Origin of the sequence: Moorena sp. SIO3A2 (assembly GCF_010672265.1) — a bacterium.
GTDB lineage: Bacteria > Cyanobacteriota > Cyanobacteriia > Cyanobacteriales > Coleofasciculaceae > Moorena > Moorena producens.
Genome location: NZ_JAAHHC010000033.1, coordinates 1 through 56,965, shown reverse-complemented (window position 1 = coordinate 56,965; position 56,965 = coordinate 1). Strand labels below are relative to the sequence as shown.

At 43.9% G+C, this 56,965-nt stretch carries 60 protein-coding genes and 2 pseudogenes; 40 read left to right on the top strand and 22 right to left on the bottom strand.

All coding sequences use genetic code 11. The annotated features are described in order from the left end of the window. Positions 1-892: 892 nt before the first annotated feature. Positions 893-1,375, bottom strand: a complete 483-nt coding sequence (locus F6K64_RS27700; protein ID WP_008178230.1) for an SRPBCC family protein — start codon at positions 1,373-1,375, stop codon at positions 893-895. A gap of 427 nt (positions 1,376-1,802) precedes the next feature. Between F6K64_RS27700 and hemF the strand changes: the two genes are divergently transcribed. Then, on the top strand, positions 1,803-2,837 hold the full coding sequence (gene hemF, locus F6K64_RS27695; protein ID WP_287267041.1) for an oxygen-dependent coproporphyrinogen oxidase: 1,035 nt from the start codon (positions 1,803-1,805) through the stop codon (positions 2,835-2,837). Between the two features lie 40 nt (positions 2,838-2,877). Further along, on the top strand, positions 2,878-3,117 hold the full coding sequence (locus tag F6K64_RS27690; protein WP_287267040.1) for a hypothetical protein: 240 nt from the start codon (positions 2,878-2,880) through the stop codon (positions 3,115-3,117). A 158-nt stretch (positions 3,118-3,275) separates the two neighbouring features. On the opposite strand, the gene F6K64_RS27685 is transcribed toward F6K64_RS27690, so the two are convergent. Then, positions 3,276-3,434 (bottom strand): hypothetical protein, encoded by a 159-nt coding sequence (locus tag F6K64_RS27685; protein WP_287253377.1) that lies wholly within the window; start codon positions 3,432-3,434, stop codon positions 3,276-3,278. Between the two features lie 506 nt (positions 3,435-3,940). Between F6K64_RS27685 and F6K64_RS27680 the strand changes: the two genes are divergently transcribed. Then, a complete protein-coding gene (locus F6K64_RS27680) occupies positions 3,941-4,309 on the top strand; it encodes an STAS domain-containing protein (protein WP_008178225.1) in 369 nt (122 codons plus the stop codon). A 441-nt stretch (positions 4,310-4,750) separates the two neighbouring features. Continuing rightward, the gene (gene psb29 / locus F6K64_RS27675; protein ID WP_287267039.1) at positions 4,751-5,524 is read left to right on the top strand and encodes a photosystem II biogenesis protein Psp29; all 774 of its coding nucleotides are present in this window, start codon (positions 4,751-4,753) and stop codon (positions 5,522-5,524) included. A 186-nt stretch (positions 5,525-5,710) separates the two neighbouring features. Here the strand turns inward: psb29 and trxA are convergent, their stop codons facing one another. Next, entirely contained in the window at positions 5,711-6,028 is a 318-nt protein-coding gene (gene trxA / locus F6K64_RS27670; protein WP_008178221.1) for a thioredoxin, read from the bottom strand. A gap of 152 nt (positions 6,029-6,180) precedes the next feature. On the opposite strand from trxA, the gene fabG reads away from it, so the two are divergent. The 6 genes from fabG to F6K64_RS27640 all read left to right on the top strand — a co-directional run bounded on the left by fabG (position 6,181) and on the right by F6K64_RS27640 (position 11,949). Next, on the top strand, positions 6,181-6,957 hold the full coding sequence (gene fabG / locus F6K64_RS27665) for a 3-oxoacyl-[acyl-carrier-protein] reductase (protein WP_008178219.1): 777 nt from the start codon (positions 6,181-6,183) through the stop codon (positions 6,955-6,957). 120 nt (positions 6,958-7,077) lie between these two features. Further along, positions 7,078-8,748 (top strand): chaperonin GroEL, encoded by a 1,671-nt coding sequence (groL, locus tag F6K64_RS27660; RefSeq protein WP_008178217.1) that lies wholly within the window; start codon positions 7,078-7,080, stop codon positions 8,746-8,748. A 543-nt stretch (positions 8,749-9,291) separates the two neighbouring features. After that, a complete protein-coding gene (locus F6K64_RS27655) occupies positions 9,292-10,839 on the top strand; it encodes an alkaline phosphatase D family protein (RefSeq protein ID WP_287267037.1) in 1,548 nt (515 codons plus the stop codon). A gap of 65 nt (positions 10,840-10,904) precedes the next feature. Continuing rightward, positions 10,905-11,075, top strand: a complete 171-nt coding sequence (locus tag F6K64_RS27650; RefSeq protein ID WP_287267036.1) for a hypothetical protein — start codon at positions 10,905-10,907, stop codon at positions 11,073-11,075. A 90-nt stretch (positions 11,076-11,165) separates the two neighbouring features. Then, positions 11,166-11,780, top strand: a complete 615-nt coding sequence (locus F6K64_RS27645) for a hypothetical protein (RefSeq protein WP_008178215.1) — start codon at positions 11,166-11,168, stop codon at positions 11,778-11,780. A 22-nt stretch (positions 11,781-11,802) separates the two neighbouring features. Further along, the gene (locus F6K64_RS27640) at positions 11,803-11,949 is read left to right on the top strand and encodes a hypothetical protein (RefSeq protein ID WP_287267034.1); all 147 of its coding nucleotides are present in this window, start codon (positions 11,803-11,805) and stop codon (positions 11,947-11,949) included. Positions 11,950-12,083: 134 nt separating this feature from the next. Here the strand turns inward: F6K64_RS27640 and F6K64_RS27635 are convergent, their stop codons facing one another. Both F6K64_RS27635 and F6K64_RS27630 read right to left on the bottom strand, forming a co-directional pair. Then, the gene (locus tag F6K64_RS27635) at positions 12,084-13,208 is read right to left on the bottom strand and encodes a hypothetical protein (RefSeq protein WP_287254954.1); all 1,125 of its coding nucleotides are present in this window, start codon (positions 13,206-13,208) and stop codon (positions 12,084-12,086) included. Positions 13,209-13,413: 205 nt separating this feature from the next. Then, positions 13,414-15,483 (bottom strand): prolyl oligopeptidase family serine peptidase, encoded by a 2,070-nt coding sequence (locus F6K64_RS27630; RefSeq protein ID WP_287267031.1) that lies wholly within the window; start codon positions 15,481-15,483, stop codon positions 13,414-13,416. 401 nt (positions 15,484-15,884) lie between these two features. On the opposite strand from F6K64_RS27630, the gene F6K64_RS27625 reads away from it, so the two are divergent. After that, positions 15,885-16,490, top strand: a complete 606-nt coding sequence (locus tag F6K64_RS27625; protein WP_008178184.1) for a Uma2 family endonuclease — start codon at positions 15,885-15,887, stop codon at positions 16,488-16,490. 32 nt (positions 16,491-16,522) lie between these two features. On the opposite strand, the gene F6K64_RS27620 is transcribed toward F6K64_RS27625, so the two are convergent. From F6K64_RS27620 to F6K64_RS27585, 8 genes are all read right to left on the bottom strand, one after another. Further along, positions 16,523-16,804: a type II toxin-antitoxin system HicB family antitoxin gene (locus F6K64_RS27620; protein ID WP_131826942.1), complete on the bottom strand. Its 282-nt coding sequence runs from the start codon at positions 16,802-16,804 to the stop codon at positions 16,523-16,525. Positions 16,805-16,933: 129 nt separating this feature from the next. After that, positions 16,934-17,245, bottom strand: a complete 312-nt coding sequence (locus tag F6K64_RS27615; RefSeq protein WP_008178183.1) for a PIN domain-containing protein — start codon at positions 17,243-17,245, stop codon at positions 16,934-16,936. Further along, positions 17,235-17,471 carry a hypothetical protein gene (locus F6K64_RS27610; RefSeq protein ID WP_008178181.1) on the bottom strand — a complete coding sequence of 79 codons (237 nt, stop codon included), beginning with the start codon at positions 17,469-17,471 and terminating at the stop codon, positions 17,235-17,237. Before F6K64_RS27610 ends, F6K64_RS27615 begins: the two co-directional genes overlap by 11 nt. Positions 17,472-17,709: 238 nt before the next feature. Further along, positions 17,710-18,060 carry a type II toxin-antitoxin system RelE/ParE family toxin gene (locus F6K64_RS27605; protein WP_008178180.1) on the bottom strand — a complete coding sequence of 117 codons (351 nt, stop codon included), beginning with the start codon at positions 18,058-18,060 and terminating at the stop codon, positions 17,710-17,712. Then, a complete protein-coding gene (locus tag F6K64_RS27600; RefSeq protein ID WP_008178178.1) occupies positions 18,044-18,331 on the bottom strand; it encodes a type II toxin-antitoxin system Phd/YefM family antitoxin in 288 nt (95 codons plus the stop codon). The genes F6K64_RS27605 and F6K64_RS27600 overlap by 17 nt, the downstream gene beginning before the upstream one ends. Positions 18,332-18,438: 107 nt before the next feature. After that, positions 18,439-18,777 carry a XisI protein gene (locus F6K64_RS27595; protein ID WP_008178177.1) on the bottom strand — a complete coding sequence of 113 codons (339 nt, stop codon included), beginning with the start codon at positions 18,775-18,777 and terminating at the stop codon, positions 18,439-18,441. Positions 18,778-18,966: 189 nt separating this feature from the next. Then, positions 18,967-19,269, bottom strand: coding sequence for a helix-turn-helix domain-containing protein (locus F6K64_RS27590; RefSeq protein ID WP_008178176.1), 303 nt, complete (start codon positions 19,267-19,269; stop codon positions 18,967-18,969). Next, on the bottom strand, positions 19,262-19,618 hold the full coding sequence (locus F6K64_RS27585; protein ID WP_008178175.1) for a type II toxin-antitoxin system RelE/ParE family toxin: 357 nt from the start codon (positions 19,616-19,618) through the stop codon (positions 19,262-19,264). The genes F6K64_RS27590 and F6K64_RS27585 overlap by 8 nt, the downstream gene beginning before the upstream one ends. Before the next feature lie 448 nt (positions 19,619-20,066). Here F6K64_RS27585 and F6K64_RS27580 point away from each other — a divergent pair, with 448 nt between their 5' ends. Then, a complete protein-coding gene (locus F6K64_RS27580; protein ID WP_287267029.1) occupies positions 20,067-20,264 on the top strand; it encodes a hypothetical protein in 198 nt (65 codons plus the stop codon). Here the strand turns inward: F6K64_RS27580 and F6K64_RS27575 are convergent. Then, positions 20,224-20,835, bottom strand: a complete 612-nt coding sequence (locus F6K64_RS27575) for a hypothetical protein (protein ID WP_287267027.1) — start codon at positions 20,833-20,835, stop codon at positions 20,224-20,226. The genes F6K64_RS27580 and F6K64_RS27575 overlap by 41 nt on opposite strands. Positions 20,836-21,216: 381 nt before the next feature. Here F6K64_RS27575 and F6K64_RS27570 point away from each other — a divergent pair, with 381 nt between their 5' ends. Next, positions 21,217-21,492 carry a hypothetical protein gene (locus tag F6K64_RS27570; RefSeq protein ID WP_008178172.1) on the top strand — a complete coding sequence of 92 codons (276 nt, stop codon included), beginning with the start codon at positions 21,217-21,219 and terminating at the stop codon, positions 21,490-21,492. 57 nt (positions 21,493-21,549) lie between these two features. Here the strand turns inward: F6K64_RS27570 and F6K64_RS27565 are convergent, their stop codons facing one another. Beyond that, positions 21,550-21,942, bottom strand: coding sequence for a XisI protein (locus F6K64_RS27565; RefSeq protein WP_008178171.1), 393 nt, complete (start codon positions 21,940-21,942; stop codon positions 21,550-21,552). Positions 21,943-22,159: 217 nt separating this feature from the next. Next, positions 22,160-22,369, bottom strand: coding sequence for a type II toxin-antitoxin system HicB family antitoxin (locus F6K64_RS27560; protein ID WP_008178170.1), 210 nt, complete (start codon positions 22,367-22,369; stop codon positions 22,160-22,162). An 873-nt stretch (positions 22,370-23,242) separates the two neighbouring features. Between F6K64_RS27560 and F6K64_RS27555 the strand changes: the two genes are divergently transcribed. Beyond that, complete coding sequence (locus F6K64_RS27555; RefSeq protein ID WP_287263494.1) at positions 23,243-23,413, top strand: hypothetical protein; 171 nt, start codon at positions 23,243-23,245, stop codon at positions 23,411-23,413. 161 nt (positions 23,414-23,574) lie between these two features. Here F6K64_RS27555 and F6K64_RS27550 read toward each other — a convergent pair whose 3' ends face one another. Next, the gene (locus F6K64_RS27550) at positions 23,575-24,069 is read right to left on the bottom strand and encodes a response regulator transcription factor (RefSeq protein WP_008178168.1); all 495 of its coding nucleotides are present in this window, start codon (positions 24,067-24,069) and stop codon (positions 23,575-23,577) included. Positions 24,070-24,109: 40 nt separating this feature from the next. Between F6K64_RS27550 and F6K64_RS27545 the strand changes: the two genes are divergently transcribed. Beyond that, positions 24,110-24,277, top strand: coding sequence for a hypothetical protein (locus F6K64_RS27545; protein WP_287267025.1), 168 nt, complete (start codon positions 24,110-24,112; stop codon positions 24,275-24,277). A 53-nt stretch (positions 24,278-24,330) separates the two neighbouring features. Here F6K64_RS27545 and F6K64_RS27540 read toward each other — a convergent pair whose 3' ends face one another. Both F6K64_RS27540 and F6K64_RS27535 read right to left on the bottom strand, forming a co-directional pair. After that, a complete protein-coding gene (locus F6K64_RS27540; protein WP_287267023.1) occupies positions 24,331-24,468 on the bottom strand; it encodes a hypothetical protein in 138 nt (45 codons plus the stop codon). Positions 24,469-24,703: 235 nt separating this feature from the next. Beyond that, positions 24,704-25,699, bottom strand: a complete 996-nt coding sequence (locus F6K64_RS27535) for a hypothetical protein (protein ID WP_008178165.1) — start codon at positions 25,697-25,699, stop codon at positions 24,704-24,706. Positions 25,700-25,943: 244 nt separating this feature from the next. Between F6K64_RS27535 and F6K64_RS27530 the strand changes: the two genes are divergently transcribed. From F6K64_RS27530 to F6K64_RS27470, 14 genes are all read left to right on the top strand, one after another. After that, the gene (locus F6K64_RS27530) at positions 25,944-26,810 is read left to right on the top strand and encodes a Pvc16 family protein (RefSeq protein WP_008178163.1); all 867 of its coding nucleotides are present in this window, start codon (positions 25,944-25,946) and stop codon (positions 26,808-26,810) included. Positions 26,811-26,948: 138 nt separating this feature from the next. Further along, on the top strand, positions 26,949-28,208 hold the full coding sequence (locus tag F6K64_RS27525) for a phage tail sheath family protein (RefSeq protein ID WP_008178161.1): 1,260 nt from the start codon (positions 26,949-26,951) through the stop codon (positions 28,206-28,208). Positions 28,209-28,266: 58 nt separating this feature from the next. After that, a complete protein-coding gene (locus tag F6K64_RS27520; RefSeq protein ID WP_008178159.1) occupies positions 28,267-28,701 on the top strand; it encodes a phage tail protein in 435 nt (144 codons plus the stop codon). A 53-nt stretch (positions 28,702-28,754) separates the two neighbouring features. Next, positions 28,755-29,120: a hypothetical protein gene (locus tag F6K64_RS27515; protein ID WP_008178157.1), complete on the top strand. Its 366-nt coding sequence runs from the start codon at positions 28,755-28,757 to the stop codon at positions 29,118-29,120. After that, on the top strand, positions 29,105-29,272 hold the full coding sequence (locus tag F6K64_RS38445) for a DUF6760 family protein (protein ID WP_353736756.1): 168 nt from the start codon (positions 29,105-29,107) through the stop codon (positions 29,270-29,272). Before F6K64_RS27515 ends, F6K64_RS38445 begins: the two co-directional genes overlap by 16 nt. Before the next feature lie 146 nt (positions 29,273-29,418). Further along, a complete protein-coding gene (locus F6K64_RS27510; RefSeq protein WP_287263490.1) occupies positions 29,419-31,419 on the top strand; it encodes a hypothetical protein in 2,001 nt (666 codons plus the stop codon). Beyond that, on the top strand, positions 31,410-32,168 hold the full coding sequence (locus F6K64_RS27505; protein WP_008178153.1) for a CIS tube protein: 759 nt from the start codon (positions 31,410-31,412) through the stop codon (positions 32,166-32,168). The genes F6K64_RS27510 and F6K64_RS27505 overlap by 10 nt, the downstream gene beginning before the upstream one ends. A 153-nt stretch (positions 32,169-32,321) precedes the next feature. Continuing rightward, positions 32,322-33,389, top strand: coding sequence for a phage late control D family protein (locus F6K64_RS27500; protein WP_008178151.1), 1,068 nt, complete (start codon positions 32,322-32,324; stop codon positions 33,387-33,389). Further along, complete coding sequence (locus F6K64_RS27495) at positions 33,386-34,033, top strand: phage baseplate assembly protein V (RefSeq protein ID WP_008178149.1); 648 nt, start codon at positions 33,386-33,388, stop codon at positions 34,031-34,033. The genes F6K64_RS27500 and F6K64_RS27495 overlap by 4 nt, the downstream gene beginning before the upstream one ends. 12 nt (positions 34,034-34,045) lie before the next feature. After that, a complete protein-coding gene (locus tag F6K64_RS27490) occupies positions 34,046-34,444 on the top strand; it encodes a PAAR domain-containing protein (protein ID WP_008178148.1) in 399 nt (132 codons plus the stop codon). A 166-nt stretch (positions 34,445-34,610) separates the two neighbouring features. Beyond that, a complete protein-coding gene (locus F6K64_RS27485; protein WP_008178146.1) occupies positions 34,611-35,003 on the top strand; it encodes a GPW/gp25 family protein in 393 nt (130 codons plus the stop codon). After that, on the top strand, positions 35,003-38,191 hold the full coding sequence (locus F6K64_RS27480; protein ID WP_287267021.1) for a putative baseplate assembly protein: 3,189 nt from the start codon (positions 35,003-35,005) through the stop codon (positions 38,189-38,191). Before F6K64_RS27485 ends, F6K64_RS27480 begins: the two co-directional genes overlap by 1 nt. A gap of 12 nt (positions 38,192-38,203) precedes the next feature. Next, a complete protein-coding gene (locus tag F6K64_RS27475) occupies positions 38,204-39,205 on the top strand; it encodes a baseplate J/gp47 family protein (protein ID WP_008178142.1) in 1,002 nt (333 codons plus the stop codon). A gap of 6 nt (positions 39,206-39,211) precedes the next feature. Then, the gene (locus tag F6K64_RS27470) at positions 39,212-40,006 is read left to right on the top strand and encodes a phage tail protein (RefSeq protein ID WP_008178140.1); all 795 of its coding nucleotides are present in this window, start codon (positions 39,212-39,214) and stop codon (positions 40,004-40,006) included. Positions 40,007-40,103: 97 nt separating this feature from the next. On the opposite strand, the gene F6K64_RS27465 is transcribed toward F6K64_RS27470, so the two are convergent. Further along, the gene (locus F6K64_RS27465; RefSeq protein ID WP_154659647.1) at positions 40,104-40,244 is read right to left on the bottom strand and encodes a hypothetical protein; all 141 of its coding nucleotides are present in this window, start codon (positions 40,242-40,244) and stop codon (positions 40,104-40,106) included. Positions 40,245-40,322: 78 nt separating this feature from the next. Between F6K64_RS27465 and F6K64_RS27460 the strand changes: the two genes are divergently transcribed. From F6K64_RS27460 to F6K64_RS27435, 6 genes are all read left to right on the top strand, one after another. Next, on the top strand, positions 40,323-40,496 hold the full coding sequence (locus F6K64_RS27460) for a hypothetical protein (protein ID WP_154659646.1): 174 nt from the start codon (positions 40,323-40,325) through the stop codon (positions 40,494-40,496). A gap of 13 nt (positions 40,497-40,509) precedes the next feature. Then, positions 40,510-44,325 (top strand): tail fiber domain-containing protein, encoded by a 3,816-nt coding sequence (locus tag F6K64_RS27455; protein WP_287263487.1) that lies wholly within the window; start codon positions 40,510-40,512, stop codon positions 44,323-44,325. Positions 44,326-44,447: 122 nt separating this feature from the next. Further along, complete coding sequence (locus tag F6K64_RS27450; RefSeq protein ID WP_008178136.1) at positions 44,448-48,818, top strand: hypothetical protein; 4,371 nt, start codon at positions 44,448-44,450, stop codon at positions 48,816-48,818. A gap of 135 nt (positions 48,819-48,953) precedes the next feature. After that, a complete protein-coding gene (locus F6K64_RS27445) occupies positions 48,954-53,237 on the top strand; it encodes an eCIS core domain-containing protein (RefSeq protein WP_287267018.1) in 4,284 nt (1,427 codons plus the stop codon). 33 nt (positions 53,238-53,270) lie between these two features. Then, positions 53,271-53,744, top strand: a complete 474-nt coding sequence (locus tag F6K64_RS27440) for a hypothetical protein (RefSeq protein WP_287267016.1) — start codon at positions 53,271-53,273, stop codon at positions 53,742-53,744. A 3-nt stretch (positions 53,745-53,747) separates the two neighbouring features. Continuing rightward, a complete protein-coding gene (locus tag F6K64_RS27435) occupies positions 53,748-54,458 on the top strand; it encodes a hypothetical protein (protein ID WP_287267014.1) in 711 nt (236 codons plus the stop codon). Between the two features lie 163 nt (positions 54,459-54,621). Here F6K64_RS27435 and F6K64_RS27430 read toward each other — a convergent pair. Then, positions 54,622-54,789: pseudogene (locus F6K64_RS27430) on the bottom strand (element excision factor XisI family protein); the annotation flags it as partial. 34 nt (positions 54,790-54,823) lie between these two features. On the opposite strand from F6K64_RS27430, the gene F6K64_RS27425 reads away from it, so the two are divergent. The 3 genes from F6K64_RS27425 to F6K64_RS27415 all read left to right on the top strand — a co-directional run bounded on the left by F6K64_RS27425 (position 54,824) and on the right by F6K64_RS27415 (position 55,682). After that, on the top strand, positions 54,824-55,165 hold the full coding sequence (locus F6K64_RS27425) for a XisI protein (RefSeq protein ID WP_287255666.1): 342 nt from the start codon (positions 54,824-54,826) through the stop codon (positions 55,163-55,165). 93 nt (positions 55,166-55,258) lie between these two features. After that, positions 55,259-55,477: a type II toxin-antitoxin system HicA family toxin gene (locus F6K64_RS27420; RefSeq protein WP_287267012.1), complete on the top strand. Its 219-nt coding sequence runs from the start codon at positions 55,259-55,261 to the stop codon at positions 55,475-55,477. Beyond that, on the top strand, positions 55,464-55,682 hold the full coding sequence (locus F6K64_RS27415; RefSeq protein ID WP_502708075.1) for a type II toxin-antitoxin system HicB family antitoxin: 219 nt from the start codon (positions 55,464-55,466) through the stop codon (positions 55,680-55,682). The genes F6K64_RS27420 and F6K64_RS27415 overlap by 14 nt, the downstream gene beginning before the upstream one ends. 110 nt (positions 55,683-55,792) lie before the next feature. Here F6K64_RS27415 and F6K64_RS27410 read toward each other — a convergent pair. Next, positions 55,793-55,906, bottom strand: a pseudogene (locus F6K64_RS27410) (element excision factor XisI family protein); the annotation flags it as partial. Between the two features lie 111 nt (positions 55,907-56,017). On the opposite strand from F6K64_RS27410, the gene F6K64_RS27405 reads away from it, so the two are divergent. After that, positions 56,018-56,488: a hypothetical protein gene (locus tag F6K64_RS27405; RefSeq protein WP_008178120.1), complete on the top strand. Its 471-nt coding sequence runs from the start codon at positions 56,018-56,020 to the stop codon at positions 56,486-56,488. Then, positions 56,472-56,741, top strand: a complete 270-nt coding sequence (locus tag F6K64_RS27400) for a hypothetical protein (protein WP_287257074.1) — start codon at positions 56,472-56,474, stop codon at positions 56,739-56,741. Before F6K64_RS27405 ends, F6K64_RS27400 begins: the two co-directional genes overlap by 17 nt. Positions 56,742-56,965: the final 224 nt, after the last annotated feature.

Below are 56,965 nucleotides of genomic sequence, written 5' to 3'. Positions count from 1 at the left end.
GTAGCGCTATATTGCTGCCAAATGCCTTCTGCCCTCTGCATTAAAAGGATAAGCAAAGTACTTCAAGGAATTAAAACTGCTATAATTAAAAGGCTGAAATCGCTGTAATTACTTTAATAAAAGGGGTTTCTGCGTAAGTCCTATTGGTAGGCTCAGTTTGGTCTCAGTGAGCAGCCCAAGGTCAAGGGTGGTAAGGGCACTTTTTTGATAGCTCTTAGCCTGAGGTTGAATCACATGATCAATATCCGAAAGATAACCACAGGTATACTGAAAAACGTTACTCATTTTGCTACAGCCTATCCTAAAGTTAGGCTCTGCTAGGAGCCTCGTACTTTAACATTTTCAAGATTTATCGATTAAGTCCGGATAGGTGTGTCAGTGATCAATAAACTTCTATTAAAGTGGTACTATTACGACCTTTTATTAAATCAGGACAAAAAACCTGAAACTCTTGTCCCTGTCTTGATGCAAAGCGCGAGTAGGGGGAACCTCACAGGGGTAGGTTTTTTACATTTGGGTCGGGAGCGGTGCGACCCGTGGCGAATTTAATTCGACGACTGTAAGCGCACCGAGGGAATCGGGAGCGGTGCGACCCGTGGCGAATTTAATTCGACGACTGTAAGCGCACCGAGGGAATCGGGAGCGGTGCGACCCGTGGCGAATTTAATTCGACGACTGTAAGCGCACCGAGGGAATCGGGAAAAGCGGGAAATGGGGAGAATTATCCCGGAAATAATTGTGTATTTTGATACATATTTTTATTAATTTATACGCAATGAGAGTACTTAGTCGCCCCAATGTTTAAAAACCTACCCTTGTAAGGAGGGTAGACCAGCTTTGGCACTGGTGGATTGTTGGTGTCTACCTCTCCCAACGGTCAAGGGCTATAGGTTTAGATTGCTCCGACCTGCTCCGCCGCCTGGGCTAATTCAAATACCACCCGCGCCACGTAGGGGCGAATCATCCACCAGATTAAGGGTGATAACCAGCCCTTTAGGGTAACTGAGTAGGAAATATAGGTACCACAAAGGGTGGACTCTACCTGGTAAGTGACCCGATTTTCAACCCCAGGGATTGCCAGAAATCGTATACTGAGTAGCTCACCGGGTAAGACACGCTCTACAAAAATTCGGACCGGAATTGGGATCAAGCGAGTGACTACCTGATAAATTAAACCAGGTTTAGCCATTAAACCTTTCGGAGCATTGGTACTTGACAGCAGGGGATTCCAAGACACATCTGCTAAGTTGATCAATTTTTGCCAGAGCACTTCCACTGGGGCAGTACTCAGGGCGCGATAGGTCTTGAAGAGGGAAAACTTACACCAAATCCCCTCGTGACCAGCAATTAACTTGAAAGAAAAATTAAGAATCACTACACGCCTCCCGCAGCTATGCTCAGGCAGATTTATGATCTTCCCCAAATGGCTTTGGTTGAAAAATCCCTCTCTATTTAGGATATGATCTCAACTGCCTGGAAGTTATGCCGACCCCCAGGGCTTACCCTGAGGGGAGCGGATGGTAGCAACGAATAACTACCAACCAATAACTACCAACCAATAATTACCAACCAATAACATTGGCAAGGCAAACTTAAGGTTTTGTTTGCATAGGCGCTTCTAGGCGCTCAACCAGGAATGGGTAGGAACTGCACATCTTCCCACCCCCATTCGGGGGACGGGGAGTAAAGACCCCGGCTCGTTTTTCCTCCCCAGCCTAAAGAACCAGAGGTGCGACCCGTGGCGAATTTAATTCTTAATGGGTCAAGCGCACCTAAGGTTTCCAAACTCACTAGGATTGTTTATGACAGCTTTTCAGACGGACACAACAACTACCACTAATACCACTTCTTTACCTCCTGCCGACTCTAGGGAGAGAGTCAAGCAGTTGATGCAACAGCTGCAAGATACGATTTGTGATGCTCTAGTAAAAGTAGACGGAATTGGCACCTTCAGAGAAGATAAATGGGACAGAGACGAAGGGGGTGGTGGTCGTTCCCGTGTGATACGCGATGGTTCAGTATTGGAACAGGGTGGGGTTAACTTTTCGGAAGTTTGGGGCAAACAGCTGCCACCTTCAATTTTGAAACAGCGCCCCGAGGCAGCTGGACATGGTTTTTTCGCTACTGGTACCTCCCTAGTATTGCATCCTCGTAATCCCTATGTCCCCACGGTTCACCTGAATTATCGCTACTTTGAGGCAGGACCAGTCTGGTGGTTTGGTGGGGGAATCGATTTGACCCCTTACTATCCCTTTGCTGAAGATGCTGCCCATTTGCACCGCCAATTGAAAGAAGCCTGTGATGCTCATCACCCTGAGTATTACCCAGTGTTCAAGTCTTGGTGCGATGAGTATTTTTATCTGAAACACCGTCAAGAAATGCGGGGTGTTGGAGGCTTATTTTTTGACTATCAAGATGGCACAGGTAAACTCTATCGTGGTCCCCATCCAGATGGTCCCGCAGCAGCTTACAGTGAAAAGCTTGGGGATTTAGAGCCTCGCAGTTGGGAAGATTTATTTGCATTTGTCACAACCTGCTCTGAGGCATTTTTACCAGCTTATCTACCCATTGTAGAGCGCCGTCGCGATATGGACTATGGAGACAGAGAACGTAACTTCCAACTCTATCGTCGGGGTCGATATGTAGAATTTAACCTGGTGTATGACCGAGGCACAATTTTTGGTCTGCAAACTAACGGGCGTACTGAATCCATCCTGATGTCCTTACCCCCCTTAGTGCGTTGGGAATACGGTTACCAACCTGAACCGAATACACCAGAATCTGAACTCTATGAGACATTTCTCAAGCCTCAAGACTGGGCGAACTGGACAGCTTAAACTGTTGTCATATCACTTATGGCAATACTAGGATGGTTCGATGTCAGCTATCAGTCGTAAGTTATCAGCAGTCAGGTATCAGCAGTCAGGTATCAGCAGTCAGGTATCAGCAGTCAGGTATCAGCAGTCAGGTATCAGCCGTCAGCTTATGCGCTACGGGCACGCTTGGCCTTTGGCCACGCTCCGCGAACGCGAACAGCAGTCAGGTATCAGCAGTCAGGTATCAGCAGTCAGGTATCAGCAGTCAGGTATCAGCAGTCAGCTAATCAACGGTAGGTAGTAAATAAGCATCGGGGGTGCTGGTAGGGCTGGTTGAAATTCCCTGGTCGTTTTACTATCAGCTATCAGCTATCAGCAGTCAGATATCAGCATTCAGCTGACGTAATAGAGATTAAACCAATGCTTACCGGTTTGATTCAAAAGGTGATAGCACCTCAATTAGCGTGGCCTACGGCCAATGACTGATAGCTGATAGCTGAACGCGATCGCGTGTGCGTAGCACATAAGCTGATAGCTGATAGCTGATAGCTGATAGCTGATAGCTGATAGCTGATAGCTGATAGCTGGGGGAACATAGAATAGAAATCCAGGATTCATCCCCATTATTCCCTTAATCTTCAGGTCTTATGACCAGATTTGTGCAAAAATTTGGATACGCTCCCTGACATTTCACCAATCACTGTAAGCTAAACTAGCTTGCAGTGAGAACCTCCATGATCCCAATCACAGAGGGCTTGCTTTAAGAAAAGTCTTCCCCGCTTAATTTGTTAGTCAGGGTCTATGAATTAACAATAATTTCAGAGCTTTTCCAGTCGGGTGGGAAGCAGTCAGGGACTACAGGTGGCAATAGTCCTAATCGTTTGGGACGCACTCTCAAATCTTTATAAGTAGATTTGGGAAGGTTTCAATCAGCGGTAGCTGCGACAAGGAGCATGCACAAGCCTTGATAGCCGAGGGAGGCACACTTTAGCCTCAACGGGAGTAAACACAAAACCATGTGTAATTACATCACTACATTCAATGTGTCCATGGCCAGGATGGTTATTATTATAGTTTTGCTGAATGATAAGTAACTTTGATGAGCTTTTTTGTAGGAGGTGCTGATGGTTCATATCGATCAGAAAACTCATACTACTGAAGATGGTACAAATGTGATTGTTTTGAAACCGATTGGACGCTTGGACATCACTACAGCTTGGCCTTTTCGTCTGAAATTGCAAGAGTGTATTTCCCAACTGCGCAGGCATGTAGTGGTTAATCTGAGTCAGGTTGACTTTATTGATAGTTCGGGTTTGACATCCTTAGTGGCTGGCATGCGAGATGCTGACAAAATTAAGGGCAGCTTTCGCATTTGTTCTGTTCATCCAGACGCCAAGCTGGTGTTTGAAGTCACTATGATGGACACGGTGTTTGAAATTTTTGAAACGGAGGAAGAAGCCTTAGATGGTTTATCCAGTAGTATCGTCACCTGAATAGACATCTGCGACCCATTAGGTTTGAGATTAAGCTTGGTTTGGCTTCGGTCAATCTTTTAGCACAGATGTGTGATCAGAGCGTGTTAAAATAGCAAAGGTGCTGATTGACCCGACCGACGAAAAGGGCTTGAATGCTACTAGCGGCAGCTCGGGAAAATAACTTGGCTGAGCTTTGTAAAAATAAGTCCACAGCAAGTTGAAGTCCAATAAATCAAAGGACCTGCGGGAGGCGGGTTGCGGCCAGGGTAGTAGGGGAACAAAGCATTGAAATCCTACTGCGGGAGTAAGTGCGACAGAGCAAAACCTCCGGACGTTGATTAAGACCAATCTGGCATCAGCGGATGAAACTGGAAACCCCCACCATCATCTTGGATTTGGTGGTAGGTGCTTCATGGGAGATAATAAAAATAATATAAAGCTTCAATTCTGATCTGCCTTGTGAATACTGTTCGCACAGTCTCGGATACTAAACGGGATTTCTACACCTATCACACTCGTCCCATTAACTCTATTTACCGACGTGTAGTAGAAGAGTTGATGGTAGAGATGCATTTGCTGTCGGTTAATGTGGATTTTAACTACGACCCCATCTATGGCTTAGGTGTGGTGACATGCTTTGACCGGTTTATGCAGAGCTATCAACCGGAACATGATAAAGAATCAATTTTTAATGCTCTGTGTCAAGCAGTCGGAGGTGAAGCTCAGCAGTACCAGGAAGATGCCCAACGGCTCAAAACCAGCGTAGATTCTATGTCTGGGCAAGATTTGATCTCCTGGTTAAGTTCCCCAACCTCTGAAAATGGGAGTGGGGATTTGGCAACCACTATAGCTGCGATCGCACAAAATTCTCAGTTTAAGTACAGCAGATTGTTTGCCATTGGTTTATTTTCACTACTAGAGCAGACGGACTCGGAGTTAGCTCAAGACCAAAAGCAGCTCGAAGAAGTAATTAACAACATTAGCAGTGGATTAAACCTTCCTTCGGAAAAGCTACAAAAAGACTTGGAGTTGTACCGCAGCAACCTGGAAAAAATGGCACAGGCTCGGGTAGTGATAGAAGATGCCATTCAAGCTGATCGCAAAAAGCGGGAGGAGCGTGCTAAAGAGAAAGAAGAAAAATCAGCGACACCTAGCAGCGATTCCACCCCATCTGCCCCAGAAGAATCAGATTCCTCTTCGGATTCTTCTGAGGATGAAGCCCCATCTTCCTAGCTAGGTTTTTTTGATCTAACAGACTGATATCCCCCGGATAAATCCCAGATAAATCACGGGGGCTAATTCCATAACCCTGGTAAAAAAGGTCAAAGGGCAAGGTCGGTAAGCGATCAGCGATCAGCGATCAGCGATCAGCTGATCATCTCAGTCTGGGTATCAAGGACAATTTCACCCCAAATGATCTTAAATCAAAGCTTGTAATTGTTGAATCAGGTCTTCCGCTGGTCTGAGCCCCTCTATCCGTTGTTGAGGCTGACCGTTTTTAAACAGTACCAAGGTTGGTAACGCCTCAATCTGATACTGGGAAGCTAGCTGGGGGTATTTTTCTGTATCAATTTTTACAACTTTCAAACGATCTTTCAGCTCAGCATTGACCTGTTCTAGGATAGGAGCCATCATCTGACATGGCCCACACCAAGTGGCATAGAAATCTACCAACACCGGCACATCTGAGCCAGATAATAATTCTTGGAACGTTTTGAACTGCTTTTTAACGGCCATGAGCAAGAAACCTTTCCTAGTCCTTCTGCTCGATTCTAGTCCAAAATGATTGGAGCTGGACTAAGCTAAAGATTCCGGTAAAGTTAACTTTGGAGGAAACCTGTCCTGCCCACAGCACAAGATCAGGCAGGATAGAAAACAATTCAAGGTTTATGGAAACATTACAGACATCTGGGCAACCATCTTCGCAACAATTAAGCGATCGCATTGCCATCGTGACCGGTGCCTCGCGAGGAATTGGTCGAGCTGTGGCCCTGGCCTTAGCTGGGTCAGGGGCAAAGGTTGTAGTCAACTACGCCAGTTCCAGTAATGCAGCTGATCAGGTCGTAGGGGCTATCATTGATGCTGGGGGTGAAGCCTTAGCACTTCAGGCTGATGTGTCTCAAGCTGAACAAGTCGATGCCCTAGTTAAAGGGACTCTCGAAAAGTTTGGTCGTATAGACGTGCTAGTGAATAATGCTGGGATTACCCGCGACAACTTGTTATTGCGCATGAAACCCTCAGATTGGCAGGCAGTAATTGATCTGAACCTGACTGGAGTATTTTTATGTATCAAAGCAGTGAGCAAACTGATGCTAAAGCAAAAGTCTGGTCGGATTATCAATATTGCTTCAGTGTCAGGACAGATGGGAAACTCTGGTCAAGCCAATTACAGTGCTGCCAAGGCTGGTGTGATTGCCTTGACCAAAACCGTTGCCAAAGAGTTTGCTAGTCGTGGCATTACAGTCAATGCCGTAGCTCCCGGTTTTATTGACACTGATATGACCAGTGACCTTAAGTCAGAAGCCATTATTGAGCAGATCCCTCTAGGTCGTTACGGTAAGCCAGAAGAAGTAGCTGGGATGGTGAGGTTTTTGGCAGCTGATCTAGCTGCTGCCTATATCACTGGACAAGTGTTTAATGTCGATGGTGGTATGGTTATGGCTTGAACCCCCCGGCAGGTCTGTGTTTCAACTTCCGGAAAGTTGAAAATTGTCAGACGAATTAGCACTCTTCGTGTAAGAGTGCTAAATTTGCTAATGGAGACACAAAGCAAGTTCAAATAACCAATGGCAAAAATCGTTTCGTTTGACGAAGAATCCAGACGCTCATTGGAGCGGGGGGTCAATGCCTTAGCTGATGCTGTACGTATTACCCTTGGTCCAAAAGGTCGTAATGTGCTTCTGGAAAAACAGTATGGGGCACCCCAGATTGTCAATGATGGTATTACCGTTGCCAAAGATATTGAACTGGAAGACCCATTAGAAAATACTGGCGCTAGACTGATTCAAGAAGTCGCATCCAAGACTAAAGACGTTGCTGGGGATGGCACTACCACAGCTACCATTCTGGCTCAGGCCATGATTCGGGAAGGTCTTAAGAATGTGGCAGCTGGGGCAAATCCTGTAGCTGTGCGCCGAGGAATCGAGAAAACTGTTGCCGAGCTGGTCAAAGAGATTGAGGCCATGGCACAGCCGGTTCAGGGAACTGGGATCGCTCAAGTTGCTACAGTCTCCGCTGGTAACGATCAAGAAGTGGGTGACATGATTGCCCAAGCCATGGAAAAGGTCACCAAAGATGGTGTGATCACCGTTGAAGAATCCAAATCCCTCTCCACCGAATTAGAGGTAGTGGAAGGGATGCAGATCGATCGCGGTTATATTTCCCCTTACTTCGTGACCGATAACGAACGGATGACAGTGGAATTTGAAAACCCCTACATCCTGATTACCGATAAAAAGATTAGTGTTATCCAGGATTTGGTACCGATTCTGGAAAAAGTGGCTCGTGACAGCAAACCCTTGCTGATTATTTCCGAAGATCTAGATGGAGAAGCCTTGGCAACTCTGGTGGTGAATAAGGCCAGGGGTGTGTTGAATGCCGCTGCGGTCAAGGCACCGGGATTTGGCGATCGCCGCAAGCAAATGTTACAGGATATTGCAGTTTTGACCGGTGGTCAGGTAATATCCGAAGACGTTGGTTTGAGCCTGGATACTGTCTCCCTAGATATGCTGGGAAATGCTACCAAAGTTAGCATTGACAAAGACACTACTACCATAGTAGCTGGTGGTCAAACTAAGGCAGATGTAGAAAAGCGAGTTGAGCAAATCCGCCGCCAGCTAGCAGAAACTGACTCTGAATACGATAAGGAGAAACTGCAAGAACGGATTGCTAAACTGGCCGGTGGTGTAGCAGTCATTAAGGTTGGTGCGGCTACTGAAACAGAACTCAAAGACCGCAAGCTGCGGATTGAAGATGCCCTCAACGCTACTAAAGCTGCGGTAGATGAAGGGATTGTTCCTGGTGGTGGTACAACCTTGATTCGCTTAATAGAAAAAATTCCTGCACTGACAAACGACCTAGAGGAAGAAGAGAAAGTTGGTGGAAGGATTGTAGCCAAGTCATTAGAAGCTCCCCTGGCTCAGATGGCGGATAATGCTGGTGTTGAAGGTTCCGTCATTGTAGAGAAAGTACGGGAGAGTACTGGTAACGTTGGCTATAATGCTGCTACTGACACAATTGAAGACTTGATTGTTGCAGGTATTATTGACCCTGCTAAGGTAGTACGCTCATCCCTACAGAATGCTGCGTCTATCGCTGGTATGGTCTTGACCACAGAAGCCCTGGTGGTAGAGAAACCTGAACCTAAATCTGCTGCTCCTGCTCCCGACATGGGCGGCATGGGCGGCATGGGCGGCATGGGTGGCATGGGCGGCATGGGCGGCATGGGCATGATGTAGTGTCATGATCTAGTGCCATCATTGCTTTGCTAGCATAAAGCCTTGAAGCAGCTTGTCCCTGAGGACAGGCTGCTTTTTGATTGGTCATTAGTATTGACTACTGTCGTCGCTAAATCACGGGATTATAGCGATAGATTCCTAAGAAGATTAATCCTTACTGGCTAAGCCAAATAGCCTCTACACTCTGAGTCAAATCATTGAGCTTACTTGTATTTTGGTCTATGCTCCTAGCAGAGGCTTTTCACCTTGCGCGCAAACCGGCACTTTTAAGTGCATTAATATGTCTTTATACTAATAAAAATTATCAATAAACGCAAAATATCCAGTCTCCAATTCCCCTCCCGCTAAGTCTTACTGGCAGTGCCAGACGCTGCTTAACACGACTATAACGGGAGTCCCCTTGGAGTTGAACGATGCTGTGAATCTCTTGGTCGTAACAGATAGTCCAGGATGCCTCTATTCTATCTACTCCCTATATAAAAATAACAGTTGGGAGCATGTTAGGGACAGCAGAAAAACTTTCACTCCCTTCTGGAATATCTCATGTTATTTTATACTGATCTGCATATTGCTATGATCAATATCAATATGGAAAGAATAGATAACCCGTTTGTGCATGGTGTAGCAAGCGGAGATCCACTTGAAGATCAGGTTGTGATTTGGACGCGAGTCACTACACCCACATCCGAACCTGTGGAAGTTAACTGGAAAGTAGCTAGCGATTCTGACTTCAGCAAAATTATTGCTTCTGGGACAGCCTTAGCTGAAGCCAATGCAGACTACACAGTTAATGTTGATGTGACTGGTTTAGAACCTGCAACTCGATACTTTTACCAGTTTGAAGCACTAGGTCAGATATCACCCGTTGGCAGAACCAAGACTTTACCAACAAATGGTGTTGAACATCTGCGCTTTGCTCAGGTGTCCTGTGCGAAATTCAATGCTGGCTTCTTCAACGCCTATAGTCGCATTGCAGCACGGGATGACCTTGATTTTTTACTGCATCTGGGTGATTACATCTACGAAGCCTCAAACAAGCCGCCAGCCAGCCAAACACCCGGTGCAGATATTGGTCGTCCGTTTGAACCGGCTCACGAGTGCAAGACACTGGAAGATTACCGCCAACGCTACGATCAGTATCACCGAGATCCTGACCTGCAACGTCTGCGTGCCTCACTACCAATAATTGCTACCCTCGACGATCACGAATTTGCTGATGGTGCATGGCGCGATGGCGCTAGCGAACACAACCCAGAACGCGATGGCGATTGGGCTAAACGTCGCGCTGTTGCGTTCCAAGTACGCTGGGAATGGTTACCAGCACGCAAGCCTGATCCCGCCAACGTACAAAGAGTTTTTCGGAAAGTGTCACTGGGTGGGTTAGCCGATTTAATGTTGATTGACACTCGTACTCTTCGTGATGAGCCTGTACCGCCCCCAGCAATGTTTGACCCAGAACGATCTGCTCTGGGTGCTGAACAACGTACTTGGTTGCTGGAACAGTTTGATACATCGAAGGCACAATGGAAGTTATTGGCAAACCCATCAGTGATGGCGACAACATGGAGTAAAGATTTCCCTCCATCAATTAAGCAAGCACTCCTAAAGCTAAAGCTGATCGATGTTGACGGTATCCGGCCAGATTACGATCAATGGGATGGCTATCCTGTTGAGCGGGATTTACTTCTGTCCCACTGGCGAGACAATGAGATCAAAAATGTTGTTGTACTCAGTGGTGATGTCCACATTGGACTAGCGATTGAGTTAAAGCGAGATGCTTTCGATCCACAAGAAGAACCAATCGCTGTGGAGTTTGTGACGGGTAGCTTGACGTCACAGAACCTTGACGACAAAATGGGTTGGGAACGACGCACACAGTCTATTCCCATTGAGCAAGAGGTGATGAAGGCTTTTCCCCACATTCACTGGTGTGATTTTGACAGTCATGGTTATCTGGTTATTGATGTAACTCCTGCACAAGTTACCGCTCAATGGTGGGCTGTTGATACATTATTGCGTCCTAGCAACACTGAAGAACTGATGTCAACCTGGATGGTTGAGTCAGGTAAGCCAAAACTCATTCCAGCTTAGTTAGTAACTTATTGCCTAAAGTGACAGGGCTTCGGGATTCCCCCCTGAAGCCCTGTGAATCAATATTGAGTAAACTCATTTATGGGGTATATAGCGCTACGCGCAAGTCAGAAGTCAGAAGTCAGAAGTCAGAAGTAAGCTATGACTCAGTTTCGGAGTTTAGTAATGTCAAACATCGAGGTGCGACCCAAGGCCGGGTTCCCCGGCTATTGGAAAGCGCACCTCTGAATGCGTAGTGCTATACTTTACCAATCCTTATGCAGGCTCTACTTATTCCCATTAACGAATAAAACCTTAAACTAGTATTTTTAAGAGGTTTACAATAAATGGATAACGACCAAAACTTGCTAATCCTGACGATTTATATAATCGGCGTTACTTACGTTTTGTACAAAGCTTTCCAGGAAATAGACCAACTCATAACGGTTAAGGTAGACTCTGATGCTATCAATCAGGAACTGGAAAAGAACAATCTTAAGGATTTCATGGAAGTCAACTTTGGCTTCGATCCTAGCTATAAATTGGATGACTTAAAGGATCTTAAACTGAGTGTTAAAAATAAATCCAACGAGAATCCTGTTTATATTGAAATAGACTGGGACAAGAGTCTGATAACTGACTTGGAAAATAATTCCCGACCCATGATTTGGGTAAATTCTGATGATATGGAAGAGGCTCCCAAAAGCCAAGACGTTGGGAAAATTCGTCCTGGTCAAAATTGCGAATTTAAGCTTAGTGATGAAAATATTAAAAATGCGTTGTTTCCAGTAAAAGACTTGAAGAATGCGATTAAAAATGGTGGCAAATTTAATCTCCAATTATTATTTAATTTCTTTGAACCAAATACTGGAAATAGCCGTTCGTTCTACTTACCCTGTAGGTTTACACCGATCAAGTTACACTGGACTCAGGCTATAGTTCTTGCCTTGCAACCTCAATAGGAGTATAGCGTTTTTCAATTTGGTGAGGTACAGAGTACCTGGTTTTAGGGAACAGGGAACAGGGAACAGGGAACAGGGAACAGGGAACAGGGAACAGGGAAAAAATCCTGTGTTCCTCATTAGGATGGAAATTGCTATCATAATCAGGAATAGCAGTGGGCAGTCGTAAGCTATAGCGCGTGTCGCGTATCAGCTAATGCGCTACGGGCAGGCTACGCGAACAGTAGCGTGGCCAAAAGCCAAGGGCTGACGGCTGACGGCTGACGGCTGACCACTGACGGCTGATGGCTGACGGCTGAATGCTTACTGGGAGTCTATGCGCGAAGATTTTGGTTTGTCTCCAGTATTACGAACGTTGACTAACTTATTTAGTACTTCAAACCAAAAGGGGGCTCCCATACAGATTGCGATCGCACTCAAAATAATCCCTAAAACAAATTTGAAGTAAACCCAAGTCAAACCCAGCTCTCTGGGAAGGTGATTGGGTTCTTCAAACTGCTCTACAAGATTAGTTTCTCCCCAGCCAATGGGAAGGAAGGCTAGGTCATCTACAGCTGAGGTTATACTATCATAACAGTCATTATTGTTTGATTCTTGCTGTAAACAGGCACTAGTTTCATTAACAATCCTATTAGTGACTTGATTGGCAGCAGCTCTTACACTGTGGTTTTTATAGAATTGATTGCTGATATTGATGGTATCGATATTCAAGGCTAGGGAAATCACTAATCCAATTAAAAAAGATATGGCTTTAGACTGACGCTTGTATACCCCGGCAGCTCGTGCCATGGATTCGTCAAACCATGTCGCCAGTTCTTCCTGGAGTTTTTTTAGGTCTTTGTTCCGGTCAGAGTATTCAAATTTCGCTTTATCAATCAGGGTTAAAAGAGTTATCTTTAAGTCTTCAGGAAGTAAATTTTTGATCTTATCTTCTTCAAGGGCTGTTTTAAAATTGTCCAGAGTAATCTCGGCATTATTTTTGAAGGTTGATGCCTGCTGAACAATGATCATGATTAAAGCGGTGGCAAAGGTATCTGATGGAATATAGGAAGGTCCACTAACCGTTGAGTTAGAGTTTGACTTTAATTCATTTTTGTTATCTAGGTCTTTGGCTTCGTGATTAACTGATTTAAGCAACGGATTTTGATAGAGTTTCTTTAAAAGCCGTTTGGTCTTTTTTAAATTGTTAATCTGATCAACGGTTACGTTAACTGATTCTCCATCTGACTCATCGACCACATCTTTCAGGGTTATATTTCGTAACTGAATCCCACCATTAATTAAATTTTCGATAGCCCTCTGTAAGTGTTTAGCTCGCCATTGTAAAACGCTAGCGAGATATTCTTGGATTTCAGAGGCTAACAGACTGGTGATCAGGTAGACAAAAAATAAGCCAAGGGCAACGTTTAAAATAGCAGATAAGTCCATGAGTAACCAGCAGTCTTGTCAAAAAGAGCAGCAAAGGGAACAGGAACCCACCCCTAACCCCTCCCAGGAGGGGAACAGGGAGTAGGGAGTAGGGAACAGGGGAAAAAAATTATCACAATTCCTACACTGATCGCTATATCTTATCGTGAACTGTGTCCTAAATCCTAGCCTGAAAATCCTAGGCAAGTTATGGTCTGTTTACTCTTTAAACCTCTACCTCTAGCCTTCTGACTAAGAACGCCCACTTATCAGCAATCTCCTCAATTATCTTACTGGTGGGCTTGCCTGCACCATGCCCTGCTTTGGTCTCAATCCGAATTAACACTGGTTGTTCCCCTTCATGGGCCTCCTGCAAGGCTGCGGCAAATTTGAAACTATGGGCAGGGACAACCCGGTCATCATGGTCAGCGGTGGTAATCAGGGTAGGGGGATAAGCGGTTCCTGGTTTGAGATTGTGTAATGGGGAATAGGCGTAAAGGGCTTTAAATTCTTCTGGGTTATCTGGGGAACCGTAGTCGGAACACCAGGCCCAACCAATAGTAAACTTATGGAAGCGCAACATATCCAGTACTCCCACTGCTGGTAGGGCTGCACCGAATAAGTCTGGACGCTGAGTCATGCAAGCACCGACCAATAATCCCCCATTGCTACCGCCTGCGATCGCAAGTTTTTGTGGTGAGGTGTACTGAGCACCAATTAGCCACTCCGCCGCTGCTATGAAATCATCAAATACATTTTGCTTGTTGAGTTTTGTCCCAGATTGGTGCCAATCTTCCCCATACTCACCGCCACCACGGAGATTGGCAACAGCATAAACACCTCCCATTTCCATCCATACCAGATTGCTAATGGAGAAATTGGGGGTTATGGAGATATTAAAGCCGCCGTAGCCATAGAGGTAAGTGGGGTTGTTGCTATCTAACTGCAATCCCTTCTTGTGGGTGATAAACATAGGCACTTGGGTGCCATCTTTGCTAGGGTAGAAAACTTGTTTGGTCTCGTAGTCATCGGGATTAAAGTCTACCTGGGGCTGCCGGAAAATGGTACTTTCCCCACTTACCATGTCGTAGCGATAGATGGTTGCAGGGGTGGTGAAGCTGGTATAGCTGTAGAAGGTTTCAGTATCATAACGTAACCCATTGAAACCACCAACCGAACCAATACCAGGTAATTCCACTTCCCGCACAAAGGAACCATCTAGGTCAAAAATTTTGATGGAGGAGTGAGCATCTTTGAGGTAATCCGCCACAAATTGGTTGTTGAGTAAGCTTACACCTTCTAGGGTTTCATCGGCTTGGGGAATTACTTCTTGCCACTGTGCCTGATCAGGATGATTAGTATCTATGGCAATGACTCGACTGCGAGGGGCATCTAAGTCTGTGCGGAACCAAAATACTGATTGATCATTGCCGATGAAGCTATAGCTGGCATCAAATTCGTTAATGAGTTCCACAACCGGGGAATCTGGGTCTTGCAAATTTTTATAAAACACCAGATTCTTTGGGTCAGTACCGAGGAAGACTGTAATGATCAGATAATTACCATCTTCAGTGACTTGACCACTGAAACCCCATTCTTTCTGGTCAGGGCGCTCATAAATCAGACTATCCTCTGACTGGGGTGTTCCCAGCTTATGGTAATAGAGCTTTTGATAATAATTGAGGTCTTCTAACTTAGTGGCTTCATTGGGTTCATCGAAGCGGCTATAGAAGAAACCTTGATTGTCGTCAGTCCAAGATGCCCCAGAAAACTTCACCCACTTAATCTGATCCGAGAGGTCAAGACCGGTTTCCACCTCCCGCACTTGCCACTCTTGCCAGTCAGAACCAGACCTAGACAGACCATAGGCCAGCAGCTTGCCATCTTTACTAAAGGCTAAACCTGATAGGGCAACGGTACCATCTTCTGAAAGGGTGTTGGGGTCAAGTAATAGGGTTGGTTCAGCATCGAGGGAGGTCAAGGTGTAGAGAACACTTTGGTTCTGGAGACCATCGTTTTTGAAATAAAAGTAGCGATCGCCTTTTTTAAAGGGAGTGCTATATTTCTCGTAATTCCATAGCTTGGTGATGCGCTGCTTAAGTGTTTCCCGTGTTGGTATTTCGCTGAGATAACCAAAGGTGACTTGATTCTGTGCTTCTACCCAAGCCTTTGTTTCCTCTGAATCTGGGTCTTCTAGCCAGCGGTAAGGGTCAGCAACTAGAGTACCGTGGTAATCATCGACTTGGTCGGCTTTGCGGCTTTTGGGATAGTTCAGGGGTTGACTGGTAGATGGCATAGTGGCAGATGGGAAAGCAGCGTTTCTAGTTTAACGTTTCTATTCTTTGGGTCGAGGTTGGATGACATGGGCAGCTATGGAGCTGATCGCGAATTGATCTAAACTCTTGGTAAGCATTCAGCCGTCAGCCGTCAGCCTTCAGCCTTCAGCTTTTAGCTCACACTACTTGAGGTGCTGACGTAACTCAGCATTATTCCAATGCTTACCTGTTCTATTCAAAAGCTTTTCGCGTAGCGTGCGCGTAGCGCATTAGCTGATACGCAACACGCTGATAGGTTAATACTTACAATCAATTATTGGCATCGACAATGGGCTAATGCCGAGGTAAAGCAATAAGCTCTAAAATAGAATCACTGTGTGCTTGCGGTAGGGTTGCGGAAGGCAAATCGCGCCTGATAATTATGACTGGATCGATCACACCACAACTAGCAACGCCCTTAGAGCTCAAGACTCGTCCGGCTTTTGATATGAGTGATGAGGAATTCTTTGCTTTTTGTCAGCTCAATCGGGAGTTACGAATCGAACGGGAGCAAGATGGAAGGCTGATTATTATGACTCCTACAGGAGGGGAAACTGGCAGTCGCAATTTTGATTTGATTGTTCAGTTTGGCATTTGGGTATGCCAAGATGGTACAGGGAAAGGTTTTGATTCTTCTACTGGCTTTATACTTCCCAATGGAGCAAATCGTTCTCCTGATGTTGCTTGGGTCAAGCTTGAGAGGTGGGAATCCCTAACTAAAGAACAACGAAAGAAGTTTGTACCCCTATGCCCTGATTTTGTGATTGAGCTACGTTCTGGGAGTGATCGCCTGCAAAACTTGCAAGACAAAATGGCAGAGTATAGGTCAAATGGGACTTTGCTCGGTTGGCTGATTGACCCAGATCAGCGCCAAGTTTATGTATATCGTCTTGGGGCGGAAGTTGAACAGCTGGATAATCCAGCGACGGTGAGTGGTGAGCCAGTTTTACCTGGGTTTGTGCTCCAGATGGATCAGATCTGGGATTGAGGAGTAAGCCTTCAGCTATCAGCTATCAGCTATCAGCGCTTTTGTATCTGGGTTCTAAACACACTTATTGACGAAAAAGGCAAGAGGCAAGAGGATAACGATATAACGAAGTGAAGGGAATCTTCTACATTTTCTTCAAATTTAAAACAAAGGGTGTTCGCGTAGCGTGGCCTACGGCCTATTGCTTCTCGAATACGCTCCATCAATTCATCTAAAGATTTTGCTTGGGTATGACACCCTTTAAGACTGGGAACAGAAGCTACAAAGTAGCCATCAGCATCGCGCTCGATAATTACATTAAATTCTCGACTCATTATAGTCTAAATCTTGAGCAAACAAGCGCTTAACCCATGCTAATCATGACTATAGGGCGATCGCTACCAATTAATTACTCTTAAAACCGTTACCTTGGCAAATTCTTGATCAGCTGTCACCAAACTGGCCTAATTTTGTATAGCCATCGCTGCAATTATAGCATCGGGCAATTTCAACCTATATTGCTGGCGAATTTCGATAATTTTCTCAATCAACCCAGTGTCAATCGACACTAAACCGATCACCTCTACTCGCTGAAGAAACTGTTTAAAAAGTTGGCGGTCGCTTTCGGCTAGCCCAGAAAAAGCCAGAAACTCAATTTGGCTAATGACTGAAATCCAGATCCAGTCAGCATTTTGTAATAATTGAATTACTTTAGCATTTCCTTGCAGTAGAGCCACAATTGCATTTGTATCTAGGAAATAGCGATTACCACTCATCCCTTAGATTCCTTTGCATTGCTACCGCATCTCCCCCAAAGGTTAATCGCCCCACCAAATCTGAAAAATCATAGTTTAATTCCTGCTTATCAACTGATGAAACTGGATCTAAAACAAGGACAACGTTAACCTCAACTGCCCTTAACTGGGTTGGAATATTAAGATTCAAACAACCCGATTCATCAGTCTTAGTGGTCAGTTTTAGAACTTCCATTGGCAGTAGCATTAGTGGACCTTACCTTAGCTTATCTTAGCGCGATTGCTGGTCTATTAGCATAGTGCGTTCGCGTAGCGTGACCGTAGGTCAATCGCTTTTAGCAGCTCTTTTGGAGCATCGCAAATCCCTCGCCCTTTCCGCTAATCGCCGATCTTTTATAGTGCGTTACTTCAGAAATTTCGACCTTGGTAGTTGCTCGGATCTCGAACCCAGCACTCACTCTATTCAATAGCTTAATAAAAGTGCTTTAGATTTCTGGATCATCACCTAAAAGTTGATCTATACTTTCGATCCTTTGTTGAGAACCACGGCGAACACGATGAATGCGGACAATTCCTTCCTGTTCTTCGACTGCTTCACTCACCGTGAATAAAATATAGAATTGCTTTTTATAGAGAAGTTGGCGCACCTCAATACCCATATACTTACTTTCGAGGGCTAGTGAGCAACGCCTCGGAAAGTTTTCCAGGGTCAACATCACTTCATAACATCCTCTTACCCAGCGATAAGCTCGTTCTGCTGAATCCTCCTTTATCCAAATAAAAATACTTTCAATATCTGCCACTGCAGTAGGAGAGATTTCAATCTGGTAGGCCATATTTTTCCTGGAGCTGCTGAAATGCTTCCTTTAACGGAATACCTTGTCCTTGCTCAAACTCCTCAATACTCTTTCTGATGCCTGCAATAGACTCAAGCAATTCCATCCGATCGAGAAGTTGCTGATAGCTTTCAGCATCTTGAACAACTGCAGCAGCTTTGCCATTAACAGTCAGAACCATTGGTGCTTTAGTTTCTTTGAGCCTTGCGATAAAGGCTTTAGCGCCCCGTTGGAATTCTGAGAGTGGATGGATGTCACTCAGACTAAACATGATAGTTTTAATAAATTATTTGATAATTTAATGTTAATAGCTTGAAACTGTTTTGTCTAATGCGAACGCGCCCCGCGTGACCTACGGTCAATCGCGCCCCCCGTGACCTATGCGATTGCAAATTCAGTATATTGTCTCAGATGGGGTGGATGAAATCCTAAAACAATCTCCTCTCGTGGTATCCCTTTCTGTAACAAATCTGTCGCCACCCCATCCTCAGTCCAATCTTCCTCAATCCAAATCTTGTCATCCTTCAAACGGATATGAATCATAACACTCTTAATCCGTTCATCTTTCCACCAACCCATCAGCAGCAAAAGATACTGATCCTGTACCTCATCAAACCCTAAAGCACTTTCAGTGGTAGAACCAGATTTTTGATTGATATGATGATAGTCTCTTAAAACTTCCTGGACAATTTCCCGATAATGCTTTAATCTATCCATTGCTCAATTACCTTACTGTAAGCATTAAGCCGTCAGCCGTCAGCCTTTAGCTGAAAGCTGATGTCTGATAGCTGTTCGCGAAGCGTGCGCGTAGCGCTTAAGCTGATGTCTGAAAGCTGAAAGCTGAAAGCTGAAAGCTGAAAGCTGAAAGCTGAAAGCTGATAGCTGATAGCTGATAGCTTACAACTATCAAACTTTCGGGAAGACTTCTACCTTCACTTCCATCCCTATTTTTCCTAGCAAATTAATCAACTTATCCACACTGAATCGACTAATTTCACCATTCATTAAATTACTAATCCTCGGTTGGGTTTCTCCCAAAAACTCTGCTGCTTCATTTTGAGTCCATCCCCGCTCCTGAATATAGGAACGCAAATCTAAGATCAGATCCGCTCTTACCTTGAGATTCATTGCTTCTTCTGCCTCAAATCCCAAATCTTTAAATACATTGTCGTCCCCTAACACGACATTGACGGTTTTTTCATCAGTCATTTTTATGTTTATCCTTTTGTTCCTTTCTAAACTGAACCATCTCCTGATAACGCTTCTGTCCTAGTTGAATATCTCCTTTGGAGGTCTTCTGTGTTTTTTTATGGAAAACATGAAGCACATAAATTGCCTCTTCAAATCTAGCGACATATAAAATCCGATAGGCTTCTCCGGTCCAAATGCGAATCTCTTCAACTCCCTTGCCAATTGTGGGCATCGGCTTATAATCTGTAGGTTTTTGACCCCTTTGGATAGCTCTCAATTGAAAACCAGCCTTCCGCCGTGCTTCCAAGGGAAGATCCGATAATTCTTCTCTAGAAGAGCCAACCCAGTAAATTACTTTATCTGTCATTACCTTACCTCACCAAACAGTATACCTTATTTGGCATAAAAAGATAACACCAGAAGAAAGTGCGTTCGCTTTTAGCGGCTCTTTTGGAGCATCGCTTTTTCGGAATGGAGGGGAATTAGCGATCGCGAATTGGTATGATTTCTATCCCAATTACAGATTTATGCTGATCGGTAAGAGTCCTTTAAAATGCTGGTCAATCGATCAAATCGAGTATTGATTATCTTAGTGCGATCGCAAAGCCCTAGCCCTTAATGAAACGGGCAAGATGCCCATTCCACGCCTGATGCCCATTCCACAGCTGCGACAATCACGCGAATTAAATTCTTAATGGGTCAAGCGCACCTAAAAACTCTTCAAATCATTCCATTATTAAGCAATGCCGTAAATGGGCGTTACTGAACCAAGGAATAGTATACTAAGAAAGACTAGGATAAAGATAAATATAAAAATGACAACTGGTTTAACCAACCCTAGTCTTATGAATCAAACCTTCACTACCCAACACCTTTCCCCAGAAGCGATCGCTCAGCTTGTCAAGTATTTGCCTGACTACATCAAAGTTGCACTCAATGAAAAGTCTAGTGAATTGGAATGTTCCCTCGAAGCTACCATTGAAATGGCAATTTCCAACTTCCTAGACGAATAAGCATTGAGCTTTGAGGATTGTCTACTCGCTCAACGTCTGAAAAATAATAATTAAAATTGCCGATAAATAGAATAACTAAAGCGATTACGAATTTGTCGCTGTAACTCAATCCGAATGTAAACTGAAAATAACAAAAAGTAGGTTGGGCAAAGTTATAGTATCTAGAATTATCAAAAAAAACTAAACGGTCTTTGCCCACCCTACAACTGCTCACCCTGCCGTTGAAACATTTTCTAAGCACAGAGAGTTTATATCTGGCGCGAGTTTTGAGAATTGTCAATTGATCCGCCTTTCCCAACAAGTCCTCTAACTCAGCCACCTCATCAGTGCAGAGCAATGATTCTACATTTCTCGCCACTAAATCATCCAAACGAGTTTGATCTGCCACAGCCAATTTACAACTTGCCAGTGCTTCTAACTCATCTACACTCAAACCAAGCAAACACTCCTCATCCAACCCTAATGGATTAGCGAGTCGAGAATAGGTGTTCCAGTCCAATAAAACCCCAACTCTTTCCCCCTGCTCATTCGTGACATACTGTAATAAACTTGTCATATCAAAAAGCTTCATAAGATAATGTAATCCTATCTTAGCCCGTTCTGTGTACCTGATAGTTATGCAAACCTCCGTAAGTGATGTTGTCTACAGAAATACAATTTTACCTAAATAAAGTAGTAGATGAATATGAGTTGATTCAATTTTTGTCTAAAAGCCTCGATTTAAGAGGTTGTCTGAGAAGTCTCATTTGCTACATCCAAGCCCCCTAAATCCCCCAATTCTGGGGGACTTTTAGAAGCAAATTGACTCTTCCCCCAAAGTTGGGGGGTCAGGGGGGCAAAATTCAGTATCAAAAAACTTTTCAGATATCCTCTAAGATGTGAAACCTTAAACTATCCTGATAGTCAAGCTGAAGCCTTTGTAATGATAAACGACTATGACATAGGTTTTCCTATGGATATCACTATTTCCTATAGAAAGGGAGTTTCACTAGGGAAAGACTATTTGTGGTTAGCGAAACTTATTGCTAGGCATTATCAAACTATGGTGGCAACAGATTTACCAGAAGGACATCCGGACAAAATTAATCCCTATTGTTGGTGTGTAGCAGAACCAAACGGTTATTTAGTAGAAATGGTGGAAGACCTTTCAGATGTCGAAGACAGAGAAGGGTTACTACTAAATAGCAATTCCAAGAAATTACTTACTACATTCGGAAAATTGGCTTAAAAAATAAAACCTAACAAAACCACTACTGATAATGATACCGATAGATTAATTGACAATCTATTCACCTGTACCAAAACCCGTAAACTGGCGTACTTCAGGTTCATGAAAAGCTAAAACAATATCTTCTTTTGGCACTCCCATTTCCACTAATCGGTTGGCAAGTCCCTCTTCCGTGCCATCATGCTGAATCCAAATTTTTCCACCTTTGATATCAAGATGCAAAACACAGCCAAAATCACGTTTATTCCCACGCCAACCAACATACAGCAGTTGGTAGTGATCCTGCTCTGTATCAAAGACGGTCTGAACCTCAGGTGCGACCCAAGGGCGATTTACTCGCCCTAGGAGGCGCGCACCTACGTATTCTGGCGCAATTGTTTGCCGTGAAGCCCGTTGAGCACGTTCGGAAAGAAGATGTCGAATATACTGGCGATATTGCTCTACAGCCATTGAACAATTACCTCCTGTTTCACATCATAAATTACTAATCTAATCTGATAAGTAGTCGGACAAAAGCAAAATTAACTGTTGAAATAGGGAACAGGGAGCAGGGAGCAGGGAGCAGAGGGACTTGTGGCAACTTTACATAAGTTAATATAGTGAAGTTTATTTTTGTCCAGGTACTTACGGCAAGGGATTGTTTCTGGTTGAGTGTGATGGGTGTGCCCTAAGCCACCTCAATATACTCACAGAATGACACTGATTCAGGAGCACTTAATCCATCTTCTTTCAATCCTTCCAAATGAAACATCACTGCCTCAGTAATTAATTGTTTAACGTCTTCTAATGTTTCTGCCACCGCAACACACCCAGGAAGATCTCGAACATAAGCACCGTAGCTATTTTTTCCTTTTTCAATAACAACTGCATAGCGCATTAGATTTTATCCTCATCTATTTGAGCTTGTCGCCATATATTTTTAAGAGTCCCAATTGGAACCTCAAGACTTGATTTACCGGCGTTGCGTCAGTCTTCCTTTGAATAGGAGTAGAGTGGGCATCCTGCCCGCCCGAAAATATATTGTAACGGGCAAGATGCCCATGCTACATACGACCCAAGGGCGATTTACTAGCCCTAGGAGGCGCGCACCTACTCTTAAAATCATGCCATTATTAAGCAACGCCCCAAGCCCTAGCCCTTTGGGCTAATCCCACGATCTTGTAGGGTGCGCCCTCGAAAGGGTAACGCAGCAAGCGCAAAAAAGCAAAAAGTTCCAACTCTTAACCAAACCAGCATCATTAGCTCCGGTAGGTTGCTGAAACGTCGGGATTAATGATCGTGATTTTTCTGCCATTATGGAAGTAACTCCTACTTGGTTGGGAGAAAAGCCGCGCTGGTAATAGCCGTTAACCTTCACCAGCGCGGTTATTAGTTTCAGTGTGTACCTTCTATAGTATAGATAAATCCTCGAAAAAATGCAAGGGGTAATAAAAAATATTTACATTTATTTACAAATAGCCTAAATAGCCATTTATAGACTCATTTATGTTTAATTTACTTTGACATTATTTTTTAATTTACTGATATAAAAAGGGAGCTGATTAGCTAAAATTAGGGAGCCTAGAGTAGGTCAGAGTTAAAATACTAAAAAGCCTGTCTACATCATTAGAATAAAATGCGTTCGCGTAGCGGCTCAGAGCATCGCATCCAGTGCCCGACAAGATAATGCGATCGCGTAGCGGCTCAGAGCATCGCATCCCATGCCATACAAGATTATGCGTTCGCGTAGCGGCTCAGAGCATCGCATCCAGTGCTGGACTATTACGCGATCGCATCCAGTGCCCGACAAGATAATGCGATCGCATCCAGTGCCCGACAAGATAATGCGATCGCATCCAGTGCCCGACAAGATAATGCGATCGCATCCAGTGCCCGACAAGATAATGCGATCGCATCCAGTGCCATACAAGATTATGGATAAGCATTCAGCTATCAGCTAATAGCTGACGGCTGACGGCTGACGGCTGACGGCTAATAATGGATAAGCATTCAGCTATCAGCTAATAGCTGACGGCTAACCGCTGATAGCTGACCGCTGACAGCTGATAGCTGACGGCTGACCGCTGATACCAGTTACTCAGCCTATAGCGACTTCATTTGTAATTGCTGAATCAAAGGAGCACATTGATAAACCATAGCGGCTCGACTATCTACATCCAGCTTCAGGAAGATCCGACGTAGATGAGCGGAAACTGTCCATTCACTAATTTCAAGCTGTTTAGCAATTAGCTTATTAGACTGACCTGAAGCAACAAGAGTAACAATTTGTAACTCTCGTTCTGTTAAGAGACTAGCAAGATGAGATGTAACGGAAGTAGTATTGTCTTGGAATTCTGTAATTGCATAACATTTACCATTTACCTCCATATAACCAACTGCATTCAAAGGACAACTGCTTTGAGGGGGTGAATTAGAGCTAGACCCTAAACTAGGTTTAAATTCGTGGTTTGTTTCACAAACTAAAAAACAAGAATTATTGATAAACAGCTTACCAATCACTTGATTTCCTAACTCTGATTGTATATCTTTAGTAGCTATATCTTGACGATAAAGAGGAAAATTAAGTTTCTCTTTCATAAGAAAAATGTCAAGTACCTATAGACATCCTGTTTGATTGATGAGCGGAACCTGGGGAAGGATAAAAGTAAGCATTCAGCTATCAGCTATCAGTTTATGGGCTACGCCCACGCTACTTGAGGTGCTATCAGCTATTAGCTATCAGTTTATGGGCTACGCCCACGCTACGCGAACAGCTTATGGGCTACGGCTGACGGCTGACGGCTGATGGCTGACGGCTGATGGCTGACGGCTGACTGCTGACTGCTGACTGCTGAATGCTTACGCAAAACTATAGCGCTGTGCGTAGGGAATAGGTAACATCGGACCAGGGAATGATTTAGCTCCCCAAGACTTCGCTGCATAGCTTCGTTGCTTGAATTTGTCAACACCATTACACCGATTGCTATAAGTATTCACAAATGATTTAGGAAGATCAGATCCATGGATGGTCTTCCCCCCCCCTTCTATTCTGTTAAATATCAATCAAAAAGGAATTAAATTGTTAAAAAACTTATAGTTTCTCTAGGCTTTACAAATGAGTTGTAAAACTAGATTGTAATTTTTGATTATCAAAAAAACGCTGTATTCCTTACTCCTGTTACCCTATCCGTAGTTTTATGTTACCGAAAGCGTGTCGTTCTATGTTTACATCTCAAATAGAAAGACTATACCAGAACGCTTTAGTATTTATCCATAGATCCTCCTTCAACTCTGGGCAATTCCCCAAGTCTTCAGGATCACAGGCAGAGTTATCGCTCCAAGAGGGCTTAGACATTCTGTCAGATACTGGAACTGCTGGTGTCACAAGATGTATAACACACAGATGAAGCCCTTCCCATAAAAGTTTTGCCAGTCCGGTGTAAATCATCAACTGGCGTAAGTACTCCGATTCCAAAGCCACAATTCGATCCTGCGGACTGACCAGTTCGCAAGAGATTCCCAATTTGTCCAAAGCTTTGCAGATATCTGGAGGACGATTATCACTAAAATCTGTAGGTTTCTGATAGCTCAGTATAAAAGCAGAACCCAAACTCGCACTTAGGGCTACAGTATCCCGGAATGACGCCATTAAAGTATCATTGGTCCCCTGTGACTGATTAATGCGTCGATCTAATAAGCGTGCTAAATATTCCCATCGTGCCAAGAGCTTGATAGTTGTACCTTTTGGCAGTAAAGACTCCCTGAGACTATCTCCCAGCCAGAATAGATTGAGTCCTAGCAAATCATGCTCAGTTTGTAATCGTTTCCACTCTTGAAGTGACCAAATCACACTCTCTAAGGTTGCTCTCTCCTGTTCAGATGCCTTTTTATTGAGAGTGCTTTTGGGAATAAGTAGTTCTGGTTGTTCTAAATAAAACTTAGTATTGTTAAGAATATGCCAAAGCTCTCTTGCTATCCAGATTTCGATTATTTCTCCTAGCTGCTGAGCTATGTGGACTCCATAATAGGAGAGCGCCAAGGCTGGATCCAGTACACAGATCCATTGCTTGGAATCAAGTTGGCTGAAAAGGGGAGTTATCAGCATTTTCAAGACGTCACTCCCATTAAAATAGCAGTTTTTATCCCAATTATGTAAATTACGGCTAGCCATCAATTTTATCTCCTCATTTCCCCATCTCTCCATCTCTCTATTTGCCCATCTACCCATCTAGCCATCTCCCTATCTGCAGAGGAATAGCGTTAATTTATCAATTTTGGATTTCACAAACAAGTCACAAAATTTTGCTAGTCCAAATCGATTAGTTCAAATGAGTTAGTCAAACTTGACTAGCTAGAAAACGTGACTTGTACAGAATCTCTGAAAAATTAATAATAATTACGTTGACAAACACGCCCTAGGCTTTCAGAGTCTGGTACGTGGCTGCTCAGTAAATCCAACCCGGTCAGTTAGGATGATTAGCGATCTGAGTCAAGTGTTGAGAAGAATTTTGGAACAGACCAGCCTATCGTCGAGGTTTCCAGAATTAGCGGAGGCTCAAATTTCCTTTGAGCGTCCCTCAGAAACGTTTAGTCCTGGACAGACGACGGTGAATTTATTTCTGTACGATATTCGGGAACACCTGGAATTACGTAATAATGAACCAACGATCGAGAGGCGCGATGGAAAGGCAATTATTCATAATCCTCCAAAGCGCATAGCCTGTTCTTATTTAGTCACAGCTTGGCCCATTGGTGGCGAAGAATTACCCCTGCAAGAACACCGATTACTCAGCCAAGTGCTGCAAGTATTCTCAGCTTATCCAACTATTCCAGAAATACCTTTTTTAGAAAATACCCGACTTGCTGGGCAAGAACCAGCCTTACCAATGGTAACTGCTCAAGTAGATGGCGTACAAAGCACTGCTGAGTTTTGGACTGCATTGGGGAATCAATTACGTCCTTCCATCACAGTTAAAGTAACCATTGCGATCAAGGAACTATTTGAGCCAGACCCAACCCCCATTGTCATTACTCAAGATTGGCAATTAGGTCAGCGGATTTCACCATCCTCACCACAACTTGTGCCAAGCACCGCACAACGATTTTTCCGGATTGGTGGGCGAGTTACGGATGCTGACAATAAACCTGTTGTAGGCGCAACGGTTATTTTGGTTGAGCGTAATCTGAGCGCAGCCACTGATAGAGATGGAAACTACACCATCGGGGCAATTCCTGCTGGTGCTTATACCTTACGGGTGCAGTTAGAAGATCTAGTACAGGAGGTTAATATCACTATCCCAGTAGAATCCGCAGCAAGTAATTACAACGTACAACTATAGGGATCGGTGTAGGAATTGTGAGAATTTTTGATGCCATATTCCCTACTCCCTACTCCCTACTCCCTACTCCCTACTCCCTGTTCCCTATTCCCTTTCCTATACAACAGTAAATTCTGTTTAATCAAGGAGTTAAAGATTATGCCACAGTATCTTTCGCCAGGCGTATATGTTGAAGAAGTTCCACCCTCATCTCGACCTATTGCTGGAGTCGCTACCAGTGTAGCCGGATTTATCGGTATCGTACCCCAAAGTATCCAACTCCCTGCCGAGCGTGTCGAAACTACTAGTGATGACACGACTACTGTTACCCTCAAAGTGGAAGAAAAAACTCTTCCGGAAGCCGGAACCCCTAATTTGGTAACTAATTGGAGTCAGTTCGTCACTACCTTTGCTGACTTACTTGGGGACAAGACTCTTGAGGATCTCACAGAGGTAGATGAAGCTAGTTTTGATGCCAATCAACTCAACGCCTGGAGTCGTTTTGCTCAAGCAGTTTACGGTTTCTTCAATAACGGTGGCACCAGGTGCTATGTGATCCGGATTAGTGCTAATACCGAGTTAGCTGCTGCTCTCAATAGTTTTGCTGCTATTGACGAAATCACCATGGTGGCTATTCCTGGCATTACCAGCCAAGCAGAACAACAAGCTGTCATAGACCACTGTGAAAACCTCCAAGACAGGTTTGCCATTCTTGATGGGCAACAAAATCCTACCACTTTTGACCGAGACAGCATTAAAGGTAGTACCAGAGATAGTAACTACGCGGCTCTTTACTTCCCCTGGATTACAGTTTTTGACCCTGCCCAACAAATTCTAGACCCATCAAGCACTGGCAGTATAATCCTGCCTCCCAGTGGACACATGGCTGGGGTTTACGCACGAGTCGATGGAGAAAGGGGTGTGTTTAAAGCGCCAGCTAATGAAGTGATTCGAGGCGCTCTAGATTTGGAATACAACCTCACTAAAGCAGAGCAAGACGGTTTAAATCCTCTAGGAATTAATATCATTCGCTCTTTTAAAGGCAATATCAAAGTTTGGGGAGCGCGCACCCTGGGAGGGGATGACAACGGAGAATATAAGTACATTAGCACCCGTCGTTATTTTAATTTCCTGCGAGAGTCCATTGATGAGGGTACTCAATTTGCGGTGTTTGAGCCTAATAACCTCGCACTTTGGCAGCGTATTAAGCGTACAGTCGGTGACTTTCTGTTGAATCAGTGGCGGGATGGAGCCTTGTTTGGAGCAACTCCGGAGCAAGCTTTCTTTGTTAAGTGTGACGCGGAAACCAATCCCAAAGAAGTACGGGAAGCAGGACAAGTTGTTGCTCTAATTGGTGTCGCTATTGTTAAACCAGCGGAGTTTGTCATCTTCCGCATTCAACAGATGGCTGGAGAATAGATATTTCTTGAATTACCCATTACCTTACCTATTACTAAACAACAAGGAGATGTGAGTTATGCCCAGAGTAGATCCGTATAAAAACTATCGCTTTCTGGTAGAACTGGATGGAATTGTTCAAGCAGGATTTTCTGAGTGTAGTGGTTTTGGTTCAGAAGTAGAAGTTGTCGAATACCGTGAAGGGGGAGATGATGCCACAGTACGTAAGTTGCGGGGCAAAGCTAGTTACCCTGATATTGCCCTCAAGTATGGTATTACTGACTCCAAGGAACTTTACGATTGGCATTTACAAGCAGTGAATGGGACAATTGAGCGCAAAAATGGCTCGATTATCCTGCTCAATGATGATGGGGAAGAAAAAGTGCGCTGGGATTTCTTTAATGCTTGGGCGAGTAAGTATGAAGCACCCAGCTTAGATGCTAAGGGTAGCGATGTTGGGATTGATTCCCTAACAATCACCTGTGAACGTTTGCAGAGAGTTAATGTCAGTTAACAGTAATCAGTTAACAGTCATCAGTTAGCAATCAGCCATAACCAAGAACCAAAATGCTACAGACGGAATACGAATTTATCTTACCAGCAGGGTATATAGATAAAGAAGGGAATTTGCATCAGGAAGGAGTCATGCGGATGGCGACAGCGGCGGATGAAATTCTGCCCCTCAAAGATCCTCGTGTGCAAAACAACCCAGCCTATCTGATTGTCCTGTTGCTCTCCCGTGTTGTCACTCGTCTTGGTTCGGTGGAGGTAGTTAATCCTAAGATTATCGAAAGTTTATTTGCCTCTGATTTAGCGTATTTGCAGGATCTGTACAATCGGATCAATGGCAATGGAATGCGATCGCTTCAAATTAGCTGCCCCCACTGTGAGCAAAATTTTGCTGTCGAACTCGATTTATCGGGGGAATCCTAGGCTACCCCCTTACCCAAATCCATGAGGAGGTAGCCTATCTGGCCTATCACTTCCACTGGCATTATGAATCAATCATGACCATGGAACACCGGGAACGCCGAAAATGGGTTACTGAAGTCGCCAAAATCAATCAGCGTTTGAATAGTTCGTAAAGGGAACAGGGAACAGGGAACAGGGAACAGAGATACTTTGAGTAGCTTTACAAAAGTTAACACAGTTTCGTTTATTTATGTCCAGGTACTTAGTTCAGTAGTGGGTAATTGGGGATTTTTTCCCTTTCTAAATAAGTCTAAATAAGATGGATAATTCAGCTTCACCAGCCAATAATTTCCAGGAATCGGGAAGTCCAGAAAATTCCCCTTTACTAAGTCGTCTGCAACGGCGACAAGAAAAGTCTGGTGGCGTAATTAATACCCGCCAACTGCACCGCCATTACCAATCTACCCAAGCAACTACGGCTAGGCTGACCCAACGATTAACCCTACCAGAACAAATTAACTCCCGTTATGGTGCGAGTGGTTTACAACCCAAGTTAAATCTGGAGCGTTTTAGTCGCCCTAGAGTAGAATCGGCTGATGTCAGTAATACCTATCTGGAGCCGATTAATGTTGCCCCTTCTAATGTTGCCCCTTCAGGGAGGGGAGAAGGGGTGCAAAGGTCAATGGCAACTAGGACTAATTCTCGCCAGTTTCCCGACAACCTAGGGCATCAGGGGAGATCCCAACCACCATCTGGATCTGTCCCATCAACTAGTCCCAAAGTCCCGATTATCAGCCAAATTAAATCTTCTACTGTATCCAGGTCTAGTGCGTGTTTTAAAAGTTTTCCGCAAGATTTAGATCCCCCCCAGCCCCCCTTAATAAGGGGGGAGCCATACTCAAAGTCCCCCTTTTTTAAGGGGGATTTAGGGGGATCTCCGAGTTTGAAGACACGCCCTAGTCCTCAACCTCCAAAATCTTTACCAAGGCAAGTCAAGATTAATCGTCAGGCAACCTTATCTGCACTCCAGCATGAGTTTACACCTCCAGAAAGTATTCAGTCTCAGGTTGTCCCACCGAAAACAGATGGTGCTTCCCATTCCCCCTCTCCAGTCACTCCAGCTTCTGTTGTACAAACTAAATTGCTTGTAGCTAAGGCAAGTCAGCCTTTACCGACAGGAAAAACTAGCTCGACACCGGATTTGGTTTGGCGCTCCCAGGAGGAAGAAGAATCAGACAGTAGTTTGCTACAAACTAAGCTCTCGGATTCTAAGCCCAATCAGGATATCTCTTTAGTTCAAACTAAATCGGTTGTTGCCAAACCAAGTCAGCCCTCACTAACAACAACTACACTCCCAACTAAAACTACTAATCTCACCAAGAATACAGTAAGCAATAACTCGGCACAGGATTTAGTTTGGCGCTCCCAGGAGCAAGAGGAATCAGACAGTAGTTTGCTACAAACTAAGCTATCAAATTCTAAGCCCAATCAGGATATATCTTTGGTTCAAACCAAATCGGTTTTCCTCAAACAAAGTCAGCATTTACCAACAACAAATACAACCCCAAATTCCAACATCAATTTAACTACGAATAAAGTAAAAACTAGCTCAGCAACAGATTTAATCTGGCGCTCCGAGGAAGAAGAGGAATCAGACAGTAGTTTGGTACAAACCAAGCTCTCGGATTCTAACCAAAATCATGAAATCTCTTTAGTTCAAACCAAATCGGTTGTTGTCAAACCAAGTCAGCATTTACCGACAACAACTACAACCCCAACTATAAATACTAATCTGACTAAGGATACAGTAAGCAATAACTCGGCACAGGATTTAGTTTGGCGGTCCCAGGAGGAAGAGGAATCAGACAGTAGTTTGGTACAAACCAAGCTCTCGGATTCTAACCCCAATCATGATATCTCTTTAGTTCAAACTAAATCGGTTGTTGTCAAAGCAAGTCAGCCCTTACTGACAACAACTACAACCCCAAATAGAAATATCAATTTAGATACCGAGACAGGAAAAACTAGCTCGACACCGGATTTAGTTTGGCGCAAAACTGATAACGAATCTGTAGCCAAAGTATCGAAACTCCAACAGTTAAGCGATGGGGTGATTGCTCGTCAAGCTAATCTAACTGGAGCTAATTCCATTCCCATGACAGCACCAGTTACTTCAACCACAGCCACGTCAAATCTAGCAACCACTCCAGCTGACGGGGTAGATATAGATATCGAGGCAATAGCCGAACAAGTTAGTCGTATTCTAACTCGTCAGCTAACGATGGAACAAGAACGTCGGGGGATAGAAAAATGGCATTAGCTAAACTAACTATTATTCCTTTGAAGTGGGAAAAAACTCAAGACACTAAGTACCGTGCTGTAGAGTCGGAAGACAGAGCCAATTATCCAGAGATTACGGTTTTGTTTAACCCCGAATCCTACGCTATCAAAAAAGGAGTTAGTTGGAGTGGTTCAAGTCAAAAAGAATATAATGCCCCCATCTTAGATTTTGGTGGCGGGGGAAGTCGGGAATTAACTCTGGAATTGTTATTTGATGTTTCCGAAGGGGTTAGAAATTCACGACTTCAAAATCAAAATCAAAATCAAAATCAAAATCGTTTAATAGACAGTACCGCCATCGAGGATGTACGGGAGGAAACCAATAAACTTGTTGCCCTTACCCGCATTCAACGTGTTGGGGGTAAAGAACAACCACCACCAGCTTGTAAGGTTTACTGGGGTAAAGCACCAACTAATTCTGACTTCCCTTTTGTCGGGGTGATTACTAATCTGACCCAAACCTTCACCCTGTTCAAAAGTGATGGTAAACCGATACGAGCAAAAGTCAACATCACTTTTTCGGAATATCTCAATCCAGAAGATGATAAACGGCGTACCGATCCAGAATTAACTACTCGTATTGTCAAAAGCGGTGAAACCCTCAGCAGCATTGCGGCGGATGTCTATGGTAATCCTAAGCTGTGGCGACTCATTGCCCAAGAAAATCAACTGGATAATCCCCGTCAGCTTGACATTGGTAAAACCTTAACTATTCCCAAATTGCTTTGATAGTTATGATTGATTGCTGTAGCAAGCCCAAGGGTTATGCGTTACTATTGCCTATTGCTAGCATGCCTATTGCCTCTTGCCTGTTCCCTGTTCCCAGATCCGCTGCTCCCTACTCCCTACTCCCTACTCCCTACTCCCTTTTAACTTTTAAAAATGCCATTTACCCAACCCCAATCCTCAATATTTACCAAGTATGAAATTCTAGTTAATGGTTCGCGTTTACCAGAGTCAGCACAGTTCCATATTACTGGGTTAACAGTAGACGAAGAGATTAATTTGCCCAGTATGTTTACCTTAGAATTGGGCAGTTTGGATGTGCAGGAAGGGGAAGTATTGTGGTTGGATAACTCTTTGTTCAGTATTGGGAATACCCTAGAAGTGAAATTGGGTTACCGGGGAAACCTAACTACCCTCATGGTTGGGGAAATTACCGCTATAGAACCAGAGTTTACGATTCAGCGATTACCCAAAGTAATGATTAGGGGTTATGATCGCAGCCATCGCTTACATCGTGGTCGTCATACCCAGACTTTTGTGCAACTAAAAGATAGTGACATCGCAGCACAAATTTCCCAGCAGGTTGGACTTTCTGCCCAAGTAGAAGATAGTGGGGTGGTGCATGACTATATTTTACAAGCTAATCAAACTCATATGGAGTTTTTGCAAGAAAGGGCAGGAAAAATTAATTATGAGGTGATGGTGGAAGATCGAAATTTAGTATTTCGACCTACGGCTAATCAAGATAGTGAAATTCTCACCCTAATGTTTACTGATGACCTACTGGAATTTTATCCCTGTATGTCCTCTGCAAGTCAAGTGAATGAAGTCAAAGTACAGGGTTGGAATCCTAAAGAAAAGCAAGCAATTATCGGACGCGCCGCCACTGGTGATGAAGGAAGCAAAATGGGGGGAGAAACTAGTGGTGCAGCTTTAAGCGAAGATGCTTTTGGTACAGCAGTAAAAACCCTGAGCAATCACCCAATGATTACCCAAGCGGAAGCAGATCAGCTGGCTCAAGCCCGTTTTCAGCAACTCAATCTAGAGTTAATTAGTGGAGAAGGAATTTGTCGAGGGCGTACAGATTTACGAGCAGGAATAGTAGTTCAAATTGATGGTGTAGGCAAGCGCTTTAGCGGTCAATACTATCTTACCAGTGTCCTGCATCGCTATTGTAATAGCCAATATCATACTAAATTTACAGTGCGGAGGAATGCTCAATGAAATTGTCTGAACTACTTTTGGATAGTCAATCCCACCGAGCGATCGCATCTCGTATTTATGGTGTCGTAGTTGGTGTAGTGACCAACAATGAAGACCCAGAAGGACTAGGTCGGGTTAAAGTGAAATACCCCTGGCTAAGTGATGAAGACGAAAGTGACTGGGCGCGGATAGCTACACTAATGGCGGGAAATGAACGAGGGATTTATTTTTTGCCAGAAGTAGATGACGAAGTATTAGTAGCTTTTGAACATGGTGATGTCCGTTTGCCCTATATTATCGGGTCTTTGTGGAATGGTAAAGAATTACCACCAGCAACTAATGAAGATGGTGCTAATAATATCCGGGTAATCAAATCTCGTAGCGGTCATGTCATCCGTCTCAATGATGAAGAGGGGGCAGAAACTATTGAAATTGTTGATAAAACCGATAAAAACAGCATTATTTTTGATACAGCTAACAACACTATTGCTATTACCACCGATGGAGACATTACTTTATCAGCATCCCAAGGTAATATTAAACTAGAGGCAGAAAATATTGAAATCAAATCTTCAGCAGATACCAAAGTTGAATCCGGTGCAGCAATGGATATTAAAGCCAGTAGCACCATGAATCTTAAAGGTCAAACTATTAATCTAAACTAGTCTAATTTAATTATGGGACAACCAGCAGCCAAACAAGGGGACCAAATTACCGCTATTGATACTCATATTGTGATGGTACCCTCAGGACCAGTAACAGTACCAACTCCCCTACCTCATCCTTTTGCGGGCATTATCAATGGCAACCTCAGCAGTGATGTCAATATTATGGGAATGCCAGCAGCAACTGTAGATAGCACTGCGGATAATACTCCACCTCATATTCCCACACCTCCTGGCACTGCCTTTCAAAGTCCTCCTGCTAATAAAGGAACGATTAAAATTGGTAGCCCAACGGTAAAAATTAACGGTAAACAAGCAGCAAGAAATGGAGATATTGCTGAGACTTGTAATGATCCTGCCGATTTACCAATCGGACAAGTAATCGCAGTCGGTACAGTTTTTATTGGCTGAAACGGAGAAGATGATATCCCCCCTAAATACCCTTAATAAGGGAGATGATATCCCCCCTAACCCCCCTTAATAAGGGGGGGATATGATTCCCTGTTCCCTGTTCCCTGTTCCCTGTTCCCTAAAGCCCAAAAAAAAATTTGTATCTCACATAATTTAAAAACGCTATATGTCTAAACCATTTTTAGGTATTGGAGTAGGATTTCCCATCAATTTAGATACTAAGGGAGATTTCCAAGTTGCCGAATATGAAGAGAGTGTACGCCAGTCAATTGTAATTATCCTTGGTACTGCCAAAGGTGAGCGAGCGATGCGTCCCGACTTTGGTTGCAGCATTTATGACTTAGTTTTTGAGCCCAATTCACCTGCCACTGCTGGTAAAGTATCCCAAGCTATACAGGAAGCCCTACTGTTCTTTGAACCCCGCATTGATGTTATAGATGTGCGCGTTCAATCCCCTATTCCAGAACAAATGCTGGTCAATATCGACTATCAAGTGCGAGCAACCAATAATGTTTTTAACCTAGTTTATCCATTTTATCTAGAAGGAAGTGCAGGTTGATGGTTAAACTAGCGCCCAAAATTTATCAACGGACAGCAAAGGATATTGCCAATCAAGTTCTCTATGGACAAAATTCCTGTAAAGTAGTGATTTTTGCCTTCTCGCTCCTTATACAGAGCAGGTTATATCGACTCGCATTACTACTTCAGGAATTTAGAAAACATACAGATACAGGAGAAACTAAACCTCTTCAGGAACTTATCACACACTATACAGGAAAAACTCAACCTGTTCAAGGAAGGAGTGCTGCTATAGTTAATATCTTTGCCCGTTTTGCCGAGATTATTATCGAGCGACTCAATCAAGTTCCAAATAAAAACTTTTTAGCCTTTTTAGATTTATTAGGAGCGTCTCGGTTACCACCCCAACCAGCACGAGTACCCTTGACATTTTCCTTAGCTGCCGGAACTATCGTTGATGCAGTAGTCCCAAAAGGGACACAAGTTGCTGCACCTCCAGGGGAAGGAGAACAAGACCCTGTTATTTTTGAAACTGAACGGGAATTGGTAGTAACAGCCGCAAAATTAGACTCTATTTTTGTGCGGGATCCAGAACAGTATTTGTATAGTAATCATAGTTCAATTATTACTACGCCAGCATCACCAGGTGTTGATATTTTTCGTGGCAACCAAGAGATTGAACATAGTTTATACATTGGGCATAGCAAACTTTTAGGGTTTGCTGAAATTGATACCTTTAAAGTAAAGATTAATTTATCACAAGCCCTTGGTACTCCAGGAGAAGTACAATGGCAAATTTGGCAGGAAACGGAAGATGGAGTTAATTGGCAAGATATTACACCGAGAAATAATGAAACTACTGAAGGCTTGACTCAAATTGGCGATCGCGACATTCAATTTAGTAATATTACCGCTTTACCGTTAACTACTGTTAATTCAGTAACTAATCGTTGGATTCGTTGCTGTTTAGTAACTCCCATTACCAGTGTCAATCAATTACCGAAAATTGAGGATATCAAACTTGAAGCTAATATTCGTTCCACTGAACTATTAATCGAAACGGCTTTTCTTAATCAATTACCCGTTGATTTAACTAAAGAGTTTTTCCCGTTTGGTGAAAAACCGAAGCTAGGAGATACCTTATATTTAGCCAATAGTCAGATTTTTTCTCAAGAAAATGCTCAAATTACTCTTCAGGTTAACTTGAGAAATCCCGCCACAGAAAGTCGCGGTGAACCAGATGACTTTCCTTTGCCTACAGACGCTTCAAATAATTTAAGACTTAAGTGGGAATTTTGGAATGGAAAAATTTGGCAAGAATTAGGTATTTCTAGCTTAGAAAATTCTGGATTCAGAGACACTACTCAAGTTTTTACTCAAAATGGTCAGGTAGAGTTTCCCTTATTTGAAAAACCTGCTCCCATAACTATTAATGGCGTAGAAAGTTTCTGGATTCGTGTGCGAATTAGTGCAGGTAACTATGGTAGAGAAGCATCTTATCAACAAGTAGGAGACAGCTATCAATTTCAGCCAGCAACATTTGCGCCACCCTTGATTGAATCAATTGTAGTTAGCCACACCTTAACACTATCAGACGAAGAACCAGAAGACGTTATCACCTACAATGACTTCGTTTATTTAACTAATAGTCCTAAACCTTTCTTTCCTTTTCAAAGAAGCGAACTTGTTCAAAAAGCTTTCTATATGGGTTTTAGCTTACCATTAGCTAGAACAGAATTTACCAATCGTAAAATCAGCATTTTTTACTGTGTAACTGAGGTAAAATATGGAGATAATAATGTTACATTAGTACCTAATGCAACGGCTGTTAAACAATTGAATAAAACTGAACAAGTTCAACTAGTATGGGAATATTGGGATGGCCAAGCATGGCAACAACTAACCATAAGAGATGAAACCGAAAACTTTACCCGTTCCGGTTTAATTGAATTTCTGCCACCAGGGGATTTTTCACCAAGGGAAGACTTTAATTTACCTCCCCGTTATTGGCTCCGGGTTAAATGGTTAAAGGGTGACTACGACGTTGAACCTAGGCTGAAACAAGTACTGCTGAATACTACCATGGCAGCACAAACAGCTACGATCCAAAAGGAAATTGTTGGCTCCAGTGACGGGACTGAAAATCAAAAATTTAATACAACTAGTCAGCCAATATTAGCAGGTCAAGAGCTGGAAGTGCGGGAACCGGAAATACCGTCTGCCCTAGAAAAGGACAAAATTCTCCTTGAAGAAGGGGAAAAGGCGATTACGGTTACTACTAATGAAACCGGAAGACCGCAAGAGATTTGGGTTCGTTGGCATCAAGTCCCGGATTTCTATCAATCAAAACCACGGGATCGCCATTATGTCTTTGATAATCTTACCGGAAAAATCACCTTTGGGGATGGACGCAATGGACTGATTCCTCCTCCTGGTCAAGGCAATATCCGCATGAGTCGCTATCAAACTGGTGGTGGAACTGCTGGAAACAAACCCGCTGGGGCGATTGTCCAACTCAAAACCACAGTCCCCTATGTGGACAAAGTGATTAACCATCAAGCAGCAGCAGGGGGGGCAGAAGCTGAAACCATTGACTCCCTAATCGAGCGCGCACCTAAGGAAATTCGCCATCGTCAGCGTGCTGTGACTAGGGAAGACTACGAAGATTTAGCCAAGCTGGCTTCACCAGAGGTAAGCAGAGCCAAGTGTGTACCCTTAGCCAATTTGAAAACCAATCCCCTGGCTGGACTGGATACCAAGCTAGATTCATCGGGAACAGTGAGTGTAATTATTGTACCCCGCTCCACTGAGGCTAAACCCCTACCCAGTTTGGAGCTAATCAAGCGCGTCCAAAACTACCTACAAGCCTACACTGAACCCACAGTGGCAATCTCTGTAGTGGGCGCTCTCTATGTCCGTGTCAATATTACCACTGAAATTGCGGTTACTTCCCTAGAAGGATCTCGTGAGGTAGCACAAACCGTGGAACAAACCTTAGCTAGTTTTCTGCATCCCCTAACCGGTGGTTTTGACGGAATGGGTTGGAATTTTGGTCGTCAACCCTATAAATCGGACTTATACCGACTACTGGAGAGAGTGCCGGGAGTAGACCATGTTTCTAGCTTGGAGGTGAATGACATCGAAGAACTAGAAGGTGCTAGCCAGACTAATCGCTTTTTAGTTTATTCCGGCAACCACACCATCAATTTAACCTTTGTGGAATCCTGAGGAGGGTAACTCATGCCAATAGAATTGCCTAATCTTGATGACCGCACCTATGACGACTTGGTGCAAGAAGCCCTGGGTATGATTCCCAGCTATGCGCCCCAATGGACTAATCACAATCCTTCTGATCCTGGTATTACCGTCATTGAGCTGTTTGCCTACCTTACCGAAATGCTGCTCTATCGGCAAAATCGGGTGACAGAGGCCAATATGCGGATGTTTTTACAACTGCTGAATGGACCAGATTGGCAGCAAAAGGAGGATTTACAGAAAGAGATTAAAGAGGCAATTACCCAAGTACGCGATCGCTACCGAGCCATCACCTGTGCCGACTTTGTGGAATTAGCCCGAGACATGAAACCAGATGATACAGATGATACCGTTGCCAGGGCACACTGTATACCTCGACGTAACCTGGACTCGGAAAATGCCTTAGTCGAAAATGCCTTAGTCGAACCTGTGGATCAACCAGGTCATGTGAGTATTGTGATTATCCCCGACAGCAATAATCGTGAAAATAGCCCCCCTCAACCAAGCTCAAGGCTGATTAACGAGGTAAAAAACCACTTAGAAGAACGGCGATTGATTGGCACCGCAATCCATGTAGTTATGCCACGCTACATCACCATTAGCATCAGATTAACCATACACCTCAACCGAGAAGCAGACGTAGCAACCACTAGGGCCAACATAAATAACGCACTGGAAAACTTTTTCGATCCCCTACCAAATCCTGACAATCCTCAAGGTTGGCCATTTGGTCGAAATGTTTATGTTTCGGAACTTTATCAACTACTTGATGAACTAGAAGGTGTGGATTATGTCACCAAAACCAACCAGCAAGACGAAGTATTTTTTCCTCGTCCTGATGCCATAAACAATCAACAACGCCTAGTTAAAACCAACGGACAGCTAAGTGCTATCCAGGTCAAACCAGAAGAACTAGTGTATTTAGATCTTACCGCCAGCGATATAGACATCATATCCCCCTTAGAAACCCTTGATTTCAACGGTTAAAAACCAATGAAAAACTCAGCCCGTTCCCCCAGTAAACTTTTAGACTATCTGCCAGAGATTTATCAAAGCGATCCTTTCGTCGGTCAATTTTTACTACCCTTTGAAAATATTCTTTTGGGTCGTGCAGATGGGATCAACTTTTGTGAGCAGGGTTTAGAAGAAAAAATTGCCCGTATTTCTAATTACTTCCATCCCAACAAAACACCCCCAGACTTTCTGCCCTGGTTATCTAGCTGGGTAGCTTTGAGTCTCAGAGCAGATTTAGATGTCCAAAAACAACGGAAATTTCTGGCCAATACCGTCAGACTGTATCGTTTTCGAGGGACTAAAGACAATTTACAAGAACTGCTAGAATTATTTCTAGAGGACGAGGAAAAAGTCACCATTATCGACGCTTCCAATGCCGAATTTCAAATTGGTGACACCCAACTCCTGGAGCCCGAAAACCCAATTGACCTCGAAGAAATTCCAATTTACCCCGAAGGACTTCCCTCGCGATCGCTGCTGGGTAGAGGCACTTACCTTGGTGGTGGTATCCCCCACTTTTTTATAGTAAGAATCACTCCAGCTCAAGGATTAAACCCAGAGCAACTCCAACGACAAATAGAAATCGCTAATGCCATCATCGAACAGGAAAAACCAGCCCATAGCAAGTACAGACTAGAAATTATTTACACCACGCAGATTGGTGGTACTTTTGATTCTGATTCTGATTCTGAAGAAGTTACGGGTTCCCAGATTGGAATTAATACTATTTTGGGCAAGATTACCGAAAATGAGGAATCTATCTTAGGAGAGTAAGTGTAGCAGAAGTCAGAAGTCAGAAGTCAGAAGTCAGAAGTCAGAAGTCAGAAGTCAGAAGTCAAACTCTTGCGCTTACTTAGGTTTGAGACTTTTGTCATGTCCTAACTGCCCTGTCTTGATGCAGTCGCTCATGGGGAGGGGCTGTGTGCGGAACCTGCGTCCGCACCTTGTAAGCCCCGTGGAAACCCCCAAGACCGCTTAGGTGCGCTTTCCGTAGGCGAATTAAATTCGCCACGGGTCGCACCTCTGCATCGCTTACTTAGGTTTGAGACTTTTGTCATGTCCTAACTGCCCTGTCTTGATGCAGTCGCTCATGGGGGAAACCCCCAAGACCGCGCTGCATCGCTGGCGACTGCTATACCTGGACGACTGTACTAACTTGTGTAAAGTTGCCAAAAGTCCCTCTGCTCCCTGCTCCCTACTCCCTGTTCCCTGTTCCCTGTTCCCGACTTCTGCAAGAAGTCTAGTTAATTTTACTTTTCTCTGACTACTTAAGGATTATGAAATATATTCAACGTCCCAATTACTTTACTTCCCAGTTTCTAGTAGAAAAAGACTTTAACGATGAGCAAGCCTACCATCGTGACATGCGCCTGCGTCACAATAGCTTACTCCATGACTGGGGTGTGGTGGAAGGATTAGAAGTAACCCGAGCCGGGCAGAAAAAAATTGCGGTTAGTGAGGGCATGGCCATTGATAAATATGGTCGAGAAATTATTGTTTTACCGGATTGTACAGTACCGGACACGATTAACACGATTAACTTAGATGGATTAGAACTAGAACCCAATACAACTACAACTATTGAAATTACCGTCATCTATGATGAAATTAAGGATGATGGTGACGAAGTAGCGGTAGGTAATGATAAAAAATACACTCGCACCACTGAACGTCCCAAGTTTGTCATTTACGGGAGTAAAACAAGTAAAGACAATCTCCAAGACGGTAATGTAGATGTAAAAACTGGTTTTGCCCCTACCGATGATAATGTGATTCTGTTGGCACGGGTGACCCTAGACAACAACGGTGAGGTTAGTGAAAATGCAGTGGATAATTCTGTACGCAAGCTTGCTGGTCCTAAGTTATCTAACCTCGATAAGTTAGAGCTAGATGGTACCATTTCCGCCGAAAACTTAAATCTGACCGGAAATTCAACCATCGATGGTTCCCTGACAGTGAATGGAAACCTGGAAGTAAAAGGGGATGTGATTGCCCGTGATACCGAGCATATTGCTGGGGATGTGTCCTTGGGGGATGCGGATAATCATGAAGTGAAAGTTACAGGGGTAATTCGCTCAGGGCATTCATCTGGAGCGTTGAGGGTGGATGATGGGTTACATACCACTGGTGCTCTGACAGTGGATGGTAATGTTGGTATTGGCACAAATAATCCTAGGCAGAAATTAGAGGTAGCTGGAACTGTTAAAGCCACTAGGTTTGAAGGGGATGGTTCTGGTTTAACTGGTATTGGTGCTGGAAAGTGGTCTGATGGTGGTAGTAACGGTATTTACTATAACCATGGCAATGTAGGTATTGGTACAAATAGCACCTATGCTGAACTCACGGTTAACGGCTCAATCGGATTTGCCAACGGGACAGCCCCCATGATGTACATCCATCAAAGTGGTACAAACAATGCACCTCGACCAATCATTGCTCATTCCCCACGTTATCGAAACTGGGGAGTTGAATACCGAGATCACGAAGATCTAATGGTTTTTCAAGGAAGCGGACAACCAGTTTTATCAGTTGGTCTTCGTTCTAAAAAAGTTGGTATTGGCATTACAAATCCTACGGAAAAATTAGAGGTAGATGGAACTGTTAAAGCCACTAGGTTTGAAGGGGATGGTTCTGGTTTAACTGGTATTAGCGCTGGTGGCACAAAGTGGTCTGATGGTAGTAATAACAGTATTTACTATAACCATGGCAATGTAGGTATTTGTACAAATCGCACCTATGCTGAACTCACGGTTAACGGCTCAATCGGATTTGCCAACGGGACAGCCCCCATGATGTACATCCATCAAAGAGGTACAAACAATGCACCTCGACCAATCATTGCTCATTCCCCATCTCATCCAAACTGGGGAGTTGAATACCGAGATCACGGAGATCTAATGGTTTTTCAAGGAAGCGGAGAACCAGTTTTATCAGTTGGTCTTCGTTCTAAAAAAGTTGGTATTGGCACAAATAATCCTAGGCAGAAATTAGAGGTAGCTGGAACTGTTAAAGCCACTAGGTTTGAAGGGGATGGTTCTGGTTTAACTGGTATTAGCGCTGGCGGTGAAACCAAGTGGTATGATGGTAGTAATAACAGTATTTACTATAACAATGGCAATGTAGGTATTGGTACAAATAGCACCTATGCTGAACTCACGGTTAACGGCTCAATCGGATTTGCCAATGGGACAGCCCCCATGATGTACATCCATCAAAGTGGTACAAACAATGCACCTCGACCAATCATTGCTCATTCCCGATCTCATCCAAACTGGGGAGTTGAATACCGAGATCAGGAAGATCTAATGGTTTTTCAAGGAAGCGGAGAACCAGTTTTATCAGTTGCTCTTCGTTCTAAAAAAGTTGGTATTGGCATTACAAATCCTACGGAAAAATTAGAGGTAGCTGGAACTGTTAAAGCCACTAGGTTTGAAGGGGATGGTTCTGGTTTAACTGGTATTAGGGCTGGCAGTGAAACCAAGTGGTATGATGGTAGTAATAACAGTATTTACTATAACCATGGCAATGTAGGTATTGGTACAAATAGTACCTATGCTGAACTCACGGTTAACGGCTCAATCGGATTTGCCAATGGGACAGCCCCCATGATGTACATCCATCAAAGTGGTACAAACAATGCACCTCGACCAATCATTGCTCATTCCCCACGTTATCGAAACTGGGGAGTTGAATACCGAGAACACGGAGATCTAATGGTTTTTCAAGGAAGCGGAGAACCAGTTTTATCAGTTGGTCTTGGTTCTAAAAAAGTTGGTATTGGCATTACAAATCCTACGGAAAAATTAGAGGTAGTTGGAACTGTTAAAGCCACTAGGTTTGAAGGGGATGGTTCTGGTTTAACTGGTATTAGCGCTGGTGGCACAAAGTGGTCTGATGGTGGTAGTAACAGGATTTACTATAATGCTGGCAATGTCGGGATTGGGACAAATAATCCTACTCAAAAATTAGAGGTGGCTGGAACTGTTAAGGCCATTGCTACTCATACGGGCAGAGATTCAGCCTACGGAGTTTACAGCCAAGCACATGGGAGTGACAGTGGCTCTAAATTTGGTTTGTATGCACAAGCAACGGGTGGTAGCAGTGGTACCCGATTTGGTGTCTATGGTGGTGCTTCTGGTGGTAGCGCTCAATATGGTGGCTATTTCACTGCTACTCATACGGGCAATAGAACGGCCTATGGAGTTCAAAGCGTTGTAAGTGGCAATGGCAATGGCACTAAATATGGTTTGCATGCACAAGCAACGGGTGGTAGCAGTGGTACCCGATTTGGTGTCTACGGTAATGCTTCTGGTGGACAAACTCAATATGGTGGCTATTTCATTGCTACTAATAGGGGCAATACTAACGCCTTCGGAGTTTGGAGCCAAGTAGCGGGCAATGGCAATGGCACTAAATTTGGTTTGCATGCACAAGCAACGGGTGGTAGCAGTGGTGCCCGATTTGGTGTCAGGGGTATTGCCTCTGGAGGACAAACTCAATATGGTGGCCATTTCACTGCTACTAATACCGGCAATACTACCGCCTTCGGAGTTCACAGCACTGTAACTGGCAATGAAAATGGCACTAAATATGGTTTGTATGCACGAGCAACAGGTGGTCCGAGTGGTACCCGATTTGGTGTCTACGGCAGAGCCGATGCTCAGAATAATAGCAGTGCAATTGTATATGGTGTATACGGTGTTGCCAGTGGTGGCAAGACTAGTTATGCTGGCTACTTCGAGGGTAATGTGCATGTGAATGGTCATTTAACATATCGCACTATTGGGCAAGTATCCTCACGAGAGTTGAAAGAGAATATTAATACCCTGGCAATAGAAGACGCCATAGAAACCCTGGAAGGACTCAATCCGGTCCAATTCAGCTACAAAAAAGATCACCAAAAAGAAACCCACATTGGATTTATTGCCGAAGATGTGCCGGATTTAGTGGCCAGTCATGATCGGAAAACCCTCAGTCCGATGGATATCGTGGCGGTTTTAACTAAAGTGGTGAAGGAGCAAAACAATACGATTTCCTTGCTAATGGAGAAGGTACAAACTTTGGAACAGAAAAGTCAATCTAGCGCTTTTTAGCCTAATCAGCTAAACAGATTTTTTTACTTCTTCCCTATTCCCTGCTCCCTGCTCCCTGTTCCCTGTTCCCTAAAACCAATAATTTTTACCAGACCCAATTTCAAACTAATATAATAACCATAATGAAAAATATTCAACGTCCCAATTACTTTACTTCCCAGTTTCTAGTAGAAGAAGATTTTAAGGATGAGCAAGCCTACCATCGTGACATGCGCCTGCGTCACAATCGTTTACTCCATGAATGGGGTGTGGTGGAAGGATTAGAAGTAACCAGAGCCGGGGATAAAAAAATTGCCGTTAGTGAAGGCATGGCCATTGATAAAGATGGTCAAGAAATTATTGTTTTACCCAATTGTACAGTACCGGACACGATTAACACGATTAACTTAGATGGATTACCACTCAAGGCAACTATTGAAATTACCGTCATGTATCGGGAAATTAAGGACAAGGGTTACCGAGTAGGTAGCGAGATCAAATACACTCGCACCACTGAACGTCCCAAGTTTGTCATTTACGGGAGTAACACAAGTCAAGACAATCTCCAAGACGGTAATGTAGATTTAAAAAATGCTGATAGTCCTCCTCCCGAGGATAATGTGATTCTGTTGGCACAGGTGAAACTAGACAACGACGGTAAGGTTAGTGAAGTGCATAATTATGTACGCAAGCTTGCTGGTGCTAAGTTATCTACTGCAGATGGTTTTCGAGTCAGGTACGACCACAATTTCTTTGGGGCTAGTGGAGATGCTTTAGTGATTGAACAAAGAGATATTAATCCCACTAAGCCTGATCGAGGGATTGCTTTTGTTAATACGGGTGACGATGGAGTTGTAGAAACTGCCCTTGTTATTAAAGGAAATGGCAATGTAGGTATTGGGACAAATAATCCTAGTCAAAAATTAGAGGTGGCTGGAACTGTTAAGGCCACCAACTTAAACCTGACAGGAGACTCAACCATAGATGGTTCCCTAACCGTTGCTGGAAGCCTGGAAGTACAGGGGGATGTGATTGCCCGTGATACCGAGCATATGCCTGGGAATGTGTCCTTGGGGAATGGTGATAATGATCAAGTGACAATTGCAGGGGTAATTCGCTCAGGGCATTCATCTGGGGCGCTGAGGGTGGATGATGCGTTACATACCACTGGTGCTCTGACAGTGGATGGCAATGTCGGTATTGGCACAACCTCTATTCATAATCCTCAGGATTGGCACAAAGTTTTAGACATCTTAGGTTCACAGCATGCTCGGTTAAATGTCAGGTCTGGTGGTGGGGTAGTAACCAGTGTTTTTAGTAATGATAGTTGGAATGGAGCCAGAGGCGTAATTGGAACGGAATCGAACCACCCATTGACCTTTGCTACTAACTATCAACACCGTATGACGATTGACCCCAATGGCAATGTGGGTATTGGGACAACTAATCCACAATCCCTTTTGCAAGTTGGAGATGGATTAGGAGGTGGTAATCGCCCCTGGATGACAAGAGGACTACAGGTTGCTTGGGATACTGACCATCTATTTCTAGGATTGAAAGATCAAGGGGCAGATCGCAAAGATTCTGTACTGGCATGGGGAGATAATACCAATGATGTATTCAGATTCATTTTTGCGGCGACCGGTGGTGCTGCAGATGGTCAAGAAATAATGAGGTTACAGCCAAACGGCAATGTCGGCATTGGCACAAATAATCCTAGTGAAAAATTAGAGGTGGCTGGAACTGTTAAGGCCACTAAATTTGAGGGGGCAGGAAATTCAACCATCGATGGTTCCCTGACAGTGAATGGTTTGCTGGAAGTAAAAGGGAATGTGTCCTTGGGGGATGCGGATAATGATCAAGTGACAATTGCAGGGGTAATTCGCTCAGGGGATTCATCTGCGGCGCTGAGGGTGGATGATGCGTTACATACCACTGGTGCTCTGACAGTGGATGGGAATCTCAGTGTTAGGGATGCGATCGCTACTGCTCAATTAAGTGTGACCGATCGGGTAACAGGTTCCCTCACCATAGAAAATAACTTAACTGTGGGTGGTGTGCTGGCTAGCACTTTAGAAGTATCTGGGGCTTTAAAATTAGGGACTACAGGAACTCAGATTTTTCATAGTACTAATGAATCCGGTACACCTAGTGGAGATGGTTTTCGACTCAGGTACGACAACAATTTCTTTGGGACTAGTCAAGATGCTTTAGTGATTGAAAAAACCGACGGGAATCACCCTAACCCTGATGGAGGAATTGCTTTTGTTAATACGGGTAACGATGGAGTTGAAGAAACTGCCCTTGTTATTAAAGGAAATGGTAATGTAGGCATTAGCACAAATAATCCTAGTGAAAAATTAGAGGTGGCTGGAACTGTTAAGGCCACTAAATTTGAGGGGGCAGGAGACTCAACCATCGATGGTTCCCTGACAGTGAATGGTTTGCTGGAAGTAAAAGGGAATGTGTCCTTGGGGGATGCAGATAATGATGAAGTGAAAGTTACAGGGGTAATTCGCTCAGGGCATTCATCTGGGGCACTGAGGGTGGATGATGCTTTACATACTACTGGTGCTCTGACCGTGGATGGTAATGTCGGTATTGGGACAACCAATCCTAGTGAAAAATTAGAGGTGGCTGGAACTGTTAAGGCCACTCACTTTGAAGGGGATGGTTCTGCTTTAACTGGTATTAGTGCTGGAAAGTGGTCTGATGGTGGTAGTAACAGGATTTACTATAATGCTGGCCATGTCGGCATTGGCACAAATAATCCTACTGAAAAACTAGAGGTGGATGGAGCTGTTAAGGCAAAGTCGCTGACTATCGAAGACAACCTCACTGTCAATGGCAATATTACAACCTCTGGCATGATTAGGGGGTCATCAATGCCGCCTAATCTAATCAGAAATTCCTACATGAATATACTCGATGGCAACAAGCCTGCTGGGTACAACACCCTTGGGAATCTTACTTTAGAAGCAGCCCACCCTTTCACGAAAGGGTTTGAAGGACCCTATGTAGGAACAAAACCAGCCAATGCTGCCGATAGTGTAGATGATGCAACCGAAGAAAATCCTTATTGGTTTGGCATATCTAACAAAGGTTCGCGAATAAAAAGAGGTGGTTTAGCTGATGGTTGGGCTTCTTTTCGTGACGGTAGGATTTTGAAAATTACTGGGGATAATTCAGGACAACATACCATGATACTTTTTCCCTTTGAGTCCCGAGGTAATTTTTTAACCAAAAAGTACGTACATCTCAAAGCTTGGCTCAAGATTTCTTCCGGTAAACAAGTGGGATTTGGCGAACTTGCTGGGTGGGGTAACGGAAAGCCTAATAGTGGATTGATAATTACCAAGGAACAAAGTGATAATGCTCCAGATGGTTGGTATCGAGTAGATGGCGTAATTCCCACATCTGAGGTAACGAAGTTGGGTGGTCAGAGTTTTTCTATGGGTATAGCGGGTGACGACGCTGACGGATCTTTTGAAGTATATCTAGCCTTACCATACCTAGCCAATTTAGATAATGATAGCTGGCTTCCTAGTGTTTCTGATCTGCTTTCGCGGGATGGGTTAACAGTTCATCCTACTTCTGGTAATGTTGGCATTGGGACAACAAATCCTAGTACAAAATTAGAGGTGGATGGAACTGTCCAAGCCACTAGGTTTGAAGGGGATGGTTCTGGTTTAACTGGTATTAGCGCTGGTGGCACAAAGTGGTCTGATGGTAGTAGTAACAAGATTTACTATAATGCTGGCAATGTCGGCATTGGGACAAATAATCCACAATCCCTTTTGCAAGTTGGAGATGGATTAGGAGGTGGTAATCGCCCCTGGATGACAAGAGGACTACAAGTTGCTTGGAATAGTGACACTGTATTTCTAGGATTGAAAGATGAAGGGGCAGATCGCAAAGATTCTGTACTGGCATGGGGAGATAATACGAATGATGCATTCAGATTCATTTTTGCGGCTTCAGGCGGTGCTGCAGATGGTCAAGAAATAATGAGGTTACAGCCAAACGGCAATGTCGGCATTGGGACAACCAATCCTAGTGAAAAATTAGAGGTGGCTGGAACTGTGAAGGCCACTAAATTTGAAGGGGATAGTTCTGTAGGTAATGCTGAGTTAGCCAATAACTCCGTGACCAATGCCAAAATTGCCAATGATGCAGTCAACGCTGCCAAGATTCAAAACGGCACCGTGGGTACTGCTGAGTTAGCCAATAACTCCGTGACCAATGCCAAAATTGCTAATAACAGTATTAGTATGGATAAACTTGATGCTGTGACTAGGAGGGAACTGAATAACGCTTCTGAGCTCCAAAGTCTACAAACGCAAATCAGAAGTATACAAGGGCGAATCGCAAATATAGAACGGCTATTGGGAGGTATAGGTGAGCCTCCTGTAGGGAGAGATTTTCCTGTCGCTGATCCTGACCCTGATCCTCGCCCTGGTACTGACCCTGGTCCTAGTCCTAACCCAGAGATTCGTGACCCAAACTCGCCCTAGACAGACCCTGAGCAAGAAAGGTAAAGCTAACGGTTTAAAGCTTACTGGCGTTACAACCAGAACATTAGCATACACTCAGTCTGTAAAAATTGCATCATCATATTAGTAGGAACGGCCAAGGAAAAGGTGAACCATATGGGATATCAACGGGCAAGCCAAACCAAAAACAACCAAATAACCCCAAAGGGAAAAACCGTTCAAGCCAAGCCAACCCCCTTGGCTACCCATAGTCCGGTTCACCCCCTCCTGCAACTCCAACGAAAACTGGGAAACCAAGCAGTTAATCGTCTCATCCAGACAAAAATGCAAGTGGGGGAAGCCAATGATGTGTACGAAAAGGAGGCAGACAGTGTTGCAGCCCAAGTAATGCGCATGGCAGCACCACCAGTGCAAAATTCCATGGAGGAAGAGGAAATACAAACTAAGCCGATCGCCTTACAGTTACAATCGGACGAAGAAGAAATACAAACTAAGCCGATAGCCCTACAGTTACAATCCGACGAAGAGGAAATACAAACTAAGCCGATAGCCCTACAGTTACAATCGGACGAAGAAGAAATACAAACTAAGCCGATAGCGCTACAGTTACAATCGGACGAAGAAGAAATACAAACTAAGCCCATAGCGCTACAGTTACAATCCCAGGAAGAGGAAATACAAACTAAGCCGATAGCGCTACAGTTACAATCCGGGGAAGAAGAAATACAAACTAAAGCAAATCCTGGTCAAACCCCACAAGTATCATCTAATTTAGAAACTAAAATCCAATCCCGACGGGGTACCGGTCAACCTCTGCCAGACTCTACCCGTGCTTTCATGGAACCCAGATTTGGGGCTAACTTTAGTGGGGTGCGGGTGCATACAGACTCTAGTGCCGTACAGATGAATAAGGAGTTGGGAGCGCAAGCCTTTACCCATGGTAGGGATATTTTCTATGGTGCGGGGAAGTCTCCTGGTAAGAATAGTTTGACGGCTCATGAGTTGACCCATACTATCCAGCAGAACGGGGGAATTCAGGCGAAAGTAATTGATCAACAGGCCAAGAAGGCAAATAAAGTCGAAAAGAAGGCTGGGTTTGCTGTTCCGATCAAGGATACTCCCGGGAATGGGGTCAATCAAGAATCTCCGACTCTTGTCAAGGATACTGATATAAAACCAGAAGTCGAGGGGGAAAATACAGTTAACACAGAGGTAGTTGCACCTCAAGAAACTGCTGAGACTAAGGCTGAAACAGCCCCAAAGCCGGAAAGCCAGGCAACATCGGTTAGTTCTGGAGTTTCTCCAGGGAAAAACCAGGAGGCAATGGCTCCAGAAGCAGCTAATCAAGGGATGAAAGCGGAGGTAAATCAAGAAACCACGGCAACACCTGCTGAAACAACACCCCTAGAAACTACTGCTGCTTCCCCAGAGTCAGATCCAGATTTTAAAGCAGTGGTTGCTAAAGCTAAGGGAATTGCCAATAAGCAAAAACAACACGCCCCAGCTAGTACAAAAGCGAAACAAGCCCAAGCTGCAGCGGTAAGTCCAGCCAAGGAAATAGAAAGCAAAGCTCAGGCCAATCAAGTGGGTGAGATGGCACAAGCTCCCACTCCTGGTTTTGATGCTGCTGCTTTCAAGGCTAAATTAATGGAGCGCATCCAGTCAGCAGCTCCGGAAACTCTTGAACAAGCGGATGAGTTTAAGGATAGTAACAAACTGGCTTCTGTCAAGAGCCAGATGCAAAATACCGTTAAGCAAGAGCAAACTGCATCTCAAGCACCCTTAGAACAGAAGGCGAAACAAGCACCGGATACCAGCAGTATTAAACCGAAATCAGTAACTCCCCTAGCTGCCAATGAAGCGGGAGCAGTAACCAAAAATATTGGTGCTGACAAAGCTATTCCTAAAGCCAAGGGACAAGGTGAAGTGGAGGCACCGCTACAAGAAAGTAGCCAAAAACTTGACCAACAGATGGCTGAGGCTGATGTTACTTCGGAACAGTTAGCTAAATCCAATGAACCCCAATTCCAAACAGCTTTAGCAGCAAAACAAGAGGCTCAAACTAATGCCAGCCAAGCACCCCAAGCCTATCGTCAGTTTGAACAAGACCAGTTAACCCAAGCCCAAGGGGAAGCTGCAACCACAGCGGGGCAACAACTCCAAGGAATGCATGGCTCCCGGGCTCAGTTATTAGCTCAGGTTACCAATCAGCAAATTAAAACTAAGGGTAAGGATGAGCAAGAACGAGCTAAGGTTGCTGGGGATATTCAAAAGATTTACAACCAAACTAAAACTAAGGTTGAGGACATTCTCAATGGCTTAGATGGTAAGGTTAATCAAGAATTTGACGCTGGTGCCAATCAAGCCACCAAAGCCTTCGAGAACTACGTTGATGAAAAAATGAAGGCTTACAAAGATGAGCGTTATAGTGGCGATTTCGGTTGGTATCTTTGGGGTAAGGATAAATTACTAGGTTTACCATCAGAGGTTAATGCTTTTTATCAAGAAGGACGACAACTTTACCTGGCAAAAATGGATGTTGTCCTCAATAAAATCGTCAACATTATTGGTACTGCCTTAACCGATGCTAAAGCAGAAATTGCCAAGGGTAGGCAAGAAATTAAAGACTATGTAGCTAAATTACCCGAAAACCTGAAAACTGTAGGTCAACAAGCCGCTACGGATATTCAAAGTCAATTCGACCAGTTGGAACAAAGCGTTGACAGCAAACAAGATCAGCTAATTAATACTCTGGCCGAGAACTATAACGAAAAGCTGCAAGCTGTTAATGCCCGCATCGATGAGATGAAGGCTGCTAATCAGGGGTTAGTTGATCAAGCAGCCAATGCCATAATTGGAGTCATCGATACCATTAAGAAACTCAAAGACATGTTGCTTAGTGTCTTGAGTAAAGCGGCTAGTTTGATTGGTAACATTATTAAAGACCCCATCGGCTTCCTAGGAAATTTAATTAGTGGTATTAAACAAGGCTTTGAGAATTTTGTCGCTAATATTGGGCAACATCTACAAGCCGGTTTAATTGGCTGGTTAACTGGAACCCTGGGACCGATGGGTATTCAACTACCCGATGACATCTTTAGCTTACCGGGAATATTCAGCTTAGTAACCCAAGTCTTGAACTTGACATTTACCTATATTCGTGGTAAAGCAGTCAAGCTCTTTGGGGAACCAGTAGTAGCTGGCATGGAGAAAAGCGTCGAAATATTCCAGGTATTACGCGATCGCGGACCCATGGGACTGTGGGAACATGTTAAGGAACAGTTCAACGACCTGAAACAAACAGTCATCGAAGAAATCAAGAGCATGGTCGTTACCGAGGTGATCACCGCCGGGGTGAAGTGGGTTCTGAGCTTGTTGAATCCTGCATCAGCCTTTGTGAAAGCCGCCATGGCAATCTATGACATCATCATGTTCTTTGTTAATCGCGGTAGTCAGGTGCTGGAATTGGTAAATGCAGTTGTGGATGCCGTGAGTGCGATCGCATCTGGTGCTGTTGGTGGTGCAGCGAAGTTGGTAGAGAATGCTTTAGCGAAAGCTGTACCAGTGGTAATAGGGTTCTTGGCTTCCTTGTTGGGTATTGGTGGTTTGGCGAAGAAGGTTGAGAAGATTATTGGTAAGATTCGCGAGCGGATTGATCAGGCGATTGATAAGGTGTTGTTGAAGGCGAAGGGGTTGTTGGGTAAAGCAAAAAAAGGAGCAAATAAAGTAAAGGAAACTGTACTCAACCTCATTAAATGGTGGACTAAAAAGAAAACTTTTAAGGATAAGACTGGGCACTCTCATGAACTATATTACAAGGGTAGCTTAGCGAATGCGAAACTCTATGTAGCCAGTTTTGATCCTAAGATGCTCGACAAGTTCTTTGATGAGAAGCTAAAAGAAGCAGAAGGGCAGACAAGTTTCACAAAAAGTGATGTAGAAGTGGCCAAGGAATATTACGATGAAAAAGTCCGCCCTCTGGAAATTAGACTGAGAGAAATTGACAAGGTTTATGAAGGAGGTTCAGGTGGTTCTAAACTCTCAGCAGAGAAGAAAGCAAAAGACATTAATGCTAATAAGCAGCTTGTACAAAAGCTTGAACGAGCTTTATGGGAATTAAGTAATCAACATCTTAAGAAGTTATTTGGATCAACTGTCGAAGACTATCCGCCACCTAAGCTTCCAGTCATGGCTGACAATAAGAAAGCATCTAGCTTCACTGCTGATTATATTGTTAATAGTGAAAAGCACAAAATTACAACCGGGACGGAGTCAGGTAAGCATGTAGGTAACCTCAATGGATGGTCTCAACTTCAAGAGTCAAAACTTACTCACCAAGCCCAATGGGTTCGGATGCACTTGTTGCCACATAAATTGGGTGGTAATGCAGTTGACTCTAACTTAACTCCCGCGCGGGGATCTCACAATACTCGATTTTAAAGTGCAGTAGAGCAACCTGCTATCAAGGCTGCAGTGGAGGGTAACATCAAAGATAACAAGCCTATTTGGTATCGTTTCCGTATTAACTATTATTCTGGTAAAGCTAGTCCTTTCCCCAAATATTTGAAAGCAGAATGGGGATTTTATGAAAGTACTGGTGGTGAACTCAAACGTGGGCCATTAGTAAAGTCATTTTCACAAAGCCCAGAGAAACCAGAATTGACTCCTGTTACTCCCAATCTAAATGATCCAGACGTGACTGCAGGCGATATAACTAGAGTTACTGATGTAGATCGTGGTTTTGTTTTGCTTCTATTAAATGTCAGGGAGGAAAATGGTGGATCTTTAGGAACCTCAAGGTTTTCCGTCAAAAATAGAATGGAGAAAAAATATATAACTACTGATGTAGTTGGTGGTAGACAGGTTAAATTTGGAGTTAAGGATTTTGACGCACGCATGAATCTTGTTTTAGCAGCTATAAAAGATGGAAAAGCAACACTAAAGTAAAAAATGTCACAAGAATATTTACGAGACTTTCAGACTTTAATAGATCAAATGAAGCAACACTCTTCCTTTGAAATTATTGCAGATGAAATTGTTGCCAATTATGAGGAAGGACTTGCTGAGTTATCGGTGAACGAATTAAGAATGAGCTTTGGGTTTAACCTTACTCAAAATTTTGAAAAATATATTGATGTATCTCTCCATACACATTTACGATTTGTCTATTACATCAATGGGGAGGTTTCCGGAGGAGGTGAATTTCATTTAAGCCCTATTGCCGATTCCCTAACTTCAACCCAAGATCCCGAACTCTGGCATGAAGGGATGACCCAACAGGAAATTGAGTTCCTAAAATATTTTCGTGTTTTTGATGACCATCCTGACTCCGGCGACTTTAAACTCGCGGCTTTTCACTTGACACCAGGCGTTTCTCCACCTGCCTTTCCAGATATTTATTTCTATGATCGGGGTGAGTACTGGAAGATGAACCTTGATTATGGAGGTTACTTAGATGGCTTACTAGGATTGTTGGGTGTGAGTAACTGGCAGTACCTTTTTTGCGATGTAGACATGACTCAACCGAAGTATGAGAGCCTCTTCAACGAACTAAACAATACCTTAAATCAACTTACTAAACTTTTTCCTGCCAGAGACTTTGAAACATATCGCGAAATATTACGAACTAAAAGAGAAAGTGACTCTCGTCGGATAGGTTAATGAAGCGTATTTATTGATAGTATTTCAATTCGTTCAATTACAAAACTATAAGTGCGATCGCTTTTAGCGGCTCCAAAGGAGCATCGCGAAGCGTAGCCCTTTGGGCTAATCCCATGATCTTGTCGGGTGAGCCCTTCGACAGCGTAACCCACCAAAGCCAATGCTATGCGATCGCATACCCACTATGTTCACAAATCTCGGGGGGATGAAAAGCCATAACAATCCTATCCTTCGGTACTCCTGAAGCAACCAATTCATCCGTGATACCATCTTCAATACCGTCGTAGTGAATCCAGATTTTACCATCGCGGATTGAACCATGAACAATCTTAGCATTACAATCCTGTTGAGGAGGTAATCATCCAATGGAAAAACTAGAAAACTACCGATTAATCATCCGCCAGCTATTAACTAATCATGCCACCTTAGAAGCAAATAATTCAGATTCAGAGCTTGAGTGTCAACTTATTTTTGACACAGAACATGACCATTATCAACTTTTAGATATCGGCTGGGATGGACTCAAACGAGTTTATAACTGTTTCATCCATTTAGATATCAAAGATGGCAAAGTTTGGATTCAGCGAAACATGACAGAAGCTGATTTGGCGCAAGATTTGGTAGACATGGGTATACCGAAAGCAGACATTATTTTCGGTTTACATCCCAGTTATAAACGTCCTTACACAGGCTACGGAGTGGCTTAGTAGTGGATTGACTTAACAATAAAATTAATTATAATAATGATGAGTAACCATTTTGACTTAGATAAAATAGGAAATATGTAAAATCTCTAGTAAATGCCAAAGAAAATCAGGGTTCTAAAACAAATGCTTCGCCAAGCCGGTTTTAGAGAAATACCAGGTAAAGGAAGCCATACAAACTGGATACATCCTCTTTATGCTGGGAAACTCACAGTTTCAGGTAAAGACGGAAACGATGCTAAGCCCTATCAAGAAAAGAATGTAAAAAAAGCTATTGAGGAAGTAGAAGGTAACATTAATGATGAGCAAACTTAAATATAAAATGATAATTCAATGGTCAGAAGAAGATAATTGTTTTTTAGTTGGTTTCCCCGACTTCCCCGGACAAAAATGGCGGACTCATGGAGAAACTTATGAAGAAGCAGTTAAGAATGGAACTGAAGCTTTAGAATCTTTGGTAATAGCCTATCAAGAAACAGGTGAAACTCTTCCCGAACCAACTATTAGTAAGGCAGCGTAGTGCGAACGGGCCCCGCGTGACCTACGGTCAATCGCGTAGCGTAGCCCTTTGGCCTAATCGCTGATCTTGTAGGGTGCGCCCTTCGACAGGGTAACCCACCAAACCAAACACTATGCGATCGCATACCCAGTATGTTCACGAATCTCGGGGGGATGAAAAGCCAGAACAATCCTATCCTTCGGTACTCCTGTGGCAACCAATTCATCCGTGATCCCATCTTCAATTGACATCTTTAGCTTACCGGGAATATTCAGCTTAGTAACCCAAGTCTTGGGCTTGATATTTGCCTACATTCGTGGTAATGCAGCCAAACTCTTTGGGAAGTAGTAGCTGGCATGGAGAAAGCCGTCGAAATATTCCAGGTATTACGCGATCGCGGAGCCATGGGACTGTGGGAACATGTTAAGGAACAGTTCAACGACCTGAAACAAACAGTCATCGAACAAATCAATAACATGGTAGTTACCCAGGTGATCACCGCCGGGGTGAAGTGGATTCTGAGCTTGTTAAATCCAGCATCAGCATTTGTCAAAGCCGCCATGGCAATTTATGACATCATCATGTTCTTTGTTAATCGCGGTAGTCAGGTGCTGGAATTGGTAAATGCAGTTGTGGATGCCGTGAGTGCGAACGCGCCCCGCGTGACCTACGGTCAATCGCGTAGCGTAGCCCTTTGGGCTAATCGCATCCGGTGCAGTTGGTGGTGCTGCGAAGTTGGTAGAGAATGCTTTAGCGAAAGCTGTACCAGTGGTGATTGGGTTCTTGGCTTCGCTGTTGGGTATTGGTGGTTTGGCGAAGAAGGTTGAGAAAATTATTGGTAAGATTCGCCAGCGGATTGATCAGGCGATTGATAAGGTGTTGTTGAAAGCGAAGGGGTTATTTAAGGGCAAAAACGGTAAGGGGAGTAAGAATCAGCAAAGTAAAGAAAAAGTAGTTGAAGGCGGACTTAGAGACTTACATGTTGAAGAGAATAAATATTTAAAGGACAATAAAATAACTAAAGCTGTAAGCATTCAGCCGTCAGCGGTCAGCCGTGAGCTAAAAGCTCACGCTACTTGAGGTGCTTTCCGTAACATAGATTAAACGAATACTTACCTGTTTTCTTGATCCCAAGCGCGAGTGGGGGAAACCACGGCAGACCGCGAGTGGGGAGGGGCTGTGTGCGGAACCTGCGTCCGCACCGCTGTTTGCCCCGTGGGAACCCCCGCAGGTCGGCACTGCCTCCCCTGTTCCGAAGCTGCATCGCTTATTCAAAAGCTGTTCGGTGTAGCTTGCCCATAGCC

Bases quoted from the DNA above. Each gene is read 5' to 3' on its own strand.
- hemF (WP_287267041.1), top strand. From the start codon at position 1,803: ATGACAGCTTTTCAGACGGACACAACAACTACCACTAATACCACTTCT.
- F6K64_RS27690 (WP_287267040.1), top strand. From the start codon at position 2,878: ATGTCAGCTATCAGTCGTAAGTTATCAGCAGTCAGGTATCAGCAGTCA.
- F6K64_RS27685 (WP_287253377.1), bottom strand. From the start codon at position 3,434: ATGAATCCTGGATTTCTATTCTATGTTCCCCCAGCTATCAGCTATCAG.
- F6K64_RS27680 (WP_008178225.1), top strand. From the start codon at position 3,941: ATGGTTCATATCGATCAGAAAACTCATACTACTGAAGATGGTACAAAT.
- trxA (WP_008178221.1), bottom strand. From the start codon at position 6,028: ATGGCCGTTAAAAAGCAGTTCAAAACGTTCCAAGAATTATTATCTGGC.
- fabG (WP_008178219.1), top strand. From the start codon at position 6,181: ATGGAAACATTACAGACATCTGGGCAACCATCTTCGCAACAATTAAGC.
- groL (WP_008178217.1), top strand. From the start codon at position 7,078: ATGGCAAAAATCGTTTCGTTTGACGAAGAATCCAGACGCTCATTGGAG.
- F6K64_RS27655 (WP_287267037.1), top strand. From the start codon at position 9,292: ATGTTATTTTATACTGATCTGCATATTGCTATGATCAATATCAATATG.
- F6K64_RS27645 (WP_008178215.1), top strand. From the start codon at position 11,166: ATGGATAACGACCAAAACTTGCTAATCCTGACGATTTATATAATCGGC.
- F6K64_RS27635 (WP_287254954.1), bottom strand. From the start codon at position 13,208: ATGGACTTATCTGCTATTTTAAACGTTGCCCTTGGCTTATTTTTTGTC.
- F6K64_RS27630 (WP_287267031.1), bottom strand. From the start codon at position 15,483: ATGCCATCTACCAGTCAACCCCTGAACTATCCCAAAAGCCGCAAAGCC.
- F6K64_RS27625 (WP_008178184.1), top strand. From the start codon at position 15,885: ATGACTGGATCGATCACACCACAACTAGCAACGCCCTTAGAGCTCAAG.
- F6K64_RS27620 (WP_131826942.1), bottom strand. From the start codon at position 16,804: ATGAGTCGAGAATTTAATGTAATTATCGAGCGCGATGCTGATGGCTAC.
- F6K64_RS27615 (WP_008178183.1), bottom strand. From the start codon at position 17,245: ATGAGTGGTAATCGCTATTTCCTAGATACAAATGCAATTGTGGCTCTA.
- F6K64_RS27610 (WP_008178181.1), bottom strand. From the start codon at position 17,471: ATGCTACTGCCAATGGAAGTTCTAAAACTGACCACTAAGACTGATGAA.
- F6K64_RS27605 (WP_008178180.1), bottom strand. From the start codon at position 18,060: ATGGCCTACCAGATTGAAATCTCTCCTACTGCAGTGGCAGATATTGAA.
- F6K64_RS27600 (WP_008178178.1), bottom strand. From the start codon at position 18,331: ATGTTTAGTCTGAGTGACATCCATCCACTCTCAGAATTCCAACGGGGC.
- F6K64_RS27595 (WP_008178177.1), bottom strand. From the start codon at position 18,777: ATGGATAGATTAAAGCATTATCGGGAAATTGTCCAGGAAGTTTTAAGA.
- F6K64_RS27590 (WP_008178176.1), bottom strand. From the start codon at position 19,269: ATGACTGATGAAAAAACCGTCAATGTCGTGTTAGGGGACGACAATGTA.
- F6K64_RS27585 (WP_008178175.1), bottom strand. From the start codon at position 19,618: ATGACAGATAAAGTAATTTACTGGGTTGGCTCTTCTAGAGAAGAATTA.
- F6K64_RS27580 (WP_287267029.1), top strand. From the start codon at position 20,067: ATGACAACTGGTTTAACCAACCCTAGTCTTATGAATCAAACCTTCACT.
- F6K64_RS27575 (WP_287267027.1), bottom strand. From the start codon at position 20,835: ATGAAGCTTTTTGATATGACAAGTTTATTACAGTATGTCACGAATGAG.
- F6K64_RS27570 (WP_008178172.1), top strand. From the start codon at position 21,217: ATGGATATCACTATTTCCTATAGAAAGGGAGTTTCACTAGGGAAAGAC.
- F6K64_RS27565 (WP_008178171.1), bottom strand. From the start codon at position 21,942: ATGGCTGTAGAGCAATATCGCCAGTATATTCGACATCTTCTTTCCGAA.
- F6K64_RS27560 (WP_008178170.1), bottom strand. From the start codon at position 22,369: ATGCGCTATGCAGTTGTTATTGAAAAAGGAAAAAATAGCTACGGTGCT.
- F6K64_RS27550 (WP_008178168.1), bottom strand. From the start codon at position 24,069: ATGAAAGAGAAACTTAATTTTCCTCTTTATCGTCAAGATATAGCTACT.
- F6K64_RS27545 (WP_287267025.1), top strand. From the start codon at position 24,110: ATGAGCGGAACCTGGGGAAGGATAAAAGTAAGCATTCAGCTATCAGCT.
- F6K64_RS27535 (WP_008178165.1), bottom strand. From the start codon at position 25,699: ATGGGTAGATGGGCAAATAGAGAGATGGAGAGATGGGGAAATGAGGAG.
- F6K64_RS27530 (WP_008178163.1), top strand. From the start codon at position 25,944: ATGATTAGCGATCTGAGTCAAGTGTTGAGAAGAATTTTGGAACAGACC.
- F6K64_RS27525 (WP_008178161.1), top strand. From the start codon at position 26,949: ATGCCACAGTATCTTTCGCCAGGCGTATATGTTGAAGAAGTTCCACCC.
- F6K64_RS27520 (WP_008178159.1), top strand. From the start codon at position 28,267: ATGCCCAGAGTAGATCCGTATAAAAACTATCGCTTTCTGGTAGAACTG.
- F6K64_RS27515 (WP_008178157.1), top strand. From the start codon at position 28,755: ATGCTACAGACGGAATACGAATTTATCTTACCAGCAGGGTATATAGAT.
- F6K64_RS27510 (WP_287263490.1), top strand. From the start codon at position 29,419: ATGGATAATTCAGCTTCACCAGCCAATAATTTCCAGGAATCGGGAAGT.
- F6K64_RS27505 (WP_008178153.1), top strand. From the start codon at position 31,410: ATGGCATTAGCTAAACTAACTATTATTCCTTTGAAGTGGGAAAAAACT.
- F6K64_RS27500 (WP_008178151.1), top strand. From the start codon at position 32,322: ATGCCATTTACCCAACCCCAATCCTCAATATTTACCAAGTATGAAATT.
- F6K64_RS27495 (WP_008178149.1), top strand. From the start codon at position 33,386: ATGAAATTGTCTGAACTACTTTTGGATAGTCAATCCCACCGAGCGATC.
- F6K64_RS27490 (WP_008178148.1), top strand. From the start codon at position 34,046: ATGGGACAACCAGCAGCCAAACAAGGGGACCAAATTACCGCTATTGAT.
- F6K64_RS27485 (WP_008178146.1), top strand. From the start codon at position 34,611: ATGTCTAAACCATTTTTAGGTATTGGAGTAGGATTTCCCATCAATTTA.
- F6K64_RS27480 (WP_287267021.1), top strand. From the start codon at position 35,003: ATGGTTAAACTAGCGCCCAAAATTTATCAACGGACAGCAAAGGATATT.
- F6K64_RS27475 (WP_008178142.1), top strand. From the start codon at position 38,204: ATGCCAATAGAATTGCCTAATCTTGATGACCGCACCTATGACGACTTG.
- F6K64_RS27470 (WP_008178140.1), top strand. From the start codon at position 39,212: ATGAAAAACTCAGCCCGTTCCCCCAGTAAACTTTTAGACTATCTGCCA.
- F6K64_RS27460 (WP_154659646.1), top strand. From the start codon at position 40,323: ATGGGGGAAACCCCCAAGACCGCGCTGCATCGCTGGCGACTGCTATAC.
- F6K64_RS27455 (WP_287263487.1), top strand. From the start codon at position 40,510: ATGAAATATATTCAACGTCCCAATTACTTTACTTCCCAGTTTCTAGTA.
- F6K64_RS27450 (WP_008178136.1), top strand. From the start codon at position 44,448: ATGAAAAATATTCAACGTCCCAATTACTTTACTTCCCAGTTTCTAGTA.
- F6K64_RS27445 (WP_287267018.1), top strand. From the start codon at position 48,954: ATGGGATATCAACGGGCAAGCCAAACCAAAAACAACCAAATAACCCCA.
- F6K64_RS27435 (WP_287267014.1), top strand. From the start codon at position 53,748: ATGTCACAAGAATATTTACGAGACTTTCAGACTTTAATAGATCAAATG.
- F6K64_RS27425 (WP_287255666.1), top strand. From the start codon at position 54,824: ATGGAAAAACTAGAAAACTACCGATTAATCATCCGCCAGCTATTAACT.
- F6K64_RS27420 (WP_287267012.1), top strand. From the start codon at position 55,259: ATGCCAAAGAAAATCAGGGTTCTAAAACAAATGCTTCGCCAAGCCGGT.
- F6K64_RS27415 (WP_502708075.1), top strand. From the start codon at position 55,464: ATGAGCAAACTTAAATATAAAATGATAATTCAATGGTCAGAAGAAGAT.
- F6K64_RS27405 (WP_008178120.1), top strand. From the start codon at position 56,018: ATGGAGAAAGCCGTCGAAATATTCCAGGTATTACGCGATCGCGGAGCC.